At 74.4% G+C, this 52,494-nt stretch carries 50 protein-coding genes, 2 tRNA genes and 1 riboswitch; of the genes, 22 read left to right on the top strand and 30 right to left on the bottom strand.

Annotated elements, in window-relative coordinates:
• On the top strand, nt 1-540 hold a 540-nt coding region (locus HS99_RS43615), incomplete at its 5' end, for a helix-turn-helix transcriptional regulator (protein ID WP_244915999.1).
• Here HS99_RS43615 and HS99_RS45355 read toward each other — a convergent pair.
• From HS99_RS45355 to HS99_RS28900, 3 genes are all read right to left on the bottom strand, one after another.
• A complete protein-coding gene (locus HS99_RS45355) occupies nt 527-1,243 on the bottom strand; it encodes a VOC family protein (RefSeq protein ID WP_030289801.1) in 717 nt (238 codons plus the stop codon). The two genes, HS99_RS43615 and HS99_RS45355, sit on opposite strands and share 14 nt — an antisense overlap.
• The gene (locus HS99_RS28905; RefSeq protein WP_141763844.1) at nt 1,177-2,067 is read right to left on the bottom strand and encodes a hypothetical protein; all 891 of its coding nucleotides are present in this window, start codon (nt 2,065-2,067) and stop codon (nt 1,177-1,179) included. Before HS99_RS28905 ends, HS99_RS45355 begins: the two co-directional genes overlap by 67 nt.
• Nucleotides 2,068-2,211: 144 nt before the next feature.
• Nucleotides 2,212-2,439, bottom strand: coding sequence for a hypothetical protein (locus tag HS99_RS28900; RefSeq protein ID WP_030555336.1), 228 nt, complete (start codon nt 2,437-2,439; stop codon nt 2,212-2,214).
• A 377-nt stretch (nt 2,440-2,816) separates the two neighbouring features.
• Here HS99_RS28900 and HS99_RS28895 point away from each other — a divergent pair, with 377 nt between their 5' ends.
• The 10 genes from HS99_RS28895 (at nt 2,817) to HS99_RS44265 (ending at nt 14,024) form a co-directional block, all read left to right on the top strand.
• Nucleotides 2,817-3,806, top strand: a complete 990-nt coding sequence (locus HS99_RS28895; RefSeq protein ID WP_030289798.1) for a helix-turn-helix domain-containing protein — start codon at nt 2,817-2,819, stop codon at nt 3,804-3,806.
• 12 nt (nt 3,807-3,818) lie between these two features.
• Entirely contained in the window at nt 3,819-4,319 is a 501-nt protein-coding gene (locus HS99_RS28890) for a LytR C-terminal domain-containing protein (protein WP_030598001.1), read from the top strand.
• Nucleotides 4,320-4,597: 278 nt separating this feature from the next.
• Nucleotides 4,598-6,253, top strand: coding sequence for an LCP family protein (locus tag HS99_RS28885; protein WP_030555339.1), 1,656 nt, complete (start codon nt 4,598-4,600; stop codon nt 6,251-6,253).
• A gap of 106 nt (nt 6,254-6,359) precedes the next feature.
• Nucleotides 6,360-6,809: an SRPBCC family protein gene (locus HS99_RS28880; protein ID WP_046385446.1), complete on the top strand. Its 450-nt coding sequence runs from the start codon at nt 6,360-6,362 to the stop codon at nt 6,807-6,809.
• Nucleotides 6,810-6,998: 189 nt separating this feature from the next.
• Nucleotides 6,999-7,799, top strand: a complete 801-nt coding sequence (locus tag HS99_RS28875) for a VOC family protein (protein ID WP_030289794.1) — start codon at nt 6,999-7,001, stop codon at nt 7,797-7,799.
• A gap of 103 nt (nt 7,800-7,902) precedes the next feature.
• The gene (locus HS99_RS28870) at nt 7,903-8,652 is read left to right on the top strand and encodes an HAD family hydrolase (RefSeq protein WP_030289793.1); all 750 of its coding nucleotides are present in this window, start codon (nt 7,903-7,905) and stop codon (nt 8,650-8,652) included.
• A 100-nt stretch (nt 8,653-8,752) separates the two neighbouring features.
• On the top strand, nt 8,753-11,158 hold the full coding sequence (locus HS99_RS28865; protein WP_030289792.1) for a glycoside hydrolase family 65 protein: 2,406 nt from the start codon (nt 8,753-8,755) through the stop codon (nt 11,156-11,158).
• 141 nt (nt 11,159-11,299) lie between these two features.
• Complete coding sequence (locus HS99_RS28860) at nt 11,300-13,033, top strand: pyruvate dehydrogenase (RefSeq protein ID WP_279096367.1); 1,734 nt, start codon at nt 11,300-11,302, stop codon at nt 13,031-13,033.
• Nucleotides 13,034-13,138: 105 nt separating this feature from the next.
• Entirely contained in the window at nt 13,139-13,774 is a 636-nt protein-coding gene (locus HS99_RS28855) for a helix-turn-helix domain-containing protein (RefSeq protein ID WP_030555342.1), read from the top strand.
• Between the two features lie 31 nt (nt 13,775-13,805).
• Nucleotides 13,806-14,024 (top strand): DUF6126 family protein, encoded by a 219-nt coding sequence (locus HS99_RS44265; RefSeq protein WP_030555343.1) that lies wholly within the window; start codon nt 13,806-13,808, stop codon nt 14,022-14,024.
• A gap of 57 nt (nt 14,025-14,081) precedes the next feature.
• On the opposite strand, the gene pdxR is transcribed toward HS99_RS44265, so the two are convergent.
• Nucleotides 14,082-15,521, bottom strand: coding sequence for a MocR-like pyridoxine biosynthesis transcription factor PdxR (gene pdxR / locus HS99_RS28845; RefSeq protein WP_030555345.1), 1,440 nt, complete (start codon nt 15,519-15,521; stop codon nt 14,082-14,084).
• A 155-nt stretch (nt 15,522-15,676) separates the two neighbouring features.
• Between pdxR and sigJ the strand changes: the two genes are divergently transcribed.
• Nucleotides 15,677-16,573, top strand: coding sequence for an RNA polymerase sigma factor SigJ (sigJ, locus tag HS99_RS28840; RefSeq protein WP_030289787.1), 897 nt, complete (start codon nt 15,677-15,679; stop codon nt 16,571-16,573).
• Between the two features lie 27 nt (nt 16,574-16,600).
• Here the strand turns inward: sigJ and HS99_RS28835 are convergent, their stop codons facing one another.
• The 4 genes from HS99_RS28835 to HS99_RS28820 all read right to left on the bottom strand — a co-directional run bounded on the left by HS99_RS28835 (nt 16,601) and on the right by HS99_RS28820 (nt 19,560).
• The gene (locus tag HS99_RS28835; protein ID WP_370863312.1) at nt 16,601-17,347 is read right to left on the bottom strand and encodes a glucose 1-dehydrogenase; all 747 of its coding nucleotides are present in this window, start codon (nt 17,345-17,347) and stop codon (nt 16,601-16,603) included.
• A 90-nt stretch (nt 17,348-17,437) separates the two neighbouring features.
• Nucleotides 17,438-18,355, bottom strand: coding sequence for an undecaprenyl-diphosphate phosphatase (locus HS99_RS28830; protein ID WP_030289785.1), 918 nt, complete (start codon nt 18,353-18,355; stop codon nt 17,438-17,440).
• A gap of 121 nt (nt 18,356-18,476) precedes the next feature.
• Nucleotides 18,477-18,689 (bottom strand): hypothetical protein, encoded by a 213-nt coding sequence (locus HS99_RS45350; protein ID WP_030555349.1) that lies wholly within the window; start codon nt 18,687-18,689, stop codon nt 18,477-18,479.
• Nucleotides 18,690-18,780: 91 nt separating this feature from the next.
• Nucleotides 18,781-19,560: an NRDE family protein gene (locus HS99_RS28820; protein ID WP_030289783.1), complete on the bottom strand. Its 780-nt coding sequence runs from the start codon at nt 19,558-19,560 to the stop codon at nt 18,781-18,783.
• A 193-nt stretch (nt 19,561-19,753) separates the two neighbouring features.
• On the opposite strand from HS99_RS28820, the gene HS99_RS28815 reads away from it, so the two are divergent.
• The gene (locus tag HS99_RS28815) at nt 19,754-20,233 is read left to right on the top strand and encodes a carboxymuconolactone decarboxylase family protein (protein WP_030289782.1); all 480 of its coding nucleotides are present in this window, start codon (nt 19,754-19,756) and stop codon (nt 20,231-20,233) included.
• A gap of 11 nt (nt 20,234-20,244) precedes the next feature.
• Nucleotides 20,245-21,054: an isocitrate lyase/PEP mutase family protein gene (locus tag HS99_RS28810; RefSeq protein ID WP_030289781.1), complete on the top strand. Its 810-nt coding sequence runs from the start codon at nt 20,245-20,247 to the stop codon at nt 21,052-21,054.
• Nucleotides 21,055-21,134: 80 nt separating this feature from the next.
• On the opposite strand, the gene HS99_RS28805 is transcribed toward HS99_RS28810, so the two are convergent.
• The 11 genes from HS99_RS28805 to HS99_RS28760 form a co-directional block, all read right to left on the bottom strand.
• Nucleotides 21,135-21,395 (bottom strand): hypothetical protein, encoded by a 261-nt coding sequence (locus HS99_RS28805; protein ID WP_030555353.1) that lies wholly within the window; start codon nt 21,393-21,395, stop codon nt 21,135-21,137.
• A gap of 91 nt (nt 21,396-21,486) precedes the next feature.
• Entirely contained in the window at nt 21,487-22,599 is a 1,113-nt protein-coding gene (locus tag HS99_RS28800) for a cytochrome P450 family protein (protein ID WP_223886010.1), read from the bottom strand.
• Nucleotides 22,563-24,059 (bottom strand): cytochrome P450, encoded by a 1,497-nt coding sequence (locus HS99_RS47160; RefSeq protein ID WP_232543062.1) that lies wholly within the window; start codon nt 24,057-24,059, stop codon nt 22,563-22,565. The genes HS99_RS28800 and HS99_RS47160 overlap by 37 nt, the downstream gene beginning before the upstream one ends.
• Entirely contained in the window at nt 24,056-24,682 is a 627-nt protein-coding gene (locus tag HS99_RS28795; RefSeq protein ID WP_046386144.1) for a GTP-binding protein, read from the bottom strand. The genes HS99_RS47160 and HS99_RS28795 overlap by 4 nt, the downstream gene beginning before the upstream one ends.
• On the bottom strand, nt 24,660-25,025 hold the full coding sequence (locus HS99_RS28790) for a DUF742 domain-containing protein (RefSeq protein WP_030289776.1): 366 nt from the start codon (nt 25,023-25,025) through the stop codon (nt 24,660-24,662). Before HS99_RS28790 ends, HS99_RS28795 begins: the two co-directional genes overlap by 23 nt.
• The gene (locus HS99_RS28785; RefSeq protein ID WP_030289775.1) at nt 25,022-25,435 is read right to left on the bottom strand and encodes a roadblock/LC7 domain-containing protein; all 414 of its coding nucleotides are present in this window, start codon (nt 25,433-25,435) and stop codon (nt 25,022-25,024) included. Before HS99_RS28785 ends, HS99_RS28790 begins: the two co-directional genes overlap by 4 nt.
• Before the next feature lie 107 nt (nt 25,436-25,542).
• Nucleotides 25,543-26,847, bottom strand: coding sequence for a sensor histidine kinase (locus tag HS99_RS28780; protein WP_084768157.1), 1,305 nt, complete (start codon nt 26,845-26,847; stop codon nt 25,543-25,545).
• Between the two features lie 280 nt (nt 26,848-27,127).
• Nucleotides 27,128-29,311 (bottom strand): SpoIIE family protein phosphatase, encoded by a 2,184-nt coding sequence (locus tag HS99_RS28775; protein WP_158876547.1) that lies wholly within the window; start codon nt 29,309-29,311, stop codon nt 27,128-27,130.
• Nucleotides 29,312-30,234: 923 nt separating this feature from the next.
• A complete protein-coding gene (locus HS99_RS28770; RefSeq protein WP_030557824.1) occupies nt 30,235-30,813 on the bottom strand; it encodes a TetR/AcrR family transcriptional regulator in 579 nt (192 codons plus the stop codon).
• 25 nt (nt 30,814-30,838) lie between these two features.
• Complete coding sequence (locus HS99_RS28765) at nt 30,839-31,663, bottom strand: alpha/beta fold hydrolase (RefSeq protein WP_030557823.1); 825 nt, start codon at nt 31,661-31,663, stop codon at nt 30,839-30,841.
• A gap of 112 nt (nt 31,664-31,775) precedes the next feature.
• Nucleotides 31,776-32,066 carry a YiaA/YiaB family inner membrane protein gene (locus HS99_RS28760; protein ID WP_030557821.1) on the bottom strand — a complete coding sequence of 97 codons (291 nt, stop codon included), beginning with the start codon at nt 32,064-32,066 and terminating at the stop codon, nt 31,776-31,778.
• 196 nt (nt 32,067-32,262) lie between these two features.
• A riboswitch (cyclic di-AMP (ydaO/yuaA leader) is annotated at nt 32,263-32,420 on the top strand.
• Between the two features lie 12 nt (nt 32,421-32,432).
• Here HS99_RS28760 and HS99_RS28755 point away from each other — a divergent pair.
• Nucleotides 32,433-33,332, top strand: a complete 900-nt coding sequence (locus tag HS99_RS28755; RefSeq protein WP_050366647.1) for a M23 family metallopeptidase — start codon at nt 32,433-32,435, stop codon at nt 33,330-33,332.
• A gap of 153 nt (nt 33,333-33,485) precedes the next feature.
• Here the strand turns inward: HS99_RS28755 and HS99_RS28750 are convergent, their stop codons facing one another.
• Nucleotides 33,486-34,364: a hypothetical protein gene (locus HS99_RS28750; protein ID WP_030290834.1), complete on the bottom strand. Its 879-nt coding sequence runs from the start codon at nt 34,362-34,364 to the stop codon at nt 33,486-33,488.
• Nucleotides 34,365-34,406: 42 nt separating this feature from the next.
• On the opposite strand from HS99_RS28750, the gene HS99_RS28745 reads away from it, so the two are divergent.
• The 3 genes from HS99_RS28745 to HS99_RS28735 all read left to right on the top strand — a co-directional run bounded on the left by HS99_RS28745 (nt 34,407) and on the right by HS99_RS28735 (nt 36,491).
• A complete protein-coding gene (locus tag HS99_RS28745) occupies nt 34,407-34,994 on the top strand; it encodes a GNAT family N-acetyltransferase (protein ID WP_030290836.1) in 588 nt (195 codons plus the stop codon).
• A gap of 116 nt (nt 34,995-35,110) precedes the next feature.
• The gene (locus tag HS99_RS28740; protein ID WP_046386565.1) at nt 35,111-35,845 is read left to right on the top strand and encodes a sensor domain-containing protein; all 735 of its coding nucleotides are present in this window, start codon (nt 35,111-35,113) and stop codon (nt 35,843-35,845) included.
• A gap of 142 nt (nt 35,846-35,987) precedes the next feature.
• Nucleotides 35,988-36,491 carry a GNAT family N-acetyltransferase gene (locus HS99_RS28735; RefSeq protein WP_305953128.1) on the top strand — a complete coding sequence of 168 codons (504 nt, stop codon included), beginning with the start codon at nt 35,988-35,990 and terminating at the stop codon, nt 36,489-36,491.
• Here HS99_RS28735 and HS99_RS28730 read toward each other — a convergent pair.
• The 9 genes from HS99_RS28730 to HS99_RS28695 form a co-directional block, all read right to left on the bottom strand.
• Nucleotides 36,488-37,654 carry a hypothetical protein gene (locus HS99_RS28730; RefSeq protein WP_030557813.1) on the bottom strand — a complete coding sequence of 389 codons (1,167 nt, stop codon included), beginning with the start codon at nt 37,652-37,654 and terminating at the stop codon, nt 36,488-36,490. The two genes, HS99_RS28735 and HS99_RS28730, sit on opposite strands and share 4 nt — an antisense overlap.
• A 405-nt stretch (nt 37,655-38,059) precedes the next feature.
• Nucleotides 38,060-38,857, bottom strand: a complete 798-nt coding sequence (locus tag HS99_RS28725) for a hypothetical protein (protein ID WP_030557812.1) — start codon at nt 38,855-38,857, stop codon at nt 38,060-38,062.
• Between the two features lie 199 nt (nt 38,858-39,056).
• Nucleotides 39,057-39,130 (bottom strand) — tRNA-Met (locus tag HS99_RS28720).
• A gap of 89 nt (nt 39,131-39,219) precedes the next feature.
• The gene (locus tag HS99_RS28715) at nt 39,220-40,548 is read right to left on the bottom strand and encodes a PrsW family intramembrane metalloprotease (RefSeq protein ID WP_030557810.1); all 1,329 of its coding nucleotides are present in this window, start codon (nt 40,546-40,548) and stop codon (nt 39,220-39,222) included.
• Nucleotides 40,549-40,664: 116 nt separating this feature from the next.
• Nucleotides 40,665-41,495, bottom strand: coding sequence for a tRNA (guanosine(46)-N7)-methyltransferase TrmB (trmB, locus tag HS99_RS28710; RefSeq protein ID WP_030290846.1), 831 nt, complete (start codon nt 41,493-41,495; stop codon nt 40,665-40,667).
• Nucleotides 41,496-41,600: 105 nt separating this feature from the next.
• The gene (lhgD, locus tag HS99_RS28705; protein ID WP_030557808.1) at nt 41,601-42,836 is read right to left on the bottom strand and encodes an L-2-hydroxyglutarate dehydrogenase; all 1,236 of its coding nucleotides are present in this window, start codon (nt 42,834-42,836) and stop codon (nt 41,601-41,603) included.
• 608 nt (nt 42,837-43,444) lie between these two features.
• Nucleotides 43,445-45,022 (bottom strand): TROVE domain-containing protein, encoded by a 1,578-nt coding sequence (locus tag HS99_RS28700; protein WP_030290848.1) that lies wholly within the window; start codon nt 45,020-45,022, stop codon nt 43,445-43,447.
• 432 nt (nt 45,023-45,454) lie between these two features.
• Nucleotides 45,455-45,559 (bottom strand) — tRNA-OTHER (locus HS99_RS45345).
• Nucleotides 45,560-45,615: 56 nt separating this feature from the next.
• Complete coding sequence (locus HS99_RS28695; RefSeq protein ID WP_030290849.1) at nt 45,616-47,043, bottom strand: NsdA family TPR-like regulatory protein; 1,428 nt, start codon at nt 47,041-47,043, stop codon at nt 45,616-45,618.
• A gap of 719 nt (nt 47,044-47,762) precedes the next feature.
• On the opposite strand from HS99_RS28695, the gene HS99_RS28690 reads away from it, so the two are divergent.
• The 3 genes from HS99_RS28690 to HS99_RS28680 all read left to right on the top strand — a co-directional run bounded on the left by HS99_RS28690 (nt 47,763) and on the right by HS99_RS28680 (nt 51,474).
• Nucleotides 47,763-49,946, top strand: coding sequence for an asparagine synthase-related protein (locus HS99_RS28690; RefSeq protein ID WP_030557806.1), 2,184 nt, complete (start codon nt 47,763-47,765; stop codon nt 49,944-49,946).
• 172 nt (nt 49,947-50,118) lie between these two features.
• Nucleotides 50,119-50,640, top strand: a complete 522-nt coding sequence (locus HS99_RS28685; RefSeq protein ID WP_157846585.1) for a universal stress protein — start codon at nt 50,119-50,121, stop codon at nt 50,638-50,640.
• Between the two features lie 129 nt (nt 50,641-50,769).
• On the top strand, nt 50,770-51,474 hold the full coding sequence (locus tag HS99_RS28680; RefSeq protein ID WP_030557804.1) for a DsbA family oxidoreductase: 705 nt from the start codon (nt 50,770-50,772) through the stop codon (nt 51,472-51,474).
• A gap of 92 nt (nt 51,475-51,566) precedes the next feature.
• Here the strand turns inward: HS99_RS28680 and HS99_RS45340 are convergent, their stop codons facing one another.
• Complete coding sequence (locus HS99_RS45340) at nt 51,567-52,055, bottom strand: NPCBM/NEW2 domain-containing protein (protein WP_157881773.1); 489 nt, start codon at nt 52,053-52,055, stop codon at nt 51,567-51,569.
• A 154-nt stretch (nt 52,056-52,209) separates the two neighbouring features.
• Here HS99_RS45340 and HS99_RS45335 point away from each other — a divergent pair.
• Nucleotides 52,210-52,494: hypothetical protein (locus tag HS99_RS45335; protein ID WP_211295902.1), on the top strand; the 285-nt coding region annotated here is incomplete at its 3' end.

The raw sequence follows: 52,494 nt of genomic DNA, 5'->3' as shown, positions 1-52,494 counted from the left end.
CGCGCCGATGCCGCCCGCGCCGAGGCCGAGCTGGCCGCCGTCGAGCTGCCCGCGGAGGCCCACCCGTTGCTGCGCGCGGTGCTGCTGGAGGCCCGCGGCCTGCTCGCCGCCCACCGCGGCGACCACCAGCAGGCCCTGCGGCTCTTCCTGGAGTGCGGGCACCAACTGGCCGCCCGCGGCGTGGCCAACCCGGCCTGCGTGCCGTGGCGCACCCACGCGGCGCAGGCCTACCAGGCGCTCGGCGAGCACGCCGCCGCCCGGACCATCGCGGCCGACCCGCTGCCCGGCGGCGACGCCCGGCCGCGCCCGGCGGAGGAGCGCAGCGGCCCGGCCATCGGCACCCGCGACGCCGGGCCGGTCCGGCTGACCCCGAGCGAGCGGCGGGTCACCGAACTGGTGCTGCAGGGCCTGAGCAACCTGGAGGTCGCCGAGCGGCTCTGCCTCAGCAAGCGCACGGTGGACACCCACCTGGGGCGGATCTACCGCAAGCTGGCGATCAAGGGGCGGCCCGAACTGGGGGCCGCGGTCAAGGCGTTGTAGCGGTCACCAGACCGAACTCCGCCCCCCACGGGTCGCGCAGCACCGGCGGCTCCCCCCGGCCCGGCCGGACCAGCCGGGCGCCCCGCTCGACCGCCCGGCGGACACCGTCCGCCGGGTCGGCCGTACCGAACAGCGGCAGCCAGCACGGACGGCCCTGGTCGCTCTCCACCACCCGGGCGTGGGCGACGCCGTCGAGCGCGAACTCGCCGTCCGCGCCGATCCGGTAGCCGAACATCGGCCCGTAGAAGGCTTCGGCCCGGGTGGCGGACGGCACCCGCAGCTCGTGGCCGCAGATCGCGCCCGGCTCGTCGGCGAGCACCACGCCCTCGGCCCGGGCGCCCTCCCAGAAGCCGACCGTGACCCCCGAGGGGTCGACCGCGAGCAGCAGCCGTCCGTTCTCCCCGGCGGGCACCGGCGGCATCACCACCCGTCCGCCCAGCCGCCCGACCTGCGCGCAGCTGTACTCCGCGTCCTTGGTCGCCAGGTAGACGTTCCAGGTGGCCAGCGGTGGCAGCCCCACCGGGGCGGCGCCGAAGCCGCCGATGACCTCGCCGCCCAGCACGGCCAGCTGGTATCCCGGCGACTCGGTGACGAACTCCCAGCCCAGCAGAGCCGAGTAGAACTCCCGGCTGCCGTTCAGATCGGGAGTGATGCAGTCAGCCCAGCACGGTGCGCCGATGGCATAGCCGGTACGTCGAGGCACGGGTCGTCCTTCTCCTTGGTCAAAGCGTGATCGATCAGCCCGGCCGCCTCCTCCGCCCCGCTCACGCCGGGCAGGTGCAGGCAGTGGGTGGGTGCGTCGGCGAGCAGTCCGCTGGAGCCGGCGGGCCAGGTCCTGGTGGTGAACTCCCATGGTGCCAGGCGGACTTCCTCGTCGACGCTGCGGCACAGCCGGACCAGCGCGGGCGGGGCCAGCCGGGCCCGTACCGGCACCACCGGACCGAGGCTCTCCGGCCGTACCAGCAGCACCTCGCCGCCGACCGGCGAGGTGACGGAGCGCCAAGTTCCGTCGGGCAGTCCGGCGCCGCGCAGCCAGGCGGCGGCCGGTCCGCGCGCCTCCAGCGGCGCCAGGTAGGGCAGTACGTGCCCGGTGCGGCGGTCCAGCACCAGAAGCCGTCCGGAGACGAACTCCCAGGAGCGCTGGGCCAGCGCGGCGCCGACGTTGGCCTGCTCCGAGTACGGCCCGCCGAGCAGTGCCACGGTGGCGCCGCCCTTGGCCAGCACCACGGCCTGGGCCAGGCAGAAGCGGTCCTGCAGCGCCGCGAACGGCGGGACCGCGGACGGGACGTTCCCCCAGCCCCGGAAGGTGCGCCGCAGCAATGGCGTTCCGTCACTGCGGCGGACCAGGAAATCGCCGGGAGCGTCCTTCCCGGGGGCCCGGGAGAATTCGACCCGCAGCTGATCGGGGTCCCGGGAAATCCCGGTGAGGTGCGGCCCGAAATGGAACGAGATCTCGTCGCGGTCGGCCTGGACGAGGGCGATCTGGAGGCCGAAGAAGTTCAGCACAATCGGCTCGATAACCGGCACTGTCGCTCCTGGCGGTTTGTTGCACATTCAATTTATGCGGTGTCCGGGGTTCGGACGCCGGCTCTCCGCCGCGGACCGGCCGGGCTGCCCGGCGGCCGGTCCCGGTGCGGAGTCATCGGGTGCGCTGGCCTGCGGAAGCGGCCGTTATCCCCAGCGCCAGTCGGCGGGGGTCGCCTTGCCGCCGAGCATCAGCAGCTGGGACTCGTGGAGCTGGGTGGTGAGGTGGTTCGTGAACTGCTGCACCGAGGCGGTGCCGGGGCTGACGGCCGGCGCGGAGTCGGTCGCGGCGTGCGCGGATCCGGCCAGGACGCCGCAGGCGACGGCCAGCGCGGCCGCGGCGGTACAGGCGAGCTTGCGGCAGGAAAGCAGCATGGAGAACCCCCAGGACAAGTGTGTTCGGAAGCGGGTGCCGGCCAATTCCCCGACTTCGTCGGTCGGCCGTCGGTGATGACGGTCCGTGATCATCGGCGGGCCCGGCTGGGGAGCTCGCGGCTCCCCGACAACCGAAAGTCTGGAGGACGTCTAGCGCTATCGGAAGGTGTTCGGGGCGGCAGGAAGATCGCCGTGGCACCTTGGTGCCATTGCCTTCTCATTACCTTTATCCCGACCGGCCGTCCGTTGCCGCCGTGCTGCCCCGGAAGAAACGCCTACGCAGTTGTCCCGACCTGTCCGTCCTGGCATGATCGGGCAGCGGACTTGTCCGGCCGAGCGCCGGAAATCGGTACGGGCTACGGGGGAGTGGTGCGCCGATGACGCGGGGGATCGACGATGCCGCGCAGGCGGTCTACCGGTTGATGCTGACCGATCATCAGCTGGATGTCGAGGGGCTGGCCGGAAAGCTCGGCCTGACCGAGGACCAGGTCCGCGCCGCCCTCGACCAGCTCGCCGGCCTGCGCCTGCTCCGCCCCTGCGAGGACGACGCCCCGGGCGAGCCGTCCGGCGCCCTGCGCCCGGTCGACCCGAGGGTCGGACTGCCCGCCCTGCTGCGGTACTACGAATCCGTCCAGCAGCGCGCCCAGCTGGAGTTCGAGCGCCGCCAGGCCGAGATCTCCGGCATGCTCGCCCAGTTCCGCGACGAGTCGGCCCGCGAGGACAGCCAGCTGGAACGGCTGCTCGGCATGGCCACCGTCCAGGCGCGGATGGAGGAGCTGGTCGGCTCGGTCCGCGACGAACTGCTCACCTTCAGCCCCGGCGGCGCCCAGTCCGCCGCCTCGCTCCAGGCCAGCCGCCCCGACAACGAGGCACTGCTCGCCCGGGGCGTGACCATGCGCACCGTCTACCTCGACTCGGTGCGCAAGGACCGGGCCACCGTCCAGCACGCCGAGTGGCTGACCGGCCTCGGCTGCGAGGTGCGGACGGTACCCGCCCTGCCACTGCGCATGCTGGTCATCGACCGCGGGGTCGCGCTCGTCCCGATCGACCCGGCCAACACCCTCAAGGGCGCCGTCCAGATCTCGTCACCCGGCGTGCTCGCCGCCCTGGTCTCGCTCTTCGAGCAGACCTGGTCCGACGCCACCCCCTTCGGGGCCCCGCGTGAACGCGACGAGGAGGGCCTCACCCGCCAGGAACAGGAACTCCTGCGCCTGCTCGGCCAGGGCTACACCGACGAGGCCGCCGGCAAGCACCTCGGGGTCTCGCTGCGCACCACCCGCCGGATGATGGCCGACCTGATGGACCGGCTCGGCGCCCGCAGTCGCTTCGAGGCCGGCCTGCTGGCCGGGCGGCGCGGCTGGCTCTGACCGCTTCCGGCGGTGGAGGTGATCGTTCCTCAAAAAGTCTGGACTGCAGGCAGTTCCGTCGAACTGTTTCGTCCTGATCCGTTTCCGTGTTCCGCCGGGCCGCGACAGACCTGTCGGGGACGGGAGGCCAAGGTCCTGGTCGGCCTGGGCTTCGAGGAGGGCCTGACCGGCCCGGCCGCCACCGGGCCGAAGGTCACCACGGCCGGTTACGGCAAGGGCGCCGAGGGCGCCGCCGACCGGATCGCCGCCCGCTACGGCGTCACCGCCACCGAGTCGGCCCCGGCCGCCGCCGGCCACGTGGTGGTGACCCTCGGCGCCGCCTTCACCGGCGTCGCCTCCGGCCGCCCCACCGCCGCCCCGACCGACCCGGGCAGCAACGTGGCCCGGCAGGGCCCGATGGTCGACGCCCAGGCCGACGGCGGCATCCCCTGCGTCTTCCGAGACGGCCGACCGCGTGTTCCGAGCCGCTCGACGGCACCGAGTCCGAATCGGGTGGTTTGGGGGGTTCTGTAGGGATCTCCCCGTGACTGCCGGGGTCGTTGGTGTACCGGAGGTCAGTGATCACCTTCGGTCTCAATATGATCGGAAGCCACGATGGTCGGACTGTACCGACCTTCGTACGTACAACCAGGGAGCGGTTCTGACCGTCTCCCCCTGTGCGGTGCGCCAGATCGTCCGGGGCGTCGCTTCCGTCGGTGAAAGGTACGCGCATGTCAGGTCGGAGGGGCGAGAGCCCGGCTCGGGGCGAGAGCGCGTCCGACGCGCTCCCGGCGGAAGGTACACCGGGCACCGTGCCCGCGCCGCGCTCCGGCGGCCGGGCCGAGGCCCGTCGCGCCGCGCAGGGCAAGGGCGCCGGCGCGGCGGACGGCACTTCCGGCGGACGGGCGGCAGCACGGCGCAGCGCCAAGCCCAAGAAGAACGTGAAGAAGATCGTCGCCTGGTCGGCGGCCGGCGTGCTGGTGCTGATCGCGGGCACCGGTGGCGCGATCTACTACAAGCTGAACGCCAACATCAAGTCCTTCGACGCCGACGCGATCGCCACCGACCGCCCGCCGGAGGCCCAGGCCGACGCGGACGGCAACAAGCCGGTCAACGTGCTGCTGATCGGCTCCGACAGCCGGGGCGGCAACAACTCCGACCTCGGCGGCGGCGAGGACGGCGGCGCCCGCTCGGACACCACGATCCTGCTGCACGTCTACGCCGACCACAAGCACGCCGTCGGCATCTCGATCCCGCGCAACACGATCGTGCCGATACCGTCCTGCAAGCTGCCCAACGGCAAGTGGACCAAGGGCGGCAACGACCTGTTCAACGCCGCCTTCTCGGTCGGCGGCAGCGACGGCGGCAACCCGGCCTGCACCCAGAACACGGTGGAGAAGGTCACCGGCATCCGGGTCGACCACACCATCGTGGTCGACTTCAACGGCTTCGCCGCGATGACCAAGGCCGTCAACGGCGTGGACGTCTGCCTCCCGAAGCCGATCTACGAGGGCGACGTCAACCCCAACCTGCACAAGAAGGGCAACCTCGTCCTCCCGCAGGGCAAGCAGACCGTCGAGGGACAGCAGGCCCTCGACTACGTCCGCCTGCGGCACGGCATCGGCGACGGCTCCGACATCGGCCGGATGAAGCGCCAGCAGGCCTTCATGAGCTCGCTCGCCACCAAGATGAAGAAGGAGGGGATGAGCCCCACCAACCTGCTGCCGCTGGCCGACGCGGCGACCAAGTCGCTGACCGTCGACCCGGGGCTCGACTCCGCGGACAAGCTGCTCTCCTTCGGCCTGTCGCTCAAGAACATCGACATGCACGACCTCAAGTTCGTGACGGCGCCCTGGCGTTACCGCACCCAGGACGCCAACATCGACCTGGTCCAGCCGGACGCCAACAAGCTCTGGGAGACCCTCAGGGCCGACCAGACCATCGACGGCCAGAACGCCACCGGCCAGCAGCCGGACGCCGGCGGCAGCCCGAGCGCCCCCCCGCAGCAGGCCGCGCCCAGCACGCCCGCCGCCCCGGCCGGGGACGCCTCCAACGCCTCGATCAAGGTCGCGGTCTACAACGGCACCGTCGCCAACGGCCTGGCCGGCAAGGCGACCGACCTGCTCAAGGGCGCCAAGTTCGCCGCCAGCACGGCGGGCCAGGCGGCGAGCACCAAGTACAAGACCACCACGATCGAGTACAGCACCAGCCAGAAGGCGAACGCCGAGAAGGTCGCCGCGCTGTTCCCGGGCGCCAGCCTGGAGCCCAGCAGCGCGCGGGGCATCTCGGTGATCGTCGGCCAGGACTTCGCCGCGGCCAACGGCATGGGGACGACCACGGCCGGCACCGCGAGCACCACCCCGGGCGCCCAGACGCCCGCGGCGCCGCTGCCCACCACCGTCACCAACGACGCCCGCTCGGCGGACGACGACATCTGCGCGAACACCACCTACGGCAGCGGCGGCTGACCGCGGGCACCGGACCGACGGGGACGGCCCCGGGGCGCGTGCGTCCCGGGGCCGTGCCATCGTGGCAGGTAGTGGGGGCCCCACCGGTCACCGAAAGGCGGACTCCGTGCCCGAGATCGCCATGCAGATCGACATCGCCGCGCCCCGCGCGGCCGTGCTCGACGCGCTGAACACCCACGACGGGCTGACCAGCTGGTGGACCACCGGTGTGGACCGCGAGGGCGACGTGCTGCTCTTCGACTTCCCCGGCGTCCCCGAGCCGTTCCGGCTGCGTCGGGAGCGGGCCGACCGGGACCGGGTGCTGTGGGCCAACGCCGGGGCGTTCCCGCCGCACTGGGCCGGCACCTGGATCAGCTGGGACCTCGCCGACCAGCCCGACGCGCCCGACCGCACCCGGCTGCTCTTCCGGCACGGCGGCTGGCAGCCGGGCAGCGAGGCGGGCGTCCCGATGGTGGCCGGCACCTGGGCCGAACTGCTGGTCCGGCTCAAGGACTACGCACAGAGCGGCAAGGTGCAGCCGTACTTCGTCACCACGATGCGCCACGACGAGCAGTGAGCAGCCGGCGGCCCCGGGCCGCCGGTCGCCCGCCAGGGCGCCGTCCGGTGGCGGGAACGCGGCGGCGGGCCGAAGGTGGGCGGTGTACCCCGTCGTACCGCCGTCCGCGCGGACGGCCGTACCGGTCGGGCCGGGCCCCGCCCGCCCGACGACCACAGCCGGCCACCACCGCCTCCGGGAGGCCCAGCAATGCCCGTAGTGACCGACCCGTACAAGCCCGGCACCCCGTGCTGGATCGACCTGATGGCGAGCGACCAGCAGGCCGCGCTCGACTTCTACCGTGACCTGTTCGGCTGGCAGGGTGAGATCGGCCCGGCAGAGTTCGGCGGTTACGCCGTGTGCACGCTGGGCGGCCGCCCGGTCGCCGGGATCATGGCGCAGTCCGGGCCCGAGGGCCAGCCGCTGCCCCCGGTCGCCTGGACCACCTACCTCGCCTCGGACGACGTCGACGCGGCCAGGGCCGCCATCGCCGGGGCCGGCGGCACGGTCCTGTACGACCCGATGGACGTCGGCGCGCTCGGCCGGATGATGGTCGCCGCCGACCCGACCGGCGCGGTGTTCGGCGTCTGGCAGGCGATGGACTTCATCGGCGCGGGCGTGGTCAACGAGCCCGGCGCACTGGTCTGGAACGAGCTCAACACCGCCGACACCGGCGCGGCCGGCGGCTTCTACCAGTCGGCCCTGGGCCTGCGCCCGGCCACCATCCAGGGCATGGACGGTTACTACTCGCTGAACGTCGGCGACCGCACGGTGGGCGGCATGCAGGAGATCCCGAAGTACCTGGACGCCGGCACGCCCTCGCACTGGATGCCGTACTTCTCGGTGGACGACACCGACTCGGTGGTGGACGCCCTGGTCAAGCAGAACGGCACGGTGGTCCAGCCGCCGTTCGACATGCAGTCCGGCCGGATGGCCGTGGTCAAGGACCCGCAGGGCGCGGTCTTCGCCGTCATCCAGGCGCCCGAGGCCCAGCTGCCCGACTCGCCCTGATCCCGCCGCCCTTCACCGCCGCGGCGACCGGACGCCGCCCTTCCCGCGACGCGCCGCCGGGAATGGGCGGCATCCCCCGCGCTCCCTGGGGCAGACTGCACCCATGCTGGGGCTACCCGACGACATCCGCGCTTTCCTCTTCGACCTCGACGGAGTGCTCACCCAGACCGCCACGGTGCACGCCGCGGCCTGGAAGGACACCTTCGACGCCTTCCTGCGCGCCGAAGCCGCCCGCACCGGCGGGCAGTTCGTCCCCTTCGACGCCGTCACCGACTACGACACCTACGTGGACGGCCGACCGCGCCTCGACGGCACCCGGGCCTTCCTGCACAGCCGGGGCATCGACCTGCCCGAGGGCACCGAGGACGACCCGCCGAACGCCCGTACCGTGCAGGGGATCAGCCGGGCCAAGAACGACACCGTGCTGCGGCTGATCCGCGAGCAGGGCGTCGCGCCGTACGAGGGCTCGGTCGCCTACGTGCGCCGGCTGCGCGAGCTGGGGCTGCCCAGCGCGGTGGTCTCCTCCAGCGCCAACTGCCGCGACGTGCTGCGCTCGGCGGGCATCCTGGACCTCTTCGACCTGATCGTGGACGGCGTGGTCGCCAAGCGGCAGGCCCTGCCCGGCAAGCCCGCCCCGGACACCTACCTGTACGCCGCCCGCGAGCTCGGCGTCGAACCCGCGCACGCCGTCGTCTTCGAGGACGCCCTCGCCGGGGTCGCCTCCGGCCGGGCCGGCGGCTTCGGCGCGGTGGTCGGGGTCAACCGCACCGGACAGGCCGACGAACTGCGCCGCGACGGGGCCACGGTGGTCGTCGACGACCTCTCCGAGCTGCTGGGGGAGGGGAAAGCATGAGCGAGCGGAGCACGGGGGTCCCCCCGGCCGGAGGCCGGGGGAGGACCGTCGAGGGGCGCGTGTGGGCGAATGCCCCTGCCGAGCGGAGCGAGGTGGGCGCATGAGTCCCGCGGACAACTTCTCCGTCGACCCCTGGCAGATCACCGAACACGGGGTGGACGCCACCTCGATGGCGCGCGCCGAGTCCGTCTTCGCGCTGTCCAACGGGCACATCGGCCTGCGCGCCAACCTGGACGAGGGCGAGCCGCACGGCCTGCCCGGCACCTACCTCAACGGCGTCTTCGAGCTGCGCCCGCTGCCGTACGGCGAGGGCGGCTACGGCTACCCGGAGTCCAGCCAGAGCGTCATCAACGTCACCAACGGCAAGATCATCCGGCTGCTGGTGGACGACGAGCCCTTCGACCTGCGCTACGGCGAACTGGTTGGCCACACCCGATGGTTGGACTTCCGCGAGGGCCTGCTGCACCGCGAGTGCGAGTGGACCTCCCCGGCCGGGCGGACCATCCGGGTGCGCTCCTCCCGGCTCGTCTCGCTCACCCAGCGCGCCATCGCGGCCGTGGAGTACAGCGTCGAGGCGGTGGACGGGCCGGTGCGGGTCGTGCTCCAGTCCGAGCTGGTCGCCAACGAGCAGCTGCCCGGCGGCCCCGAGGGCGACCCGCGCGCCGCCGCCGTCCTGGAGGCCCCGCTGCAGGCCGAGGCGCACCACGCCAGCGGCACCAAGGCCGTCCTGGTGCACCGCACCCGGTTCAGCGGCATCCGGGTCGCCGCCGGGATGGACCACGTCATCGAGGGCCCGGAGCGGCTGGACACCGTCGCCGAGGCCGAGTCCGACCACTGCCGGATCAGCGTCACCACCGTGCTGGAGCCCGGGCAGCGGCTCCGGCTGGTCAAGTTCATGTCCTACGGCTGGTCCGGCACCCGCTCGCTGCCCGCCGTGCGGGACCAGGTCGAGGCCGCGCTGACCGCCGCCCGGTACACCGGCTGGGACGGCCTGGTCGCCGAACAGGCGGACTACCTCAGGGAGTTCTGGGAGACCAGCGACGTCGAGATCGAGGGCGACGTCGAACTCCAGCAGGCCGTCCGGTTCGCCGTCTTCCACGTCCTCCAGGCCGGCGCCCGCAGCGAGGAACGAGCCATCCCCGCCAAGGGGTTGACCGGCCCCGGCTACGACGGCCACAGCTTCTGGGACACCGAGGCCTTCGTCCTGCCGGTGCTCACCTACTGCCTGCCCGGCGCCGTCAACCAGGCCCTGCGCTGGCGGCACACCACCCTCCCGCTCGCCCGCGAACGAGCGGCCCAACTCGGGCTGTCCGGAGCGGTGTTCCCCTGGCGAACGATCCGCGGCGAGGAGTGCTCCGGGTACTGGCCGGCCGGCACCGCCGCCTTCCACATCGGCGCCGACATCGCCTCCGCCGTCGCCCGCTACGTCCGGGCCACCGGGGACCACGAGTTCGAGCGCGAGTACGGCCTCGAACTCCTGGTGGAGACCGCCCGGATGTGGCGCTCGCTCGGCCACCACGACAGCGCCGGGAAGTTCCGGATCGAGGGCGTCACCGGCCCCGACGAGTACAGCGCCGTCGCCGACAACAACGTCTACACCAACCTGATGGCGCAGACGAACCTGCGCGCCGCCGCCGAGGCCGCCGTTCGCCACCCGCGCGAGGCCGGCGAGCTCGGCGTCGACACCGAGGAGACCGCCGCCTGGCGCGACGCCGCCGCCGCGATGTACGTCCCGTACGACGAGAACCTCGGCGTCCACCCCCAGGCCGACGGCTTCACCCACCACCAGGTCTGGGACTTCGAGGGCACCCCGCCGGAGAAGTACCCGCTGCTGCTGCACTACCCGTACTTCGACCTGTACCGCAAGCAGGTGGTCAAGCAGGCCGACCTGGTGCTCGCCATGCAGGTCCGCGGCGACGCCTTCACCGACGAGCAGAAGGCCCGCAACTTCGCCTACTACGAGCGGCTCACCGTCCGCGACTCCTCGCTGTCCGCCTGCACCCAGGCCGTCATCGCCGCCGAGGTCGGCCAGCTCGACCTCGCCTACGACTACACGGCGGAGGCGGCGCTGATGGACCTCCACGACCTCGGCGGCAACACCCGCGACGGCCTCCACATGGCCTCGCTCGCGGGCGCCTGCGTCGCCCTGGTGGCCGGTTTCGGCGGACTGCGCGACCACGGCGAGGTGCTCGACTTCCGCCCCCGGCTGCCCGCCGGCCTGATGAAGCTGAGCTTCTCCCTGATGGTGCGCGACCAACTGCTCGGCGTCCGGATCACCCACGGGGGCACCACCTACACACTGCGCCGCGGCGAGGTGATCCACCTGCGGCACGACGGCGAGGCGGTCCAGGTCAAGGCCGGCTCCCCGGTCACCCTGCCCACCACCGTCCCGCCCGCCCAGGAGCCCTGCGCCCAGCCGCCGGGCCGCGAACCGGCCCGCCGCCAGGCCCAGGCGGGCCTGGCCGCGGGCAAGCTCGGCCAGCAGGACCACCTGGCGGCGGAGTAGCCCGGCCACTCCCGCCCGTCCCCGCGGCGCGGGGCCGTTCCCGGGCCCCGCGCCCTCACCCGTTCGGCCCACCCCGGGTGCACGCCCCCGCCGATGCGCCGGAGGGTGCAGGTGTCCTGTGGCGATCGAAGGGAAGTCCCCGTGGCGACCGTGGCCGAACAGATGGTGGAGGTGCTCCGGCAGGCCGGCGTGGAGCGGGTCTACGGCGTCGTGGGCGACAGCCTCAACCCCGTGGTCGACGCGATCCGCCGGGCCGAGGGCATCAGCTGGGTGCACGTGCGCAACGAGGAGGCGGGGGCGTTCGCGGCCGCCGCCGAGGCCGAGCTCAGCGGCCGCCTCGCGGTCTGCGCCGGCTCCTGCGGCCCCGGCAACACCCACCTGGTACAGGGCCTGTACGACGCCCAGCGCAGCGGCCTGCCGGTGCTCGCGCTGGCCTCGCACATCCCGTCCGGGCAGATCGGCACCGGTTTCTTCCAGGAGACCCACCCCGAGCGGGTGTTCACCGACTGCAGCAACTGGTGCGAGATGCTCTCCACCCCCGCCCAGCTGCCCCGGCTGCTGCGGGTCGCGATCCAGCACGCGCTGGGCTCGCACGGCGTCTCGGTGCTGGCCTTCCCCGGCGACGTCGCCGCCCTGCCCGCCGCCGGGCCGACCGGCACCAGCCACTTCCTCACCGAGCAGGCGGTCGCCGCGCCGCCCTGGTCCCAGGTGCAGGAGCTGGCCCGGCTGCTCAACGCGGCCCGCCGGGTGGCCCTGTTCTGCGGCGCCGGGGTGCGCGGCGCGCACGCCGAGGTGATGGCGGTCGCGCAGGCGCTGAACGCGCCGGTCGGGCACTCGCTGCGTGGCAAGGAGTGGATCCAGTACGACAACCCGTACGACGTGGGGATGAGCGGCCTGCTCGGCTACGGCGCCTGCCACGAGGCGCTGCACTCCGCCGACCTGGTGCTGCTGCTCGGCACCGACTTCCCGTACGACTCCTTTCTGCCGCAGGTGCACACCGTCCAGGTCGACCACGACGCGACCAGGCTGGGCCGCCGCACCGCGCTGGAGCTGGCCGTGCACGGGGACGTCGCGGCCACCCTGCGGGCCGTGCTGCCGCTGCTGGACGCCGAGAAGGACCGTTCCTTCCTGGACGGCATGCTGAGCAAGCACTGCCGGTCCCTGGAGGACGTGATCGGCGCCTACACCCGGGACATCGAGAAGCACCTGCCGATCCACCCCGAGTACGTCGCCTCGGTGCTGGACGACGTGGCCGCCGACGACGCGGTGTTCACCGTGGACACCGGCATGAACAACGTCTGGGCCGCCCGCTACCTCCAGCCGAACGGCCGCCGCCGGGTGATCGGCTCCTTCCTGCACGGCTCGATGGCCAACGCCCTCCCGCACGCGATCGGCGCCCAACTCGCCTGCCCGGGGCGGCAGGTGATCGCGATGGCGGGCGACGGCGGGATCGGCATGCTGCTCGGCGAGCTGCTCACGGTGGCCAAGCACCGGCTGCCGGTGAAGACGGTGGTCTTCAACAACGGCGCGCTCGGCATGATCAAGCTGGAGATGCTGGTCTCCGGCTACCCGGAGTCCGAGATCGACAACGGGGACGTGGACTACGCCGGCATCGCCCGGGCGATGGGCATCCCGGCCAAGCGGGTCGCCGAACCGGGCCGGGTGCGGGAGGTGCTGGCGGAGGCCCTGGAGCGGCCCGGTCCGGCCCTGGTGGACGTGGTCACCGACCCCAACGCACTGTCCATCCCGCCGCGGATCACCGCCGCCCAGCTGAAGGGCTTCGCGCTGGCGGCGGGGAAGACGGTGCTGTCGGGCGGCGTGGGGCGGATGGTCGACCTGGCGCGCAGCAACCTGCGCAACATCCCCCGGCCGTAGGTGCCGTGAGCGCCCCGGGCGTCGCGCGTGGCGGGTGTACTCGAGCGGGTTTGCCTATGAGGCAAATTTCTTGCCCGCGCGGCAGGCCGGGTGTCCACTGGTCACATGACCACCAGCCCCACCGGCACCCCCGACGCCGACGGCCGGCTCGACGACCAGGAGGTCGCCGGCCTCGCCGCCCGCCTCCGTGAGCACCGGCTCAGCAGCCGGCTCACCCTGGAGGTGGCCGCGGGCCGGGTCGGCCTGTCCCCAGCGTACTTGTCCCGACTGGAGACCGGCCGCCGCCAGCCCTCGCTGCCCGTCCTGCTCGGCCTCGCCCGCGCCTACGGCACCTCGGTCTCCGGCCTCCTCGGCGAGACCATGGTCGAACCCGACCCGGTGGTCCGCGGCGGCGCCATCGAGCCCGGCCGGGCCGGCGGCTGGGGCTACCGCCGGGCCGGCGCCCCCGGCCGCGCCATGCAGGCCCTGCGGGTGCACGTCCCGCCGGGCGTCCAGGACGCGGTGGTCCGGGTCCACCCCGGCGAGGAATGGCTGTACGTGCTGCGCGGAGAGCTGCGGGTGACCCTCGGCGACCGGGTCCACCACCTCGCCCCCGGCGACTCCGCCCACTACGACTCGCTCACCCCGCACTGCATCGCCGCCGAGTCCGGCTCCGGCGTCGAACTGCTCTTCATCCACACCCTGTTGCAGAGCCCCGGCGGCGAACTCTGCCTCGGCGGCGGCCCCGCCGCCACCCACTGATTTGTCGTCAGACCCCCTGGAGGAGATCCCCGTGGCCGATCCCACCACCGCCACCGTCCCGACCGCCACCCTTCCGACCGTCGCCGTCCCGACCGGCGCCGCCGACACCGCCACCGGCCCGAAGACCATGGACGCCGGCAAGTGGGCCAACAAGCGGGTCTACCTGCGCCTGGTCATCTACACCGCGGGCATCCACGTCTTCGCCGGCTTCATCATGCTGCTGTTCGAGCTGGGCAACCGGCACCACTAGGCGCCCCCCGTTCCCGTCCGCCTCGGCCCCCGTCCGAGGCGGACGTCCGGCGTTCCCTCACCCCGCCCCGAGCATCCCGCACAGGGCCTCCAGGGCCGCCGGGAAGGCGTGCTCCGGCGGGGTCGCGTAGCCGATCACCAGGGCGGGCCCGGCCTCCTCCGCCACCTCCGCCATCTCCGCCGTCGGGTCGGCGCGGTGCCAGCCGAGGCTGCTGAGAGCGAGGCCGGCGGCTGCCGCGCGGGCCACGAGTTCGGCCTCCGACGGTGAGCCGGGCGGGAGTTGGAGGACGGCGTGCAGGCCCGCCGCGATGCCGGTGACCCGCACGTGCGGGGCGTGCTCGGCGAGGGCCGCGACCAGCCGGTCCCGGCGGCGCCGGTAGTGCAGCCGACAGCGCCGCACGTGCCGGTCGTAAGTCCCCGAGGCGATCAGTTCGGCCAGCGTCAGCTGGTCCAGCACCGGGGACATCGTGTCGGCCAGCACCTTCAGCCGGGCGACCGGCTCCACCAGCGCGTCCGGCAGCGCCAGCCAGGCCAGCCGCAGGCCGGGGGCCAGGCTCTTGGCAGCCGTCCCCGCGTACACCACCCGCTCCGGGTCGAGCGCCTGCATGGCGCCGAGCGGCTGCCGGTCGTAGCGGAACTCCCCGTCGTAGTCGTCCTCGACCACGTACCGGTCCTGTTCGCGCGCCCACCGCACCGCGGCCGCCCGCCGGTCGGCGGAGAGCGGGGAGCCGGTGGGGTACTGGTGGGCGGGGGTGAGCAGAGCGGCCCCGCAGCGGGCGTCGAGCCGGTCGACCAGCGCGCCCTCGCCGTCCAGCGGCAGCGCGACGGTGGACAGTCCCGCCGCCCGCACCACGGCGTGCTGCGGCGGCAGCCCGTACGCCTCGACGGCCAGCGACCGGGTGCCGCGCTCCCGCAGGGCCGCGCAGAGCAGGCCGAGGCCCTGCTGGACGCCGCTGCAGATCAGCAGGTGGTCCGGGTCGGTGCGCACCCCGCGGACCCGGGCCAGGTAGTGGGTGAGGGCCTCCCGCAGTTCGATCCGGCCGAGCGGGCTGCCGTAGCCGAGCGCCTCGTGCGGCGCGGTGGCGAGGGCGCGGCGGGCGGCGGCGAGCCAGGCGGTGCGGGGGAAGAGGGAGAGGTCGGGGCGCCCGGGCATCAGGTCGTGCCGTACGGCCGGCCGCGGGCGCGGCGACCGGGCGGGCCGTACGGCGGGCGAGGGCGCGGCCCGCCGGGCGACGGTGGTGCCGGAGCCCTGCCGGGAGTTGAGCCAGCCCTCGGCGGTGAGCTGGCCGTACGCCTCGACCACGGTGTTGCGGGCGATGCCGAGGTCCTCGCCGAGGGCGCGGGAGGACGGCAGCCGGGTTCCGGGCGCGAGCCGCCCGTCCTGGACGGCCTCCCGCAGGGCGTCCTCCAGGGCGGCCCGCAGCCCGGCGCCGGCGGCGCGCCGCTCGGTGAGGTCCAGGTGCAGGTCGCCGCCGAAGGAGGTCCAGGAGCCGTTCACGGGCCCATTGTCCCGTGCCGTGCCGGCCCACCGGGCGGTGCCGGGGTCCCGGACCGCGTCCGGGTTCCTCAGCCGGGTGGTGGTCGTCGTGCTGTCCTCCTGGTCGGTTAGCGTCCGTCGCTGGACCGACGGATCCCGACGCGAGGATGTGACAGATGAGCGGGGACATTTCCCGAGCGGAGCTCCTGGCCGCGCAGTTCGAGGCGGAGCGCCCCCAACTGCGGTCGTTGGCCTACCGGATGCTCGGTTCGGTGGCCGAGGCCGAGGACGCCGTCCAGGAGGCGTGGCTGAAGCTCAGCCGCAGCGACGTGGGCGAGGTGCGCAACCTGGGGGCCTGGCTGACCACCGTGGTCGGCCGGGTCTGCCTGGACCAGCTGCGTTCCAGGGCCTCCCGCCGGGAGGACCCGCTGCCCGAGCAGGAGGAGCAGGTGCGGCTGCCGGACCCGGTGGTGACCGGGCCGGCGGTGCTGGACCCGGTGCACGAGATCCTGGTCGCCGACTCGGTGGGGATCGCGCTGATGGTGGTCCTGGAGACGCTCTCCCCGGCGGAGCGGGTGGCCTTCGTGCTGCACGACATGTTCGACGTGCCCTTCGACGGGATCGCCGAGGTGCTCGGCCGCACCCCGGCCTCGACCCGCCAGCTGGCCTCCCGGGCCCGCCGCAGGGTCCAGGGCGCCACCCCGGCCGCCGACTCGGACGACGACCGCAAGCGCGCGGTGGTGGAGGCCTTCCTGAGCGCCTCCCGGGGCGGCGACTTCGACGCCCTGCTGGCCGTGCTCGACCCGGAGGTGCTGGCCCGCTCCGACGGAGGGACGCTGGTGCCGAGCGTGCTGCGCCGGGGCGCGGCGGACGTCGCGGGGCAGGCGATCACCTTCGCCCGCTTCGCCGCCGAGGCGCGCCTGGTGCTGGTCAACGGCTCGCCCGGGGTGGTGTCCTTCGCCGACGGCCGGGTGCTGTCGGTCATGTCGTTCACCATCCACGAGGACCGGATCACCGGTCTGGACATCCTCACCGACCCGACCCGGCTGGCCGCCCTCGGCCTCACCGCGTAGGCGGGGACGCGGGCGGGCCGCCGGTGGTCAGCCCAGGCCGCCGGTGGCCCGGAGGTTCTGCCCGGTGATCCAGCGGGCGTCCGGCCCGGCCAGGAAGGCGACCACGTCGGCGATGTCCTCGGGCTGTCCGAGCCGGCGCAGCGGGGTCAGGCCGGCGACCCGTTCGAGCGCCTCGGGCGGGTTGGTGCCGCGCAGCAGGTCGGTGTCGGTGGCGCCGGGGGAGACGGTGTTGACGGTGATGCCGCGTGGGCCGAGTTCGGCCGCGGCGACGGCGGTGAGCTGTTCGACGGCGCCCTTGCTGGCGGCGTACGCGCCGATGCCGGGGACGGCACGGGCGGTGTTCACGCTGGAGATGTTGACGATCCGTCCGCTGTCGCGCATCCGGCGGGCCGCGTAGCGGACGGTGGCGAGCACGGCGCGGGTGTTGACGCTCAGCACGGCGTCGAAGGCCGCGTCGTCGAGGTCCGCGAGCGGAGTGGGCGTGAAGGACTTCGCGGCGTTGTTGACCAGGATGTCCAGCCCGCCGAGGCGCTCCTCCGCCGCGGCCATCAGCTGCTCGGCGGCGCCCGACTCGCCGAGGTCGGCCCGTACCGCCCAGGCGCGTCCGCCGGCCGCCGCCACCGCGCCGACCACCGCTTCGGCGGCCGCCCGGTCGTTGGCGTAGCCGAGGACGACGTCCGCGCCCTCGCGCGCCAGTCGTTCGACGATCGCCCGTCCGATGCCCCGCGAGCCGCCCGTGACGACCGCCGCCTTGCCCTCTACCACCTTGAGCACCTGTCCTCCCGCCGTGAAGTCGCCTGCCTGTCGGGGCCATCGTCACCGAGGCGGCCGGTCGGCGCGCGCGAATTCCGTTCGGACCGGGGCTCAGAGCGACAGGTACACCGCGCTGCCGACGCCGGCCAGGAAGCAGTACACCGCGAACGGCGTCAGGCTGCGGGTCTCGAAGTACCTGGTGAGGAAACGCACCGAGACGTAGCCGGCCACGAAGGCCGCGAGGCTGCCGGCCGCGACCGGGCCGAGGACGCCGGAGTTCTCCGGCTTGAACAGCTCGGGCACCTTCAGCACCGAGGCGGCCAGGATGACCGGGGTGGCGAGCAGGAAGGAGAACCGGGCGGCGTCCTCGTGGTGCAGTCCGCGCAGGATGCCGGCGCTCATGGTGACGCCGGAGCGGCTGATGCCCGGGAACAGCGCGAGGATCTGGGCGGCGCCGATCCAGGCGCCCCTGCCGTAGCCGAGCCTGGTCAGCCGGACGTCGGAGGCGACCGCCGGGTCCAGGCCCGGCTCGTCGACGGGGGCGGCGTGCCCGGCCCGGCGCCGGCCGGAGCCGCCGCGCTTGAGCCGCTCGGCGCCGAGCAGCACCAGCCCGTTGAGGGCGAGGAACACGGCGGCGGGGACGGGCTTGCCGAGGGCGTGCCGCAGTGCCTTCTCCAGGACCAGGCCGGCCACGCCGACCGGGATGGTGGAGATGATGAGCAGCCAGGCGAGCTTCTCGTCCCGGGTCTGCACCCGGCGGTGCCGGATCGAGCCGAACAGACCGCTGACCACCCGGACCCAGTCCCGCCAGAAGAACACCACCAGCGCGAGCGCGGTCGCCAGGTGCAGGGCGACCAGCGCGGCGAGGTAGGAGGAGCCGTCGGCGGTCATGTCGAGGTCCTGCTGGATCTTCCCGCCGATCACGGCCGGGAGCAGGATGCTGTGGCCCAGGCTGGAGACCGGGAAGAGTTCCGTCACACCCTGCAGCAGGCCGACGCCTATCGCTTCCGGGTAGGTCAGGGTGGACATCGCGCACCTTCGCTCGGAGGTCTGCGGCCCCCCGATTCCGGGGGCCTCCGCGAAGCTACTACCGGCATGTAGACGCCCGGCAGCCCCGCCGCCAGAAGTTCATCGAGCGTATTTCCGGGTGTCACCGGCCACCGGCGGCCCGGACCAGCAGCCCGGTCACGGCGCCCGGCAGCCCTGGCGAGGGCACGGTGGCGGACGGTACGGCCCGGTGCACGGCATCACCGAGGAGCACGCCGGCGGTCACCGCCACCGGGGCGCCCGCCAGCGGCAGGGCGACGGCCAGGACGGCGGGCAGCAGGAGGGACGGTCGGCGCGGGGGGCGGGGACGGTCCATCGGGAGCCTCCTTCGAGGGCGGGGGTCGACGGACGCCCACGATGCCGCCTCCCGCAGCGTCAGGTTCAAGTCCTTTCCGGGCGCGCCCGGTTCAGACCTCCATCCGCCGCCACCCCGAGCCGTCGGCCGGCACCGGCGCGGTCGCGAAGTCGTAGCGCAGCAGCTCCGGCCCGAGCGCCAGCAGGGAGACCGAGGACGACCCCCAGATCCGCCCGTCGCCGAAGTCCCGGCGCTGGATCAGCGCGGCGTCCCCGTCCAGCGCCAGCCCGTCGCCGGTGACGATCGGCAGCCAGTCGCCCCAGGCCGGTTCCGTCGGCCCCCCGGCGGCCGGTTCGGGGCGGGGCACGGCGGCGAAGCGGGCCCGGAAGTGGTCGGCGCGGGCGGCCATCAGCGCCCGGACCCGCTCGGAGGCGGTGCGGTTGGCGGCCATCCCCTCCAGGCCGTCGTTGAGCACCACGCTGAGCCCGGTGGGCAGTTCGTGCTCGGTCAGCAGTCCGCCGCCCCAGCTGGTCACCCGGGCGCCGTCGGGGCGGACCTGGACGAGGTGGAAGGGGTCGTACGGAGACAGGTCCAGGTGTCCGATCCCGCCCTCGCGCACGGCGGTGAGCGGCAGTCCGCCGCGGCTGAGCCGGGTGTCGGCGGGGGCGAGCGGGCCGAAGCCGTTGAGCAGACAGGCGGCGGTGCGCCGCTCCGGGTCCACGGCCAGCCAGGTGCCGCCGGCCGCGAGGTCCAGTCCGCCGAGCAGTTCGGGCCGCTGCGGCCAGTGGTGGTCCGGCGGCAGCCAGGCGCGCCCGAGGTACTCGTCCCGGACGGACAGCAGCAGCACCGGTACCGCCGAGCCCGGTTCGATGCTGACGAAGGCCGTGCACACGGTCCCGTTCCCCCTGACGCCGTGCTGCCGGGAATCCCTACCGGGAATCCCTGCCGAGGCTCGCTGCCGAAGTCCCCTGTCGAAATCCTTGTCAGTGATCCTCGCACGCCCGTTCGCACACCGGAAGTGGCCCAAGGAGCCGGGCGGTGAATGCACCAGGACCGCGGGCCAGTGGGCTCCTAGGCTGGTCACCGTGACCACGAACAGCACTTCGAACGAGACCGTGCCCGCCCCCGAGCAGCGCCTGCGGATGCCGGAGCTCGCCCCCGACTTCTACCAGGCCATGATCGCCGTGGACCGGGCCTCCCGGCAGGGCCTGGACCCGGTCCTCGCCGAGCTGGTCAAGGTGCACGCCTCGATGATCAACGGCTGCGCCTTCTGCATCGACATGCACGCCACCGACGCCCGCAAGAACGGCGAGCAGGACCACCGCCTGGTCTCCCTCCCGGCCTGGCGCGAGACGCCCTGGTTCACCGCCCGCGAGCGCGCCGCCCTGGCCCTCACCGAGTCGGTCACCCTGCTGACCCGGGGCCACGTGCCGGACGCCGTGTACGACGAGGCCGCCGCCCAGTTCGAGCCGGCCGAGCTGGCCCAGCTGATCGCGCTGATCGCCACCATCAACACCTGGAACCGGATCGGCGTGTCCACCCGCATGAGCCCGGCGGCGAAGTGAACGCGGCCGCGATGACCTCCCAGCGGGACAAGGCCCGGCTGCTCGCGGAGCTGCACCGCCCGGGCGAGCCGGTGGTGCTGGCCAACGTCTGGGACGCGGCGAGCGCCCGGCTGGTGGCCGGCGCCGGGGCACGGGCGGTGGCGACGGCCAGCGCCAGTGTGTCCTGGTCGCTCGGCAGCCCGGACGGCGGCGGCGCCGACCGCGAGCAGGTGCTGGCCCGGACCGCCGAGGTGGTCCGCTCGGTCGATCTGCCGGTCACCGCCGACCTGGAGAGCGGCTACGCGGACACCCCGGCCGGGGTCGGCGAGACGGTCACCGCGCTGCTCGCCACCGGCGCGGTCGGGGTGAACCTGGAGGACGCGGAGTACACCCCGCAGGAGGCCGCCGAGCGGATCGCGGCCGCCCGGGCGGCCGCCGACGCGGCAGGCGTCCCGCTGTTCGTCAACGGCCGCACCGACGTCTTCCTGCACGGCCTCGGCGAGCCCGGGGGCCGGCTCGACGAGGCGGTCCGCCGGCTGCGGGCGTACGTCGAGGCGGGCGCGGACGGCGTGTTCGTCCCCGGTGTCGCCGACGCGGAGACCATCGCCGCCCTGGTCGCGGCCGTCCCGGCCCCGCTGAACGTGCTGGCCGCCCCCGGCTCCCCGTCGGTCGCCGAGCTGGCCGAACTCGGGGTGGCCCGGATCAGCCTGGGCCCGGGCCTGGCCAAGGTGGCCTACGCGGCGGTCCGCCGCGCTGCCGAGGAGGTGTACGCGAGCGGCACGTACACCTCCCTGGACGGCGGACTGACCTACCCGGAGCTCAACGGCCTCTTCGAGGGCTGAGCGGCACCGGGTACGGCGGGCGGCTGACCGGACGGGGGTCGGTCAGGCGCCCGCCGCACGGCTGTGCGGGCGACGGCCGATCAGGGGTTGATCTGCCCGCTGAGCCCCGGGTGGTGGATCTGGTTGGTGCCGACGGCCTCCACCTCGTCGGCGACGTGGCCGACCACCGGGAGCTTGCCCGCGGACTTCAGCGCGAGGTCGGCGGGGGAGAGCTCCAGCCCGTCGGTGAGGCCGCCGGTGGCGTCCGGCGAGCTGGCGATCTGGCCGGCGGCGGAGGCCGCCGGGGCGGCGAGGGCGAGGCCCGCCATGGTGAGGGCGGCCAGGGTGGCGAGTTTCTTCATGCCCTGCCGAACGACCGGGCCGCCCTCAGGTAACCCCGCGGCGCGAAGTGTCACCCCCGGGCCGTCACCCCCGGGCCGTCACCCCCGGCCGTCACCCTCGAATGGTCACCCGCAGGGTCCGCACGCTGTTGCTCACGAATGAGCCGATCGGCTCCGGCCGTTCCCCCTCCGCCAGGGCCAGCCCCGGGAACCGCCCGAACAGGTGCCGCAGCGCCGTCTCCGCCTCCAGCCGGGCCAGCCCCGAGCCGAGGCAGAAGTGCGGGCCGTGGCCGAGCGACAGGTGCCGGGCGGGCTGCCGGGTGAGGTCGAAGCGGTCGGCGTCCGGGTAGTGCCCGCCGTCGCGTCCGGCCGCCGCGTACGAGGCGAGCAGCGCCTCACCGCGCCGGATCACCGTGTCGCCGACCTCGATGTCCTCGATCGCGTAGCGCAGCGGGAACTGGCCCACCGGCGAGTCGTAGCGCAGGGTCTCCTCCACCACCGCCGACCACGGCTGTGCGCCGTCCAGCACCAGCCGCAGCTGGTCGGGGTGGGCGAGCAGGGCGCGGACCGCGTTGGTGATCAGGTTGAGGGTGGTCTCGTGCCCGGCGACCAGCATCAGTAGCAGGGTGCCGACGAGTTCGGCCTCGCTGAGTGCGTCCCCGGCCTCGCGGACGGCGATCAGGTCGGTGGTCAGGTCGTCGCCGGGCTCGGCCCGTTTGGCCGCCACCACGGAGGCCAGCAGCGCGTTCAGGTCCCGCTGGGCGGCGAGGGCCGCCTCCGGGGTGGCGGAGCTGGAGACCAGGGTGTCGGACAGCGCGTGCAGCCGGTCCTGCTGCTCCTCGCCCAGGCCGAGCAGTTCGCCGATCACCTGCATCGGCAGCGGGTACGCGAAGTGCTCGCGCAGGTCGAACGGCCCCTCCAGCTCCGCCACCGCGTCCAGCAGGGCGAGCGCCCGGGCCTCGATCGCGGGGGCCAGCGCGGATATCCGGCGCGGGGTGAAGGCCTGGCTGACCAGACCGCGCAGCCGCTTGTGGTCCTCCCCGTCCGCGGTGATCATGCCGGGCACGGCGACGAAGTTGAGCAGCGGCCAGCCGTACGGCAGCCGGCCCTCCCGGAAGGTGGTCCACAGCGCCGGGTTCTTGCCGACCCGGGGGTCGGCCAGCAGCGACTGAAGGGTGTCGTGGTGGGTCACCGCCCAGACCACCACCCCACCAGGGAGTTCCACCAGGACGGCCGGTCCGGCTGCGCGGAGCCGGGCGTTCTCTCCGTGCTGGTCGCGTCCGAAGGGGTCGAGCCGGACGGGCTCGGGGCGGGAGCCGCGGGGGTCGTCGACGGTGTCCATGCGGGTGCGGGCCTTTCGGGCGTTGGCGGGCGGGGCGGGGTGAAGGCGCTGTACAGCACCGGCAGGGCGACCAGGGCCCGCGACCAGGGGGACGGGCGCCAGGCCAACTCTCCCGAAGGCACGGCCAGCTGGAGGTCCGGCAGGCGGTGCAGCAGGGTCTCGATCGCGGTCTCGACGATGATCCGGGCCGGGTGCTGGGCCGGGCAGACGTGCCGGCCCGCGCCCCAGGCCAGGTGGGCCCGGTTGCCGCCGAGCGAGCCCTGCGCGGCGGAGGAGGCGCCCTGGGCGGCCGGGTCGGCGTTGGCCGCGGCCAGGCCGAGCACCAGCATGTCGCCGGCGCTGATGTACTGGCCGCCGAGCACGGTGTCGCCGGTGGCCCAGCGGCCGGGGAAGTTCTGCGTCGGCGGGTCTCGCCAGAGCACCTCCTCCAGCGCGTCGGAGACGGTGAGCCGCCCGCCGGTCAGGGTGGCCCGGAAGCGCCGGTCGGTGAGCAGCAGCCGCAGGGTGTTGCCGATCCAGTTGATGCAGGTCTCGTTGCCCGCGATCATCAGCACCACCAGGTGGTGCACCGCCTCCTCGTCGGTCAGCGCGGCGGGGTGGGCGAGCAGCCAGGAGGTGAGGTCGGCGCCGGGGGCGGTGCGGCGGTGCCGGACCAGTTCGGCCAGGGTCCCCTGGAACTCCCCGGCGGCGCGCACCGATTCGGGCCCGCTGTCGACGAAGTGGCTGATCAGCTCGATCATCCGCGGCCCGCTGCCGGTGGGCAGGCCGACCAGCTGGGTGGAGACCAGCAGCGGCAGCGCGCGGGCGTACTGGCCGATCAGGTCGGCGGTGCCGTCCGGGCCCCAGCTGTCGATCAGGCCGTTGGCGGCGGCCTCGGTGGTCTCGCGCAGCTGCCGGTGGTCGATCTGGGCCAGGGTGTCCGAGACGGCGGCGCGCAGCCGCTGGTGCTCGGCGCCGTCGAGGTTGAGCAGGGTGGGCCGCCAGGCGGTCATCGGCTGCAGCCGCGAGTCGGGGGCCAGCCGGCCCTCGGCGGGGACCCGCCAGTGCCGGGAGTCCTTGGAGAACAGTGCCTCGTTGCGGGTGAGTTCGAGCAGTTCGCCGTAGCCGAGGACCAGCCACGCCTCCACCCCGGGCTCCAGCTCGATCGGCGCCACCGGGCCGTACCGCTCGCGCAGCCGGGCGTACAGGCCGTGCGGGTCGTCGGCGACGGCCTGCCCGTACAGCGGGGTCAGCGGGACGCCCGCGGGGAGCCCGCCGCCGTAGGGGGCCGGGCCGCCGCTGTACGCGGCGCCGTGCGCGACCGGGCAGCCGCCGGCCGCCCGCGGGGGCTCGGGCGCGGTCACGGCTGCAGCTCCAGGAGCGAGCTGCGGTGCAGGTGGTCGACGAAGTCGATCAGCAGGTCGTAGGACTGGCGTCGGTCGCGGGCGTCGCAGTAGAGGATCGGCACCTCCGGCAGCACGTCCAGCGCCGACCGCAGCTCCTCCTCCGGGTAACTCGGCGTGTCCGGGAAGGTGTTGACCGCCACCGCGAAGGGGATGCGCTGCTCCTCCAGCCGGCCGAGCACGTCGAAGCTCTCGTCCGGGCGGCGCAGGTCGACCATCGCGATGGCGCCGAGCGCGCCGCGCGACAGGTCGTCCCACAGTGGCCAGAACCGCTGCTGCCCGGGCGTGCCGAACAGGTACAGCGCGAGGCGGGAGTTGAGCGTGATCCGGCCGAAGTCCAGGGCGACCGTGGTGGTGGTCTTGTCGCCGCGGCCGGTGAGGTCGTCCACGCCGCTGCTGGCGGCGGTCATGGTCTCCTCGGTGCGCAGCGGGGTGATCTCGCTGAGCGAGCCGACCAGGGTGGTCTTGCCGACCCCGAACGGGCCGGTGACCAGGATCTTCACCGCGCCCTGCACCGAGGACGGCAGGTACTGCGGTCCGGACGGCCGGGAGGCGGGGGCTTCAGCGGAGTTGGCGGAGGCCAACGAGTACCTCTTCCAGGAGGGTTGTGGGCAGGCGTTCGGCCTGCGGGACGGGAGGGAGCACCTGCACGGCGCCGAGGTCCCAGAGGTCGCCGACCAGCACCTTGACGACGCCGAGCGGCAGCCCCAGGTGGGCCGCCACCTCGGCGACGGACAACAGGCTGTGGCAGAGCCCGAGGATGCGCCGGTGCTCCCGGTTGAGCAGGACGTGCTCGGGCAGCGCCGGGGGCTCGGGCAGCCCTAATGGTCCGGGCAGGGCGCTGACCAGGCTCTCGATGGCCAGGTCGGTGCGGGTGGGGCGGCTGCGGCCGCCGGTGATCACGTAGGGCCGGACCGGCCCGTTCACCGGTGGCCCCCCGCCGCGTGGTCGACGCGCGGCGGGCTGGTGAGGTGAGTGCCGATCCGCTCGACCAGGACCTGCATCTGGTACGCGACCAGCCCGGCGTCGACCGCCTCGCTGGTCACCACGGCCAGGTGGGCGCCCGCCCCGGCGGCGACGATGAACAGGTAGCCGCCGCCGTACTCGATGATGATCTGGCGGGTGGCACTGCCCGGGCCGCCGAAGCCGGCCGCCACGCCGCGGGCCAGCGACTGCAGTCCGGAGCAGGCGGCGGCGAGCCGTTCGGCGTCCTCGCGGGCGATGTCGGCGCTGCGGCCGATCTCCAGGCCGTCGTTGGAGACGACGACGGCGTGCTGGACCTGCGGGACGGCGATGATGTCGGCGAGCAGCCAGCCGAGATCGGGGGTGGTGGTCATGGAACTCTCCGGAGCGCTGGGGAAGTCGGGGTAAGCCGGGGGAACTCGGGGAAGACGGGGGACTCGGGGAAGACGGGAGATCTCGGGGGAAGCGGGGCGGCGGGCGGTCAGTGCGGGCCGGGGGGCCGGCCCTGGGCACGGGCGGCCGAGCGGCCGTTGGCGGTCCCGGCCTGGAACATCGTCATGAAGGTCTGGGCGTCCCGGGCCGAGCGGTGCGGCGGCTCGGGCGGCGGCGGGGGAGCGGCGTGCTGGGCGGGGCGGTTCCCGCGATCGCGCCGGTGGCTCCGGCGGGGCAGCGGCGGCGGGGCGTCGCCGGTCGCGGCCGGTCGGCCGGCGGGCGGGGGTTCCACCAGCGGGTGACCGGCGTCGGGGTGGCCGGCGCCCGGGTGGGCGGCACCGGGGTGGGCGGTGCCGGCGGTCGGCTGCGGGCCGGGGGTGAAGGCCGGGCCGGGGCGGAACGCCGGGCCGGGGGTGAACGCCGGGTCGTCCCCGTCCAGCCCGAGGCCGAGTCCGGGGACGGTGGGCGGCAGCGGCTCGGTGAGCAGGGCGTTCGGCAGCAGCACGACCACGCGCACACCGCCGTACGGCGAGGGCGCCGAGCTGAGGGTGACCCGGAAGCCGTAGCTCTCGGCCAGCCGGCCGACCGCGGCCAGTCCCAACTGCGGCACCTCGCCGAGCCGGGAGACCTCCAGGCTGCTCCCCCCGGCGAGCGCGGCGGCCGCCTTGGCGACGGCCTGTTCGGGCATGCCGACCCCGCCGTCGTCGATCTCGATGACGGCGCCGTTGTGCACCGGCATCAGGGTGACGAACACCTGGGTGCTGGGCGGGGAGTAGCGGGTGGCGTTGTCCAGCAGTTCGGCGACGGCGTGGATCAGCGCCTCGGCGGCAGCGCCGACCACCGCGGTCTCGATCCGGCTGCGGACGACCACCCGCTGGAAGGGCAGGATGCGCGACTGGGCGCCGCGCACCACGTCCTCCAGCGAGACCGGTTCCGGCCAGTGCCGACCGGCCCGGGCGCCGCACAGCACGGCCAGGGTCTGGGCCAGCCGGGCCTGTTGCGCGGCGGCGTGGTCGGCCTTGAGCAGGCCCTCCAGCAGCGCAGGGTCGTCGTGGGTGCGCTCCATCTCGTCGAGCAGGGCCTGCTGGTCGTGGGCCATGACGAGGATCCGTCGGGCCACGCTGAGGAAGGCCCGCTGGGTGGAGGCGGTGAGCTCCTGCTCCTGCTGGACGGCGGCCAGGTCGGCGCCCCGCCGGGACAGCTCGGAGGTCAGCTGCTCCTGGAGGCTGGCGAGTTCACCCTCCAGCCGGTCGGCCCGGCCGCGTTGGGTGACGGACACGGCGCGGTACCGCGCGGCGGCCACGAGGGCGAGGACGGCGAGCACGCCGGTAGCCGTTGCGTACCACTGAGTCATCGTCACGCGGCGAATTCTAGGGCGATGATCCTACGAAGGTGTGAACGGATCTCGCCATGTGACCGGATCTCGTCAATATCGAGTCAATACGCCGTCGTTCCGGCGTTGTTCGGGCGCGATCGCGCAGCCCTGACACCGTGTCCGTTCGTTCGTCCAGGGCCTTCCGCCCCCGCGGGTGTGACGGGTGATGGCTGATTCGCGTCCCGGGATGTGTGGGGTTGGTGTGCACGGCGTTGTTGAACGAACGACATTCCGTGCAGGTGAACAATTCGGCCCCGGGTTACGGAAGGGACGGCATCCGGTGCAGGAGCAGCAGCGCCACGTCGTCCGGCCGGGACCGGCGCTCGGTCACGTTCAGGGTCAGCAGGTCCGCCAGCCGCTCCAGCGCCGGCATCGGGTCGACCCGCCCCGGACCGGTCTGCCGGGCCCACAGCTCCAGACCGCCGAGCATCCGCTGCACCGACTCGTCGTAGTCCTCCTCACGGTCCTCGACCAGCCCGTCGGTGTACGCCAGCAGCGTCTCCCCGCCCGCCAGCCGGCCGGTGGCCAGCGGGTACGACTGCGCCGGGTCGACCCCCAGCGGCGGGCCGCCCGGCAGCTCCAGCTCGACGGCCGTGGCGTCGGCGGCGATCCGCACCGGCGCCGGGTGCCCGGCCCGGGCCGCGGTCAGACTGCCGTCCGCCGGGTCCAGGGTCAGGTAGAGGCAGGTCGCGAACAGCTCGGTGTCCAGTTCGGCCAGCAGTCGACTGGTCCGGGCCAGCGTGGCGGCCGGGTCGTGCCCGTCCGTCGCGTACGCCCGCAGCCCGCTGCGCAGCTGGCCCATCACGGCGGTCGCCTCGGCGTTGTGGCCCTGCACGTCGCCGATCACCAGCCCGACCCGGCCGTCCGGCAGCTTCAGCAGGTCGTACCAGTCGCCGCCGACCTGCATGCCCTCGGTGCTCGGCAGGTAGCGGGCCGCGCTGGCGATCCCCGGCAGCCGCGGCAGGGTGCGCGGCAGCATCGCCCGCTGCAGCTCACCGGCCCGGTGGTGGTGGGTGTCGTACAGCCGGGCCCGTTCCAGGGACTGCGCGAGGATGCCGGCGAAGGCCGAGTACAGGGTGCGGTCCTCACGGCTGAAGACGCGCTCGGCGGCGAAGGTGATCAGGCAGGAGCCGACCTGCCGGCCCGAGGCGACCAGCGGCAGCACCGCCCAGGCGGCCGGGTCGTCCGCGCTCGTCGGCCTGCCGCCGGGCTCGCTGAACAGCGGGGCCGAGCGGGCCGGCGAGTGCTGCATCACCCCCTCGGACAGGTCCGCCAGCCGGGTCAGCTCGGCGCGGCGCGGGCCGCCGTACACGGTGTGCGAGACCGGCAGCAGCCGGCCCTCGTCCACCAGGTCCAGGACGATGCTCGCGGCGCCGAAGGCCGGTCGGGCGACATCGGTGACGGCGGCGGTGACGTCCCGTACGGTCACCGCGCGGGACAGCGCCCGGGTGAGCGACAGCAGCAGCGCCGTCCGGGCCCCGGCCGGGTCGTGCCGCGGCCCGGCCGGCCGCTCCCCGCGGTGGTCCACGTCGGCGAGCAAGCCGGCGATCCGCACCGGACGGCCGTGCACGTCCAGCATCACCTCACCGGACTCCTCGACCCGCGCCACCTCCCCGCCCCGGCGCAGCACCCGGTAGCCGATCCGGTAGCGCCCGCCGCTCGCCAGCGCCTCCGCCAGGGCGGCCTGCACGTCCGGCAGGTCCTCGGGGTGGACGATCCGCTCCAGCTCCGGCGCGGCCCCGTCCGCGGACACCGGCCGTCCGGCGACCGCGAAGGCGGCGGCGTCCCAGTAGCTCTCGCCGGTGACCAGGTCGCGTGCGAAGGCGCCGTGCCCGGCGGCCCGCACCGCGAGCGACAGCAGCGGGTGCGCCGACGCCGGATCCGGGCCCGCCTCCGGCGGCTCCCGCCGGGCGTCCACGTCGTCCGACACGTGGTCGAGCAGGTGGTGCAGCCGGTGGGCGCAGGCCCCGGCGATCGTCTCCAGCACGTCCAGGTCCCGCGGCGGCACGGTCCCCCGGTGCGCCAGCGCCAGCGCCAGCACCCCGATCGCCCGCTCGTCCACCATCAGCGGCAGGGTCACCACCGCGACCATCCCGGTCCCCATCCCGGCGTTCCGGTTCGGGTAGTCGACGCTGGTGTGCTCCGGGCCCAGCAGGTACGGCCGCCGCAGCCGCAGCGCCATCGCGGCCGGCAGCTCACCCGCCGGATCGACCAGCCCGTACCGCTCGTGCGCCCAGTCCGGCAGCCCGTGCGAGGCCGTCAGCCGCAGCATCCCCGCCGAATCCAGCAGGTACAGCGCCGAACCCTCCCCGGTGATCCACCCGGGCCCCTCCGCGAGCACGGTCCCCAACAACTCGGCGGCACTGGTGCAAGCCAGCAACAAGCGCACACAGCGCATCGCGCTACGACCGCTCGTCCGGCTCTGCTCCTCAGGGATGGGCACCAAATCTTCATACCCCATTCCCACCCCCGACGGCCGCCCCCTCCCCACCCCCTCACGTCTGCGCGGTCAGCCGCCCCGGCCGGACACCTCAGCCCGAAAGGGCCGCTTTGCCACCCACTCCCCCGCCACCGCACACCCGCCCCCACACCCCACCCCTCACGGCTGCGCCGTCAGCCAGGCGCGCCCAGTGGACAGGACCGGCTTCCCCGGCCGCCGCGCCCATCCGCGCCGGAAACCGAACTCACCGCCGTCCCACCCCGCTGCGGCGTCAGCCGAGGGTTCGCCAGCCAGGCGAGGCGCGAGAAGTCGAAGGAGTCGACTTCTCGCGCTCGTCGGCCAGCAGGTGTCGTCCGGCGAGGGAGGCTGTCCTCGTTGCGTCAGCCCGCCGGGCCCGCCGGGCGCGTGATGTGCGGGCGGTCGATGAGGTCGGTCGTTCCCGAGCTCACCCGAAAGCGCGCGCCATCCGCGCGGAGGGTCGTTTCCGCTGACTCCCGCGTCCACCGCTGCGGCGTCGGATGGTTGGTGCGTCGGGCAGTGAGAAGCAGAGTGTCGGCCGGGCCACACCGTCGCTCGCCGGTGCGTGTCTTCCACGCGAGGCCGCTTCTGCACCTGCGGCGTCAGCGGGTGCTGGGCCGCACGGGAGGAGCGCTGAAAGTCGGCGAGGCCGACTTTTCGCCTGTTCGTCCGCTGCTGCGTGCCTTCGGCGTGGGGGAGGTTCTGCCGACTCCGGTGGTTCGCGCTGCGGCGTCAGCCGGCAGGTGAGGCATGGGAAGTCGATGGGGCCGACTTCTCACGCGCTTGTGCGTCGGTGTGTCTTTCGTGCGGGAGGTCGTTTCTGCTGCCGCGGCGTTGGCGGGTGGTTGGTCGCGCGGGGGGAGTGCTGGAAGTCGGCCCGGGTTTCGGGTGGTGCGGGCGGGGGCGGCTCACTGCTCCTCTGACTTCGGCCATGAGTGGAGGCCCGTGATGAGGGTGGTGATGAGGCGGTTGTGGGTGGTGGTGAGGTCTTCGGTGAGTTGGAAGGCGCCGGTGATGGAGAGGGCGGCGAAGCCGTGGGCCAGGGAGCGGACGGTGCGGGCGGCGTGGATCACTTCGGGGCCGTCGAGGCCGTAGCCGCGGAGGACGGCGATGATGACGCCGACGAGGCGGGTGGCCGCCTTGGTGAGGTCCTCGTCGGGTTGGGGGGCCTGGGGGAGAGCGGCGTAGCGGTGCGGGTGTGCGGTGGCGTATGCCTGGTAGGCGCGCAGGAGGGCGGTGACGGCGTCGTCCCCGCTGCGGCCGACCGCGGCTTCCGCGAGCCGGTCGGCGAGTTCCTCGGTGACCCGGACGGCGATGAGCCGTCGGAGTTCGGTGAGGCCGCCGCTGACGTGCTTGTACAGCGAGGGGGTGGCGACTCCGGCGCGGGCGGCGACGGAGGCGAGGGTGAGGGCTTCGGTGCCCTGGTCGTCGATGAGGGCGAGGGCGTGGTCGACGACCTGGTCGGGGGTCAGTCCTACGCGGGGCATGGTTCTGGTTCTCCAGCAGGCGGGTTCAGGCGAGTTCGGCGAGGAAGGGCAGCAGCGCGTCGGCGACGGCCTGCGGGTTGTCGGCCATCGGGTAGTGCCCGGACCCCTCGATCATGATCTTCCGCGCGCCGAGCTTCTCGGCCTGGAGGTCGGCGACTGCCTCGGGCCGGGGGAAGTCGGGGTCCTTGCTGCCCATCAGCACGAGGGCGGGGCAGCGGACGGCCGCGCTCCAGCCGATCGGGGCGGAGTCGCCGTTGACGTGGCCGCGGGTGGCGGTCCTGCGGCCGGGGGTGTGCAGGGCGGCGACCAGTCCGTCCACATAGGTGTCGAGGTCAGCGGGCCGGGGGCCGGGGAAGGCCATCTTGCGGAGGTAGTAGCCCCAGACCGCGGGCCACCGGACCATCGCGGCGCCCATGACGGCCATGACGCCCTTCATGAGGGCGTTCGCCCGCTGCTCGACGAAGGCGTCGATGAGCGCGATCCCGGCGACCCGCTGGGGCGCGTCCCCGGCGAGCTTGACGACCGTCGCCCCGGTGTAGGACTGCCCGACCAGGACGGCCCGCTCGATGCCGAGGTGGTCGAGCAGGGCGAGGACGTCGGTGGCGACGGCAGAGGGGCTGTAGTCGTCCCAGACGATCGAGGACTCGCCGAAGCCCCGCAGGTCCATGGTGATGACCCGGCGCCCGGCGACCGTGAGCAGCGGGTGCAGGTGCCGGTAGGCGCGGCGGGAGTCGAGCATCCCGGGGAGCAGGACGACGGGGGTGCCGGCGCCCTGCCGGGTGTCGTCGTACGCGAGGCGGCCGCCGGGGACGTCGAGGTACTGGGTGCTCGGGGTGATGGTGCCGTTCATGGTGGGCCTCCACGGGCTCGCTCGCTGCTGCCGATAGCCATAAAGCTACGGCTAATAGCCTTAGCCGTCAATAACCCTCGCGGTGGTCCGCGACCCGGGGAGCGGGCGCCGCTCAGACCCCCTCGACCTTGAACGGGTCGTGCTCGCTCAGCAGCTTCTCCAGCCGGGCCTGGTCGACCCGGGCGACGGTGTCCGAGGACTCCTGCCGGTCCCGGATGACCTTGGCCAGCGTGAACGAGGACGTGACGGTGTAGAGGAGGCCGATCCCGAGGAAGGCCCGGGTCCAGCCGCCGACGGGCAGGTAGGCGATCCCGGCGGCGAGGGCCGTGCCGGAGATGGCGAAGGAGAGGATGGCCTGGACGTGGTACGCGGCCGTGGTGCGTGACTGCATCGGTGCGTTCATGGCGCCAGGATGCGGCGGGGCGGCCGGGGTGCACATGAGTAGGAGTACTCAGATGGGCCGGGCGGCTGAGGGGTCGTTCGTTGACGTCCGATCACCTGTGTCCCGGCCGTCGCGGACGGATGGCTTGGAATCAGGGCCTCCTAGGATTAACGTTTGATAACGCAGCGCGGTCGTCAACGCCGTACCCAGACGGCACCGTGCGCCGTCGCCTAATCCCGCCGGCCGGCCTCCGGGCAGGTCAGGGAGCCGGGGAACCACGTTCCTGGGGTGAATCGGCGGGGCTCCGGCCCGGCCGTAGGAGACCTTCCTGCTCCGAACCCGTCAGCTAACCCGGTAGGCGCGAAGGAAGGAAAGGAGCGCGCCTCCGTGGCGTCGACGCACACCCCGGCACACCCGGCCGGTCCCGCAGCTGGCACCCAGCTCCTCGACCACCCCGGCCCGAACGGCTCCGAGGCGCGCGACTCCGCGGCCCGCGGCTCCGACCATGCCGGCGCTGCAGGCACCGCCGGTCACGGCGACCCCTTCGCCCCGGAGGCCGAGTCCAGCCGCCACCGGCTGCCGCGTCAGACCCGTGGTGCCTCCCCGCTGCTCGGCGTCACCGCCGTCGCCGCCACCCTGGGCGCCACCGGCTTCGCCGCCGCGACCCCGGCCGCCGCGCCCGCCGTCGAGGCGCCGGACGAGACCCCGGTCGCCCTGGCCGCCGACCCGGGCCTCGCACTCGCCGCCCGCATCCAGCAGCAGGCCGACAGCCAGCGCACCGCCGCCGAGGAGAGCGCTCGGCTGCAGGCCGCCCAGGAGGCCGAGGCCAAGGCCGCGGCCAAGGAGGCCGAGGCCAAGCGCGCCGCCGAGGAGGCCGAGCGGGCCAAGGCCGCCGCCCTCACCCTGCCGGTCAAGGACTACAACCTCTCCGCCCACTACGGCCAGAGCGCCCGTTACTGGGCCCACCTGCACACCGGCCTGGACTTCGCCGCCGACACCGGCACCGCGGTCTACGCGGTCGGCCAGGGCACCATCACCTCGGCCGGCTGGTCCGGCGCGTACGGCTACCGGATCGTCGAGACCCTGCCCGACGGCACCGAGATCTGGTACTGCCACCTGTCCTCGATCATCAAGGGCTCGGGCGAGGTCACCTCCGGCCAGCAGATCGGCAAGGTCGGCGCGACCGGCAACGTCACCGGCCCGCACCTGCACCTGGAGGTCCGCCCGGGCGGCGGCGCCCCGGTCGACCCGGAGCCCTGGCTCCAGCAGCACGGCCTCAACCCGTAACGGGCCGGAAAACTCGTAACGGGCCCGGCAAAGTCGTAACGGGTTCGGAAAAGCCGTAGCGGGCCCGGAGAGCCCGTAACCGGACCGGAAACCCGTAACGGGCTCGAAAGGGAGGGGCCCCGGGCCGCGAACGCCCGGGGCCCCTCCCGCACCTCACTCCGGCGGCAGCTGCGCCAGGTACGCGTCGATCTCCTCCGCCCCCGGCTCCGGGGCGAGCTCCGGGAACTCCTCCACCAGCAGCCGCGGCAGCCCGGGCACCGTCCACTCGCCGATCAGGTCGAGTGCCACCTCGGCGGCCGCCGCCTCGAACTCCTCGAAGTCCCCGGCCAGTTCCTCCGGCATCGGCCGCCCCAGCGCGGTCAGCTCGGCCAGGTTGCGGTAGCTGCGCCGCATCAGGCCCTGCTCCAGCAGCCGCCGCGCCCCGTCGGTGGCCATGCCGACCGACAGCACCCGGCCCGGTCCCCAGCCCTGCTCGTCCGGCTCGTCCAGCCAGCCGGTCGGTACCAGCGCCTCGTACCCGGCCAGCCGCTGCTCCTCGTCGAGGCCGGCGAAGCCGGTCAGCCACTCCCGGACGGCCGCGGGGTCCGTCACGTCCACCCCGTGCGCGTGCAGCAGCACCGCGTACAGCCGGGGCCAGGTCACCAGGTCGGCGCGGCGCAGCAGCCCGGCCGCGACCTCACCCTGCCACTCGGCCTCGGCGTGCAGCCGCTCCTGCCGCTTGGCGTTGAGCCGTTTCGCCGCCCGCTGGTGGTCGACCAGCAGCCGTACGGCGTCGCCGTACGCGAGCGGGTCGTCCTCCGGCGCGGGTTGGACGTAGAGGTGGAGGCGTTCGTACAGCAGGTGCTCCACAGCGTCGGAAGTCAGTTCGGGCCAGCCGTCGTGCATCCTGCTCTCGCCCAGCTCCAGCAGCGCCAGCACCGTGCGCAGCGGTGCCTCGGCCACCGGCGCGCGGTCGTGCCCGGCTGCCGCCGCCCAGGTGAGCAGGTCGGCGGCCCTGGTGCGCGGGGCGAGCCGCAGGTCTTCGTCGTTCATATTCCGAACGGTAGCCGCCGGACGGGGGTAGGGTCGGCAGCCATGGTCCCCGTACGCCTCACCGGCCCCCGGCTCGCCGTCCGCGAGTACCACCACACCCCGGCGGAAGTGGACGCGTTGCACGCGCTGTACGGCGACCCGGAGGTGACCCGCTACCTCCCCTTCGAGCCGCGCGACCGCGAGACCTGCGCCGACCAGATCGAGCTCTACCTGGAGGAAGCGATGGCCGAGGAGCGGGACACCTACCGGCTCGCGGTCGTCCGGCGCGAGGACGCCGAGGACCCGGAGGACGCGCTGCCGATCGCGCACGCCAGCCTCACCCTCGGCAAGTACCGCTCGGCGTACCTCGGTTACGTGCTGAGCCGCCCGGTGTGGGGCCGCGGCTACGCGGGCGAGATCGCCGGGCTGCTCTGCGAACTCTCCTTCGGCCCGCTGGGGCTGCACCGGCTGGTCGCCCGGGTCGACGTGGACAACGCGGCCTCGGCCAAGGTGCTCACCAAACTCGGCTTCCAGCTGGAGGGGCGGGCCCGGCACGACCTGTACAAGGGCGGCGTCTGGTCCGACTCGTACCAGTACTCGCTGCTCGCCGACGAGTGGACCGGTCCGCCCGTTCCGCCGCCGGGGGGTTAACCCCACCCCTCGTCCGCCGGTCCGCCGGATGCCGTCCGGGCGGCGTTCCGGCCAGACTGGAGTCCGTCAGCACGGAAGAGACCGCGACAGGACAACGAGGGGCCGGGGGCCGGGAGATGAGCAACAGCACGCTGGGGCAGGAGTGGGACGGCCCGGACGGTTACGGCGACGGGACCCGCCCGGCCCGGGCCCGCCGCACCGAGCAGCCGCCGGGCTTCTGGCGGGCTCCGTTCTCCGGGCAGTACTACCGCGAGGTCGGCTACACGCTCACCGGCCTGCCGGTGGCGATCGTCGGCTTCACCGTTGCGGTCACCCTGTTCTCGCTCGGCGTGGGCACCTTCGTCACCGTCCTCGGCCTGCCGGTGCTGGCCGGCCTCACCAGCGCCGCCCGGGGCCTCGGCCGGGCGGAGCGGGCCCGGGTGCGCGGGATGCTCGCCCTCGACGTGCCAGGCCCGGCGCCGGTGCGCCAGGTGCGCCCGGGCAACTGGGGCGCGATCACCGCCCGGCTGGCCGACGGGGCGGGCTGGAAGGCCGCGCTGTACCAGCTGGTGATGTTCCCCTGGGCGGTGTTCAGCTTCGTGATGACCCTGACGTTCCTGGTGCTCGGCTGGGCGATGGCGCTCTACCCGCTCTACCAGTGGGTCTTCCCGCACTACACCTCCTGGCCGGGCTACCAGCTGTTCGACTACACCGACAGCCACCACGTCCGGCACGCCTACTACGTCCAGGGCACCTGGCAGATCGTCGCGACCTCGGTGGTCGGGGTGCTGCTGGTCTTCCTCACCGCGCGGCTGGTCCACGGCCTGACCAGCGTCAACCGGGCCGCCGCCCGCGGGCTGCTCGGCCGCTGAGCCCCAGCCGCTCCATCCCGCCCTGGTCCGCCCCGCCCTTACCGGCCCAGCCCTGACCGGCCCCGTCCGGTCCGGTCCCGCCCCGCCCGCTTCCGGCTGCGCTTCGGATGCGGGCGGGGCGGTCCCGTGTTCGGATGGCCGGGTGATCACCGACGCGGCCCAGGAGTCCGCCCCGGAGCAGGGCGTCCTGGTCACCTCCCGCCCACTGGACGAGTACTGCGCCCTCTTCGGCCTCACCCGCGCCCGGCTCACCGCCCTGATCCAGGCCTCCAGCGCCTACCGCGGGGTGTACTTCGCCATGATCGACGGCTGTGCCGTGGAACCCGACTACGTCGAACGCCACGAAGTCCGGATGGCCGTGGACCGCGCCGACGACCGGCTGCTCGGCTTCTACGCGCTGATCCACGAACCGGCCGAACTGGACCTGATGTTCGTCGCCGACGAGGCCCAGGGGCTGGGCATCGGGCGGGCGCTGATCACCGACATGCTCGACCGCGCCCGGGCCGCCGGCATCACGGCCGTCGAGGTCGTCTCCCACCCGCCCGCCGAGGGCTTCTACCTCCAGGTCGGCGCCGAGCTAACCGGCACCCGCCCGCCGCAGCCCAAGACCCCCTGGGAGCAGCCCGAACTGCGCTTCGCCGTCTAGGAGTTCGGTTCCCCCGGGGCCTGCGCAGAGCTCGCAGGCCCGTCGCTCCCCGCGGCGACCGCCTGCTGCACAGGGACGGCGACCGTCGGCTGCGCCGGGACAGAAGCCGTCGGCTGCGCCGGAACGGAAGCCGTCACCGGCAGCCGGGACAGGATCTTCTCCGCCAGCCAGCTGCGGTCCGACCCGTACGGAATGCCCTGCGGGTCGACCAACTGCGCCGCCACCGCGTCCCGCAGCCGCTGCGCCTCGGCGCCGGACAGCCGGGAGAGCAGGCCGCGGGCGGCCAGCAACGCGTGGTACTGCTCGAAGCCCGAGCACGGGTGCTCGATCGCGTCCAGCAGGCTCGTCAGGTCCGCCAGCGACGGGTCGCCCTGCATCAGCGCGAGCGCCTGGATCCGGCGGCCGTCGGTGCCGTCCGCGAAGAGGGCCCGCACCTGGTCGGCGGTCAGCGCAGAGCGCTTCGCGGTCGAGCGGACCTCCGCCACCACGCCCTCCGGCCCGGCCGGGGAACCCGAGGCGGGCGGCAACTGCGCGGCGGACCGGCCGGCACTGCCGCCGAGCAGGCCGAGCTGCTGCATCGCACGCACCCGCAGGTCGTCGGCGCCCACCTTGTCGCCCCGCCGGTCGCGGTCCTGCCCGGCCAGGAAGAGGTCCAGCGCCTCGTCGGTCTCGGTCAGCACCCTCGGCAGCGCCAGCCTGGTCACCAGCCAGCCGGCCAGGAAACCGAGGACCAGGAAGTGCAGCACGAGTGCGGCCGCGAACGGCGCCGCGGCGTCCCCGCCGCCGAGTACGGGCGCCAGTGACGCACCGAGCTTGTGCAGCCGCTCGCCGAGCGAGCCGAGCTGGGTCAGCCCGACGCCCAGCAGCACCTTGGTCAGCCAGTCGGAGACCTGCTCCAGATTGGTGTTCGGCGCGTACGAGCCCTGCGGCTCACCGGAACCGCTCTTGACCCGGGGTACCCCGAACAGGAAGCCCAGTGCGCCGCCCAGCACCGTCGAGGCCCCGGCCACCACCAGGCCGCCGCCGAGCGCCTGCCAGGTCCGTGCCCGGCCGAGCGCGAACAGCAGCAGGCCGAGCAGGCCCGTACCGCCCAGCACCCCGGCCGCGGTCCACTGCGCCGCCCGCAGCGCCGACGTGCCGACCCGTCGCCGTGTCACCGCCATCGCCCACCCCATGTGTCCGCGCCACTGCGCCCCGTCGTCCGTGGGGCCGCGCCGACTCTAGCGCCGCGGCCCCACCACGGGAACGCGTCGGGGGGTGCCACGGCTACGACCGGAACCGACCGCGGAAACGCAGACGGCCCGCGGGCTGCTCCTCGGCGCCGGCCCGTGCACTGGCCTGGCGCCCGAGGCACCGGGGATGTACCGGTGAGCCCGCGGGCCGGGTGACTGCTGTGGATTTCGCCTGCCGGAGGCCTGGGGCCTCACCCTGCGCAGGCAGGGGCGGCTCTAGCGAGCAGCCACCTCACGCATCCTGATGGAACTCAATTCAGGATCACCTCCTTTCAGTGTGCCGCCACTGTAGGCAGGCTCCTGTCGGAAGGGCAACGGATTATTCGCGGGCGGCGGTCAGGCGCTCTTCACCGTCTCCTGGAACTTGGTGTAGTCGATCACGCTGCTGGCCGGCGGGGCCTGGACGGTCACCGGCTTGTCGAAGTCGGTGAAGTTGATCTGGCCCTGGTCCTTGCCGGTGGTCTTCTCCAGTCGCACCGGGTAGAACTTGCCCTCGGTGGCGATGTGCAGGGTCGACTCCTCGCCCTGGTCGTCCTTCTCCTTGAGACTGAAGGTCTTGATCCCGTTGACGGTGCCGGCGCTGCCCTTGCTGGGCGTGCTCGACCCCTCGTCCAACATCTGGTTGCTCGCGTCGGCGAGCTTGCAGAAGTCGGTCATGTCCTTCATCTTGGGGTCGTTCTGGAAGCCGGTCAGGTAGCGGTTCTCGAGCTTGGCGAGCACCGCGGGATTCGACCCGCCGAAGGTCTTCCAGAACTGCGTGTCCGGCTTCATGAAGTACGCCGTGCCGTCGCTGATCATCTCGAAGGAGCCCATGCCGGGGAGCGCCATGGTGCCCCGGCACTGGCCCTTGCTGTCCATCACCATGTCGATGGTCATGACGCCGTCGTCGGACGTCATCTTGCCGGAGATCCTGAGCGAGGTGGCCGAGGCCAGGGCGTCCTTGGCCTTCTTCTCGATCTCCTGCGCGCTCAGCTTGTCGGTGTCGAGCTGCGCGGCGGTCGGAGTCGCGGCAGCGGCGGCGCCGGTCGCCGGTGCGGCGGCCTTGTCCGAGGCCTTGTTGTCACCGCAGGCGGCCGTACCGGCCCCCAGGAGGAGGCAGATCGCGGCGGTACTGGCCAGGCGCTTCGACAGCATCGAGGTGGTTCCTTATCCAGGGCACGGTCCCGCCGTCCCCCACTTGGATGAATTTTTTCCTCAGTATGGGGGAGCCGTACAGCGGGAGATCTTGGAATCCGCCCCCGTTACCGCTTCGTGGCGGGACCGTGCTCTGCCCGTCCCCGGGAACGCGAAAGGGCCCGGAGGAAGAATCCTCCGGGCCCTTTCGGCTACTGAGTAGCGGGGACAGGATTTGAACCTGCGACCTCTGGGTTATGAGCCCAGCGAGCTACCGAGCTGCTCCACCCCGCGTCGGTGAACACAACAATACGGGGAAGTCGCCGAGATGGGAAATCGGTTCTCCGGGCCGGCCGGACGCGGCCGTCCGAGCGGCCCCGCCGCTACCCCCTCGCCGACCGCCGTCCGCGCCGCCAGGCGTGCCGGGCGGCCCGGGACCTGGCCCAGAGCGCGAAGCAGACCAGGGCCACGAAGCAGGGCACCATCAGCACCCCGTACACCACCAGGAACCCGTCCGTCCCCAGGTCCGCGGCGGCGTTCCAGGTCCCGTGCAGCACCATCGCGGTCAGCAGCCCGGCCGGCGCGGCCAGCCGGGCCAGCCAGCGCCGCCCGGTGGTCAGGGTGACGGCCAGGCCGATGCCGGTGAGCGCGGTGAACAGGGGGTGGGCGAAGGGGGAGAGCAGGGCGCGCAGCACGAAGGTCTGCACGGTGCTGTCGAAGTCGCGCAGGCTGGGCGGGTCGCCCAGGCCGATGCTGTCCAGCCGGTTGCGCTGGTCGGTGGTGAAGGCCCGGCCCAGGTAGAGGGCGTTCTCGGTGAAGGCGAAGCCGCAGGCCGTCATCCCGCCGAGGACCACCCCGGCGGCCAGGGTGCGCGGCCGGGAGCGGCGGTGCGGCGTGCCGGGGGAGGGCGGCGCGGGGCACAGGTACGGCAGCGGCCGCAGGTACGGGCGCAGCCGCAGCCGCCCCCGGGCGTGCGGCCCGGTCGGAGGGCGCCGGGGCGGGTGGGTGCGCCGGGGCGCGGGCGCCCGGTGCAGCAGCGGCGCGCATGGGCGCCCGGAGCGGCGGCCGTGGCAGCGCAGCCGCTGGCCGAACGGCAGGAGCAGCACGAGGAGGGCGGTGGCCTTGGCGCTCTCCTCGATCACCGGGGTGGCGATCCCGGCGCCGAGCAGTCCGCCGAACGCACCCCGGTGGGCGGTCAGATAGTCGGCGGTCCAGTTGTTGGCGAGGATCGCGACGGTGGTGGCGGCGCAGGCGCCCCAGCCGAGGCAGAACACGGTGTGCCGCAGCGGCACCCGGGCGGTCAGGTTGAGCCAGGCCAGGCCGCCCAGCACGAAGGGCAGCGGCACCAGCGCCAGGCCCAGGCCCACCAGCAGCCCGACGGTGCCGGTCTGCCGCTGGACCAGGTGCAGGACCAGCACGCCGCAGCCGACCAGGACCAGCACGGCGGTCGTGGTGACCGAGGAGAGCGCCATCGAGCGGCCGCGGCCCGGGGGAGCCCCGGGCGGTCCGTCCCGAGTGGGTGCCGAGGTGGCCGTCGGCGGCGGTGACGCGCCGCCGGGCCCGGGCAGCAACCGGTGGGCCCGGCGCCCGCGGGGCCCCGGGATGGTCCGGGTGTCACCGGTGCGCGGGCCCGTCCCCGGTGCGTCGGCGGCGGTGCGGACGGTCGCCCGCCCCAGCCAGACGCCCGGGCCGCCGCCGGACGGGCTGCCCATGCGGCACAGGGTAGGCCACGGCGGCGGCCCGTCGGGAGGATTCGGGACGAACGGTTCGTCCGGGGCCCGACCGGCCGGTCAGCCCGCCGGGGCCCGTTCGAACGGCTGCCGGTGGGTCAGCGGCGGCGGAACAGCAGGTCGTGCACCACGTGGCCCTTGGCGATCCCGGCCCGCTCGAACTTGGTGACCGGCCGCCAGTCCGGCCTGGGCGCGTAGCCGGGGACGCTGCCGTCCGGGTGGTCCGCAGGCTCCAGCCAGCCGGTCCCGTCACCCTCGGGGTGCAGGTTCTCCAGCTCCGGGGAGGCGGACAACACCTCCAGCATCTGCTCCGCGTACGGCTCCCAGTCGGTCGCGCAGTGCACCAGCGCGCCCGGGGCGAGCCGGGGCAGCACCAGGTCGAGGAAGGACGCCTGGACCAGCCGGCGCTTGTGGTGCTTGGGCTTCGGCCACGGATCGGCGAAGTAGACCCGCAGGCCCGCCAGCGAGGCGTCCGGCAGCATGTCGCGCAGCAGGATGACGGCGTCACCGGCGGCCAGCCGGACGTTCTGCGAACCGTCCCGCTCCAGCATGCCGAGCAGGTTGCCGTGGCCGGGGGTGTGCACGTCCGCGGCGAGGATGCCCATCGACGGGTCGGCGGCGGCCATCGCGGCGGTGGTCTCGCCCATGCCGAAGCCGATCTCCAGGGTGACCGGCAGGCCGCCGAACAGCTCCGCGAGGTCGAGCGGGGTGCCGTCGATCGGCACGCCGTACCTCTCCCAGCTCCGGTCCAGGGCGCTCGCCTGGGCGTTGGTCATCCGGCCCCGGCGCGGCTGGAAACTGCGGATGCGCCGCTCCCGGTGCTGTTCCTCGGTGGCCTTGTGCGGGTACATCGGCGCGGGGTAGGCGGCCGGCGCCGCGGACAGCCGGGCGGACGGAGATTGCTGGGGGATCGGGGCGGTGGCAGTCACAATCACCCGAGTCTACGGGGCTCCCGGGGCTGTTCCGCAGGGCCTGTGACCGGTCTCATCCGCTCCCGTCCCCTCCCGTTCCCTCCTGTCCCCTCCCGTCCGGTCTCATCCGCCGGCCTCGAGGGCGGCCAGGGCCCGGCGGGCCACCTCGCGGCCGATCGGCAGCGAGGCCGTCGCGGCGGGGGAGGGGGCGTTCAGCACGTGCACCGCGCGGCGCGGGGAGTGCCGGTCCTCCGGGTCGAAGCCCGCGAAGGCGAAGTCGTCCAGCAGCGAGCCGTCCCGGGCCACCGCCTGCGCCCGCACCCCGGCGGGGGCCGGTACCAGGTCCGCGGCGGTCACGGCGGGCAGCAGCCGTTGGACGGCCGTGGTGAACGCTCGCTTGGACAGCGAGCGGTGCAGCTCGCCCACCTCGTAACGCCAGTGCCGCCGGAGGATCCGCCAGGTGCCGGGGAAGGCCAGGGTCCCGGCCAGATCGCGCGGGCGGACGGTGTGCCAGGCATACCCCTCGCGGGCCAGGGCGGGCACCGCGTTCGGGCCGACGTGGACGTCCCCGTGGATGCCCCGGGTCAGGTGCACCCCGAGGAACGGGAAGGCCGGGTCGGGCACCGGGTAGACCAGGCCGCGCACCAAGGCGCGGCGTTGCTCGACCAGTTCGTAGTACTCGCCGCGGAACGGCACGATCCGCACGCCCGGGTCGTCCCCGGCCAGCCGGGCGATCCGGTCGCTGTGCAGGCCCGCGCAGTTCACCAGCACCCGGCAGCGCAGTTCCCCGGCGGCCGTGCCGACCGTGACCCGGTCCCGGCGGCGGACGAGCGTCCGCACCTCGGTGCCGGGCCGCAGTTCGGCACCCGCCTCCCGGGCCAGCCGGGCGTACGTCGTCGCGACGGCCGGGAAGTCGCAGATGCCGGTCGTGCCCACGTGCAGCCCAGCCCGCCCCGCGACCTCCGGTTCGTACCGGGCGATCCCGGCCCGGTCCAGCTCGGTGACCGGGATCCCGTTCGCCCGCCCCCGCTCGGCCAGCACCGCCAGCCGGGGCAGTTCGGCGTCGTCGGTCGCCACGATCAGCTTGCCGGTGACCTCGTGCGGGATGCCGTGCTCGCGGCAGAACCCGACCAGCTCGGCGGCGCCCGCGACGGCGAACCGGGCCTTGTACGAGCCGGGGCGGTAGTACACGCCGCTGTGGATCACCCCGCTGTTGCGCCCGGTCTGGTGCGCGGCGAAGCCGTTCTCCTTCTCCAGCACCGCGATCCGCAGGCCGGTGCGCGCCCTGGTCAGGGCGTAGGCCGTGGCCAGCCCGACGATCCCGCCGCCGACCACCACGACATCGAACTCGTCCGCCACCCTGTGCTCCTCGTCCGCCGCCCCGCGCCTGTGCGGGCCCGGCGCGGTCCGGCGCCGGGCCTGTTGCGCCGATGCTGCCACGGGTCGGGGGCGCCCGGGTCGGTTTCCCGGTTGCTGCCCGGGCCGCGGTGCCGTTGCAGTGGCGGAGGTCGGCTGCCGGTGGCGTCGTGACGGGTGGTGCGCGGCGGGCGGCGGGGGCCGCGGCTGTTCGCTGCGCACCGGTCGGCCCGTCAAGGCTCCGCTGCGCGGCTGCGCGACCCTCCGCCCTTTCGCCGTTCTCCGTTCGCCGGGGCCAGGGCCGGGGCCGGGGAGCTGTTCGTCGTGGTCCGGCAGGTGGCATGCCGAGGTGGGCGGCAGTGTCCTGTCGCCCACCTCGGGTGCGGGGCGGAGCCTCCCCCTGGTGGCTCCGCCCCGGCGTTCCGGCCGGTCCCCCCCGGACCGGCCGCCCGCGGTGGCGTCGGGTCCCCCCGACTCCGCGCCACCGCGCCCCCCTCGTACGGCCGTGACGGTGGCGCGCCGAGTCCCCCGACTCCGCGCGCCACCGCCCCCCGCCCGGCCGCGTCGCGTCGCGGCGCGCCCGGTCCCCCGACCCGGTGCACCGGCTGCGGTCAGGCCTCCCAGGGCCACCCGGTGTCGGACCCCGCCTCCAAGAGGGGGATCAGCCGGAAGGCCGCGTCGCTCAGGCCGCCGAAGGTGTGCCGGTTGGCACCGCCGCTGGGGCCGTGGCCCAGGGTGTAGCCGGCCAGGTTCCAGGTGTAGACGGGCACGTGGGCCGGGACGGCGGCGAGCGGGTCGCTGCCCCGGTAGCCGGAGCCGGTCTGTTCGTCGGTGACGATCACCACCCGGTCGTGGCCGCGGTAGTGGGTGCGGACGGCTTCGGCGGTGTTGGTGCCGCCGAGGCTGGAGAACCGTTCCAGCACCCGCAGCACCGCCTCCCCCCGGCCGACCTCGATCACCCGGCTGCCGGTGCCGAACTCGACCAGGTCCGCCTCGGCCGCCCGGACCTTCAACGCGGTGCCGAAGATCGCCGCCGAGTCCGCCCGGTTGAGCTGGGTCTGCTCGCTGGGCCGGTCGAACATCGAGCCGGAGCGGTCGACCAGGATCAGCGTCCGGCCGGGCAGTCCGGGCACGTTGGCGAGCGAGTGGCCGAGCGCCGTCTCCAGCGCGTGGCCCCACCGCAGCGAGGGCGCGTGCCGGTAGGCGGCCAGGTAGCGGAACGGGAACTGGCGCGAGCGCCGTACCTCGCCCCGGTCGGAGATCCGCCGGGCCACCTCGGCCGCGACCTCGTCCGACACCCCGGCCCGGTCGAAGTTGCGCAGGTTCCGGACCAGCGCCATCGGGCCCATCGAGGGGATGACCGCCTCCCAGGCCGCCGCGTCCAGCGGCCCCTGCAGCCAGCCCGCCAGCGCCTCCCAGGTCAGCCCGGCGGCGGCCAGCCGCTCCGCGCCGTCCTCGGCGGTGACGGCCGCCCGGCGCTGCTCGACCGGCAGGGCGAGCAGCTCGCGGTTGGCGGTCAGTGTCCGGTCTGCGGCGGGCGGGACGGCCTCCTCCGGCCGGTGCCGGCGGTCCAGCGCGTACCCGAACAGCGGGCCCTGCCAGGGCTTGCCCGGGTCCGGCGTCGGGTGGGTCAACTCCAGGACGTCGCCGAAGCGGTAACCCTTGCCCGCGGTGTCGTACTTGAGCAGCGAACGGGCGTCGTACAGCCGCCGCACCGCGTCCGCGACACCGCGCTTGAGCGGCTTGGGCAGCGCCCGGCCGTAGCGCGAGGTCCAGTACGCGAGCAGCTCGCCGGGCTCGTCGGCGCGGCGCAGCACGGCGTCGACGGCCTGCCGGGAGTACCCGTGGGCACCGGCGTCCAGCCGGGCGCGGGTGAACTCGGCGGCGCCGACCAGCGCGGCGGTGCGCATCTGCGCCCCGAACCGCAGCCAGCGCAGCAGCCCGAGGGTCCACTCCGGCTCGGCGACGGCGAGTTCGCGCACCAGCGCGGTGTAGCGGTCGTCGCGGTCGCCGCCGCGCTCGTAGAAGGTGTCCTGGCCGACCATGTTGGAGATCGACAGGAGGAAGAGTTCGGACTTGCGGTCCCGGACGTGACCGGTGCCGCCCTCGTGGGTGCGGCCGCGCTGCCCGGTCGTGGTCACCGGCGACTTGGGACTCGACTTGGCCTTGCGAATGTTGAACCTGGACATGCTGCAGCCCCCCTCGGCGTGCTCGGTCGTCAACGGGAGGGAGGCATGCCGCGCCAAAGGGTGCCCGAGATCGTGCCGGTCGTCGTCCGACGACCGGCCTCGGCGGAGGTATGTGCCTTGTGCTCTGTCCGATTGAGCTAGCGGCCGCGCTCGCGCACGGCACGCCCGGGACTCGAACCCGGAACCGCAAGATCCGAAGTAACCCCCGCCTGCGCACCGGGCACTCCGAGGCGCAACTGCCTCCCGAGATCAAAGGTGGCGGCGGTGTTTCGCGGACTTGAACCGCTACGCCGGAAGACCGGCGTCTACCAGAAGTAACCGCTGCCGTCGCACCGGGAGGTGCGGAATCCTATTCACGTTTAGGTGTCCAGAGTTCAAGGACGGCTGAGGTGACATAGCTGCTCTACCGACTGAGCTACACCGGCACGGAAGTACCGGCGGCGGGACTCGAACCCGCGACACGCCCATTAAGAGTGGAAGTAACCTCTGCCTGCGCACCTGGACGAGAGAGACCTTAGTCAGGCCCCTCCCGCCGGTGCACCTCATTTATCGCCGGGAATTCCCTCGGGGGCCCTTCCGCCGGCTCCGGCGGCTCACGCCGGGGCGACGATCACCGCCCGCGCCCGCTCGGTCAACTCCCGTACCCGGCGTTCACCCTGGAAGGGTTCCAGCCGCCGCAGCATCTCCACCACGTACTCCCGGCTGCGCTGCGAGGAGATCCGGCCGGCCACCTCGACGGCGCGTTCGCCGGCGGCGACCGCGGCGTCCAGGTTGCCCGCCTCGGCCTCGGCCATCGCCGAGACCACCAGCCGCAGGCCGTGCGAGCGGACGAAGCCCTCGGTGGGCTTGGCCAGCGCCTCGCGGGTGAACTGCCGGACCTTGGAGGGCACGCCCAGGTCGCGGAAGCACTCGGCGGCGTCGGCGGCCAGCCGGTCGTAGGCGTAGAAGTCGATCCACGCCGGGTCGGGATCCCCGGCGCGTGCTCGTTCGAGTGCGCTCTCCGCCGCACCGAGCGCCGTCGCGCACGCCGCAGCGTTGCGGGCCTTGGCCTGGGCGCGTGCCTCCACCAGGTGGAAGAAGCTCATCGTCCGTGCGGTGGCCAGGCTCCGGTTGCGCTCCAGCGCGGCCTGGGCGAGGTCGACGGCCTCCTCCGCGAAGCCCCGGTAGCCGGCCTGAAGGCTCATCGAGGCGAGCACGTACCCGCCGAGCGGCACGTCGGCGGCGGCCCGGGCGAGCCGCAGGGCCTGGATGTAGTAGCGCTGGGCGGCCTCGTGCTGTCCGGTGTCGAAGGCCATCCACCCGGCCAGCCTGGTCAGTTCGGCGGTCGCGCCGAACAGCGCCCGGCCGACCGCGTCGCTGTACGAGGCCAGCAACAGCGGCGCCGCCTCCACCCGCAGGCACTCCGGCACCATCGACGAACGCCAGTCCCCGCCGCCGTACTTGGAGTCCCAGCGGCGGGCCTCCTGGGCGGCCTCGCGGAGCTTGACGGCGTCCGAGTGGCCGACCCGGTACGAGGAGTTCTCGCTGGGGGAGCGCGGCACCTCACGGGCCACCGAGCCGTCCGCCGGGTTGATCAGCCAGCGGGAGACGGGCGTCGCGTACGCGGCGACCGAGAAGGTCCCGGCCAGGCTGTCGCTCCAGCGTCCGCCGCCGGGCCCCCGCCGCAGGTCGAGGTCGACCCGGAACAGGTCGGTGGCGGAGCGCACGGCGTCGGCGACGTCGCGCGGGAAGGCCAGGCCGAGTTCGGGCGCCGGGTCGGTGTCGCCCAGGCCGATCTCCTCCAGCGGGACGGGCCGGCCGAGCTTGCCGCCGATCGCGGTGGCGATCAGGTGCGGGACGGGCCCCTGCGGCACCATGCCCTTGCTGACCCAGCGGGCCACCGAGGTCTTGTCGTAGCGCAGCGTCAATCCGCGCTGCGCGCCTAGGTCGTTGACCCGACGGGCCAGGCCGGCGTTGCTGATCTGAGCGAGGGTCAGGAGCGTGCCGAGCCGTTCGTTCGGTCCTCGTGGGCTGACGGTCATGGTGGCGGCGGCACCTCCTGCGGCCTTGTGCGCGGGGCCCGGGCGGCACCGGGCCGTAGCTGCTGTACCTAGAGTAGTCGGACGCGTTCCGACGGTTAAGAGGCCGCATTCCGGATGGCGGGATCGCGCACCCGGCGCTGCCGCGCCGGGCCGTCGCGACGGTTGGTCCGGACTTCTCGGCGCGGTCCGGCCGCGCCGCGCGCCGGAGCGTCGTGCTCCGGTCCCGTGTTCACGTGCGCCCGGCCGTGCCCCCTGGCCCGACCGGCTGCGCGGCGATTCGCTGGTGGTCGTGGGTCGGCCCGCCGTCGAGGACCCGGCGGGCCGGGGGATGCCGCCGCCTCAATCCCCGCGGGCGGCGGTCAAGTCCGGGAGGGCATGCGGATGCCCTCCCGGGCGGGGCGACGCCTTTCGGCCATCTAGCGATGCCCATGTCAAGGGCGCCGTCCGGGCGGTCCGGGCCAGGGAGGGGGAGGCCCGGCCCGCCCGAATCCGTCCCCGCGGGAACCCCGCCCGGCGGCCGCCGCAGCCGCGGCGAAACAGAACCGGAACCGACAACACCGGTCACGGCAGCGCCCGGTGGTGGCACGATGTCTCGTGACGGCGCGCCGGAACGAGGGCACGCCCGGACGCGCGTGCGGGCCGCCCCGGCACCCCACCCGGCCGCCCGCCCGGCGCCGGACGCGCCGCGCGAGTGCAGGTCCTCGTCCGGTGGAGGCGCGATGCGGTGGCTGACGGGCTGGAGCACGGGCACGCCCCGGGCGGGAACACCGGCGCACGAAGCCCTCGCCACGGTCACGCCGATCGCCGCGCGCCCTCTGTGGACCGGCCCCAACCCGCTCTGGGCGGTGGGCGACTGGCGACCCGAGGAGATCCGCCTGGTCACCCTCCGGCCCGGCGCCCCCGCCGTCGTCAGCACCGGACCGACCGTCCCCGACCCGGTCGAGGACACCCCCGCCACCACCCGGCTCGCCGTCCTCGGCCACTGCGGAGCCACCGACGCCGAACTCGCCGCAGGCCTCGCCGCCGCCCGCGGCGGCGCCGTCCGCCACCTGACCGCCTGGCCCGGCAGCTACACCGTCGTCCTGCGCACCGGCACCCGCTCCACCCTGCTGCTCACCGACCTCGCCGGCGCCCAACCCGTCTTCCACACCCCCTGGGCCGGCGGCACCGCGTACGCCACCGCCGCCCTCCCGCTCGCCGACCTGGTCGGCGCCGCCCTCGACACCGGCCACCTCGCCGCCCGGCTCGCCTGCCCCGAGTCCCCGGAGGCGCTCGGCACCGGCACCCCGTACCTGGGCGTCCAACGGGTGCCGCCCGGCCACGTGCTGGCCATCCGCGGCGGACGTCCGTACGTCGACGCCTACGACGAGCCGCCCGGCGCCGAACAGCCGCGCGACGAGGCGCCCGCGATCCGCGAACTCACCAGGGCCCTGCTGGAGTCCGTCCGCTCCCGGGTCCGCACCACCGCGGCGGCCCCCGGCCCCGCCGGGCGCGCCCGGCTCGGCGTCGACCTCTCGTACGGCACCGCCTCCGCCACCGTCGCCCTGCTCGCCGCCGCCGTACCACTGCCGCCGGTGCCCACGGCCGCCGCCTCCGCGCCGCTCGCCGTCGGCCTCAGGAGCGCCGGCCCCAGGAGCGATGCCGGCACCAGGAGTACCGCCGGTGCCAGGCGCGGTGCGGTCAAGGGCTCCTGGGTCCGGGAAAGCGCCCACGAGCCGTCCGCGCCCGAGCAGTTGGCCGCCGTCACGCTCGGCGAGACCGAACCGCCCACCACCCTCGCCCTCGCCCCCGACACCCCGCGGCTGCGGCACACCGTGCTCGACCCCGGCCCCGACACCCTCCCGTACGCCGTCCTGCGCACCGACCCGCAGTCCGGCCCGCTCACCGACGAGCCCGGCCCCGAACTCGTGGCCGCCGCCCGCGCCGAGGCCCGCTTCGACGCCGGCGGCACCGACCACCTCACCGGCTACGGCGCCCGCCAGGTCCTGGACGGCCACCCGGCCCGGCTCGCCGACCTCCTCCGGGCCGGGCGGCCCCGCGAACTCCTGCCCCCGGTCGCCGCCCTGGCCGGCGCCGACCGGGCCGTCGCGGGCGTCCTGGCCGGCGCGCTGCGCACCCCGCTCACCGTGGTCCGGGCCGCCCACCGGCTCTCCCGGGTCCGCTACGCCGAGGCGCTGGACGAGGCGGCCGCCAAGCTGACCGCCCGCCACGTCCCGGACGGCGCGGGTACGGCGGGCGACCGCTCGGCCGTCGACCTCGCCTGGTGCGTCCCCGGCCCGGCCGCCCGCTGGCTCTCCGACGAGGCGCTCTCCGCGGTGGCCCTCCGGCTACGGCTGGCGGCGCGCAAACCGGCGCCCGAGGAACACCCCGGCGCGCACCGCGCCCGCCACGCCCTCCACCGGCAGGCACGCTCCTACCGCACGCTCGTACACGCCGCCGAACGGCCCGGCCAGCGCCTGCACGCACCCTTCCTCGACAACCAGGTGGTCCGCGCCGCCCGGCTGCTCCCGGACGACATCCGCCTCCAACCCGGCGCCCGGCACGCCCTCCTGCACGCCGTCCTCACCGGCGCCGGGCGCACCGACCTGCCCCCCGACTGGGGCCGCGGCCCCCGACCCGACCGCACCGCTCCCACCCGGGCCGGCCTGCGCCTCGCCGCCGACGGCCTCGCCGAACTCTTCGACGCCCCCCTCCTCGCCGAAGCCGGCCTCATCGACCTCCCCGCCGTCCGCGCCGGCCTGGCCCACTGCGCCGACCCCGCCACCCCGCTCTCCCCGGCCGCCCTCGCAGGCCTCGCCGACCTCGTCTCCACCGAACTCTGGCTCCGCCGCCTCCGCGCCCGCCGCCACGGCGCCTGCTGGACCGGCCTCCCCCGCCCCCGCCCCCCGGCCCTCACCCCCTGACCCCCGGGCCGGGCCCGCTACGCCCGGCCCGGTCGTTGCACCCGCGCCCAGTGCGGTAGCCCTACGCCCGCCCGGCGCCCTCCGTTGCGCCGTCCGGCGCGGCTGGGCCGGGCGGGGGCGCCGGGCGGGCGATGATGGCGGGGCTGTGAGTCCGCGGTGAGGAGTGGGTGCGGTGGCCGGTGTGAGCCCGGGGCAGGAAGTTCCCGTGGTGCTGTCGGTGCTCGGGCGGCCGCCGACGGGGCGGCCGCCCGGGGTGCTGGCGGCGTGCGACGGGTCGGACGGGTCGCTGTGGGCGCTGGACCGGGCGATGACGGAGGCGGAGCTGTTCGGCCTGCCGCTGTACGTGCTGGCCGTGGTGAACCCGGCACCGGCCGGCTACCCGCCGGGGATGGCGGAGCTGGTGCAGGAGAGCGTGGAGACGCTGGTCGAGAGCATGGCGGACGGGCTGCGCCGGGCGGTGGCGACCGTGCTCCGGCAGCGGGTCCGGCCGTACGCGGGGGAGATGTCGCTGCACGTGGTGCTGGGCAACGTGATCGAGGTGCTGCTGGAGGCGTCGACCCGGCAGCACACCCTGGTGGTCGGCACCCGCGGCAACGGGGGCTTCGCCCGGCTGCTGCTGGGGTCGGTGAGCTCGGCGGCGGTGCACCACGCGGCCTGCCCGGTCCTGGTGGTGCCGGCGCCCGCGGAAGGCTGACCCGAGGGGCCGGCGAGGGCCGGGCGGTGCCGGGAATGTACCGAGATGGTTCATCGTTCACCTATCCGTACATCCGCGTATCCGTACATCCGCACATCCGCACGAGACGCCCCCTTGGAGCCCCCCGACATGAAGGTCGAGATCTGGTCCGACATCGCCTGCCCCTGGTGCTACATCGGTAAGCGCCGCTTCGAGCAGGCCCTGGCGGACTTCCCGGGCAAGGAGGACGTCGAGGTCGTCTACCGCCCGTACCAGCTGGTCCCGGACGCGCCCGCGACGGCGAGCCCGCACCGCGCCTGGCTGGCCGAGCGCTACGGCCCCCAGTCGGTCGCGATGGACGCGCGGGTGGCCGAGCTGGGCCTCGCCGAGGGCATCACGTACGACTTCGACGCCGCCCTGCACGCCAACACCTTCCTGGGCCACCGCCTCCTGCACCTCGCCGAGACCGAGTACGGCGCCGAGGCGCAGGGCCGGCTCAAGGAGGCGCTGCTGAAGGCGCACTTCACCGACGGCGTGGACATCGGCGACCGCGCCGCGCTGGCCGATGTCGCGGTGGCGGCGGGTCTGGACCGCGAGCGGGTGACCGCCTACCTGGCGGGCGACGAGGGCGCCGCCGAGGTCCGCGCCCAGCTGGCCGAGGCCCGTGAGCTGGGCATCAGTGCCGTGCCGACCTTCGTGTTCGAGGGCAAGTGGGCGGTCCAGGGCGGGCAGGAGGCCGCGACCTTCCGCAAGGTGCTGGACCAGGTCGCCGACGAGATCGACGAGCGCCGCCCGGCCCCGGTGCCGGTCGCGCCGGCCGGCGAGGCCTGCGCGGACGGCTCCTGCGCCATCTGAGCAGGACGCCACGGAAGCAGGGCTGGGGGCCCGTCGCCAGGGAAGCCGTCAGCGGCTTCCGGGACGGGCCCCGGCCCGGGGCCACACCCCTACTAGCACCTGAACCGGGCCTGCGCCCAGTCCGCGACGTTCAGCGCGGACCAGATTCCGTGCACCGGCGTGACCACCAGCCGGATCGACTTCTGCCCGGCCAGCGGCACGTGCACCGGCACCGCGTCGTCCCCGGCGCCGATGGGCCGGGAGCGCCAAAGGGTGCTGCCGTCGCCGCTCTGGACGGTGAAGACGACGCCGCCGGGGCTGAGCGTGGCGTCGTCGACCCCGGCGACCGCGTCGAAGGACGTGCAGCTGCGGTTGAGGTCGACCAGCGTGGTGGCCGGCGCGTGCACGGTGATGGCGTGCGGGTGGTAGTCGCCGCCGATCCAGCCGCCGTCGCGCTGCCAGAACCTGTCGCTGCCCTTCCGCCGGATGCTCGGCCCCTCCGGCGGCACCCGGTGGTTGCCGGGCTTCCACACGGGCAGGGAGTCGCCCCAGAAGCCGGTGGGCGCGGGCGGCCCGGGCGGGGTGACGGTCGGTTCCGGCACCGGCGGCACGGTGGGCGTCGGGACGACCGGCACCTCCGGCGTCGGCAGTGGCGGGAGGGTCGGAAGGGCCGGAAGGGCCGGGGCCGGGGCCGGGATCGGGACGACCGGCGCCTCGGTGGTCGGTTCCGGGGTCGGTTCGTGCCGGGGGGCCCGGGTGGCGACCGGGGGCGGAATCTGCTTCGGGGTCGGCTTCGGACTGGGGCTCGCACTCGGGCTGGGCGCGGGCCGTTCCGGGGCCGCCGGGACCGGGACCGGAGCCGGTGCGGCGCTGGTGGGCGCCGGGGTGGGCGGCGCGGGCGCGGGCACCACCGGGGCGGGGAAGGCAGGGGCGGAGAAGGCGGCCTGGGGAGCGGCCACGGGGGGCGAGGCCAGCGAGGAGCTGGGCCTGGACCTGGCCGCGGAGAACCCGCAGGCGCTCCGGCGGCGCCTGGTCGCCGTG

This window comes from Kitasatospora aureofaciens (genome assembly GCF_001188955.3).
Lineage (GTDB): Bacteria > Actinomycetota > Actinomycetes > Streptomycetales > Streptomycetaceae > Kitasatospora > Kitasatospora aureofaciens.
The sequence above is the reverse complement of the archived record's forward strand: the minus strand, read 5'-3'. Positions and strand labels throughout refer to the sequence as shown.

Bases quoted from the DNA above. Each gene is read 5' to 3' on its own strand.
- HS99_RS28900 (WP_030555336.1), bottom strand. From the start codon at position 2,439: ATGCTGCTTTCCTGCCGCAAGCTCGCCTGTACCGCCGCGGCCGCGCTG.
- HS99_RS28895 (WP_030289798.1), top strand. From the start codon at position 2,817: ATGACGCGGGGGATCGACGATGCCGCGCAGGCGGTCTACCGGTTGATG.
- HS99_RS28875 (WP_030289794.1), top strand. From the start codon at position 6,999: ATGCCCGTAGTGACCGACCCGTACAAGCCCGGCACCCCGTGCTGGATC.
- HS99_RS28870 (WP_030289793.1), top strand. From the start codon at position 7,903: ATGCTGGGGCTACCCGACGACATCCGCGCTTTCCTCTTCGACCTCGAC.
- HS99_RS28865 (WP_030289792.1), top strand. From the start codon at position 8,753: ATGAGTCCCGCGGACAACTTCTCCGTCGACCCCTGGCAGATCACCGAA.
- HS99_RS28855 (WP_030555342.1), top strand. From the start codon at position 13,139: ATGACCACCAGCCCCACCGGCACCCCCGACGCCGACGGCCGGCTCGAC.
- sigJ (WP_030289787.1), top strand. From the start codon at position 15,677: ATGAGCGGGGACATTTCCCGAGCGGAGCTCCTGGCCGCGCAGTTCGAG.
- HS99_RS28830 (WP_030289785.1), bottom strand. From the start codon at position 18,355: ATGTCCACCCTGACCTACCCGGAAGCGATAGGCGTCGGCCTGCTGCAG.
- HS99_RS45350 (WP_030555349.1), bottom strand. From the start codon at position 18,689: ATGGACCGTCCCCGCCCCCCGCGCCGACCGTCCCTCCTGCTGCCCGCC.
- HS99_RS28810 (WP_030289781.1), top strand. From the start codon at position 20,245: ATGACCTCCCAGCGGGACAAGGCCCGGCTGCTCGCGGAGCTGCACCGC.
- HS99_RS28805 (WP_030555353.1), bottom strand. From the start codon at position 21,395: ATGAAGAAACTCGCCACCCTGGCCGCCCTCACCATGGCGGGCCTCGCC.
- HS99_RS28785 (WP_030289775.1), bottom strand. From the start codon at position 25,435: ATGACCACCACCCCCGATCTCGGCTGGCTGCTCGCCGACATCATCGCC.
- HS99_RS28780 (WP_084768157.1), bottom strand. From the start codon at position 26,847: ATGACTCAGTGGTACGCAACGGCTACCGGCGTGCTCGCCGTCCTCGCC.
- HS99_RS28770 (WP_030557824.1), bottom strand. From the start codon at position 30,813: ATGCCCCGCGTAGGACTGACCCCCGACCAGGTCGTCGACCACGCCCTC.
- HS99_RS28765 (WP_030557823.1), bottom strand. From the start codon at position 31,663: ATGAACGGCACCATCACCCCGAGCACCCAGTACCTCGACGTCCCCGGC.
- HS99_RS28760 (WP_030557821.1), bottom strand. From the start codon at position 32,066: ATGAACGCACCGATGCAGTCACGCACCACGGCCGCGTACCACGTCCAG.
- HS99_RS28750 (WP_030290834.1), bottom strand. From the start codon at position 34,364: ATGAACGACGAAGACCTGCGGCTCGCCCCGCGCACCAGGGCCGCCGAC.
- HS99_RS28745 (WP_030290836.1), top strand. From the start codon at position 34,407: ATGGTCCCCGTACGCCTCACCGGCCCCCGGCTCGCCGTCCGCGAGTAC.
- HS99_RS28740 (WP_046386565.1), top strand. From the start codon at position 35,111: ATGAGCAACAGCACGCTGGGGCAGGAGTGGGACGGCCCGGACGGTTAC.
- HS99_RS28730 (WP_030557813.1), bottom strand. From the start codon at position 37,654: ATGGCGGTGACACGGCGACGGGTCGGCACGTCGGCGCTGCGGGCGGCG.
- HS99_RS28725 (WP_030557812.1), bottom strand. From the start codon at position 38,857: ATGCTGTCGAAGCGCCTGGCCAGTACCGCCGCGATCTGCCTCCTCCTG.
- HS99_RS28715 (WP_030557810.1), bottom strand. From the start codon at position 40,548: ATGGGCAGCCCGTCCGGCGGCGGCCCGGGCGTCTGGCTGGGGCGGGCG.
- HS99_RS28700 (WP_030290848.1), bottom strand. From the start codon at position 45,022: ATGTCCAGGTTCAACATTCGCAAGGCCAAGTCGAGTCCCAAGTCGCCG.
- HS99_RS28695 (WP_030290849.1), bottom strand. From the start codon at position 47,043: ATGACCGTCAGCCCACGAGGACCGAACGAACGGCTCGGCACGCTCCTG.
- HS99_RS28690 (WP_030557806.1), top strand. From the start codon at position 47,763: ATGCGGTGGCTGACGGGCTGGAGCACGGGCACGCCCCGGGCGGGAACA.
- HS99_RS28680 (WP_030557804.1), top strand. From the start codon at position 50,770: ATGAAGGTCGAGATCTGGTCCGACATCGCCTGCCCCTGGTGCTACATC.